Source organism: Candidatus Planktophila dulcis, from assembly GCF_002288225.1.
GTDB lineage: Bacteria > Actinomycetota > Actinomycetes > Nanopelagicales > Nanopelagicaceae > Planktophila > Planktophila dulcis.
On record NZ_CP016777.1, the window covers coordinates 801788 to 858189 of the forward strand.

At 48.8% G+C, this 56402-nt stretch carries 62 protein-coding genes (2 of these 62 running past the window's edge); 13 read left to right on the forward strand and 49 right to left on the reverse strand.

What is annotated here, in order from left to right; all coding sequences use genetic code 11:
* Both A1sIIA65_RS04070 and A1sIIA65_RS04075 read right to left on the reverse strand, forming a co-directional pair.
* A protein-coding gene (locus A1sIIA65_RS04070) for a glycosyltransferase family 4 protein (RefSeq protein WP_095676304.1) crosses the window boundary here: on the reverse strand, positions 1-69 show its 5' portion. Its footprint begins 1071 nt before the window's first position; 69 of the gene's 1140 nt are visible here — the first part of the coding sequence; its start codon is at positions 67-69; its stop codon lies off the left edge, out of view.
* Positions 69-1079, reverse strand: a complete 1011-nt coding sequence (locus A1sIIA65_RS04075; protein ID WP_095676305.1) for a C40 family peptidase — start codon at positions 1077-1079, stop codon at positions 69-71. The genes A1sIIA65_RS04070 and A1sIIA65_RS04075 overlap by 1 nt, the downstream gene beginning before the upstream one ends.
* A 92-nt stretch (positions 1080-1171) precedes the next feature.
* Between A1sIIA65_RS04075 and A1sIIA65_RS04080 the strand changes: the two genes are divergently transcribed.
* Positions 1172-1663, forward strand: a complete 492-nt coding sequence (locus tag A1sIIA65_RS04080; RefSeq protein WP_095676306.1) for a dihydrofolate reductase family protein — start codon at positions 1172-1174, stop codon at positions 1661-1663.
* Here the strand turns inward: A1sIIA65_RS04080 and A1sIIA65_RS04085 are convergent, their stop codons facing one another.
* Positions 1664-2506 carry a DMT family transporter gene (locus A1sIIA65_RS04085; protein WP_095676307.1) on the reverse strand — a complete coding sequence of 281 codons (843 nt, stop codon included), beginning with the start codon at positions 2504-2506 and terminating at the stop codon, positions 1664-1666.
* A gap of 70 nt (positions 2507-2576) precedes the next feature.
* On the opposite strand from A1sIIA65_RS04085, the gene A1sIIA65_RS04090 reads away from it, so the two are divergent.
* The 5 genes from A1sIIA65_RS04090 to A1sIIA65_RS04110 are packed head-to-tail and all read left to right on the forward strand — an operon-like array spanning position 2577 to position 8691.
* On the forward strand, positions 2577-3161 hold the full coding sequence (locus A1sIIA65_RS04090) for a DUF3000 domain-containing protein (protein WP_223298011.1): 585 nt from the start codon (positions 2577-2579) through the stop codon (positions 3159-3161).
* Complete coding sequence (locus A1sIIA65_RS04095; RefSeq protein WP_223298500.1) at positions 3154-4452, forward strand: HRDC domain-containing protein; 1299 nt, start codon at positions 3154-3156, stop codon at positions 4450-4452. The genes A1sIIA65_RS04090 and A1sIIA65_RS04095 overlap by 8 nt, the downstream gene beginning before the upstream one ends.
* A 55-nt stretch (positions 4453-4507) precedes the next feature.
* Complete coding sequence (gene efeU, locus A1sIIA65_RS04100; protein WP_095676309.1) at positions 4508-5326, forward strand: iron uptake transporter permease EfeU; 819 nt, start codon at positions 4508-4510, stop codon at positions 5324-5326.
* Positions 5327-5383: 57 nt separating this feature from the next.
* Positions 5384-6580 carry a thiolase family protein gene (locus tag A1sIIA65_RS04105; protein ID WP_095676310.1) on the forward strand — a complete coding sequence of 399 codons (1197 nt, stop codon included), beginning with the start codon at positions 5384-5386 and terminating at the stop codon, positions 6578-6580.
* On the forward strand, positions 6580-8691 hold the full coding sequence (locus A1sIIA65_RS04110; protein WP_095676311.1) for a 3-hydroxyacyl-CoA dehydrogenase NAD-binding domain-containing protein: 2112 nt from the start codon (positions 6580-6582) through the stop codon (positions 8689-8691). The genes A1sIIA65_RS04105 and A1sIIA65_RS04110 overlap by 1 nt, the downstream gene beginning before the upstream one ends.
* Here A1sIIA65_RS04110 and dxs read toward each other — a convergent pair.
* Genes dxs through A1sIIA65_RS04125 form a run of 3 tightly spaced genes read right to left on the reverse strand, consistent with a single transcriptional unit; the run spans position 8630 to position 14466 of the window.
* Positions 8630-10546: a 1-deoxy-D-xylulose-5-phosphate synthase gene (gene dxs, locus A1sIIA65_RS04115; protein WP_095676312.1), complete on the reverse strand. Its 1917-nt coding sequence runs from the start codon at positions 10544-10546 to the stop codon at positions 8630-8632. The two genes, A1sIIA65_RS04110 and dxs, sit on opposite strands and share 62 nt — an antisense overlap.
* A 14-nt stretch (positions 10547-10560) precedes the next feature.
* Positions 10561-13218 (reverse strand): aconitate hydratase AcnA, encoded by a 2658-nt coding sequence (acnA, locus tag A1sIIA65_RS04120; protein WP_095676313.1) that lies wholly within the window; start codon positions 13216-13218, stop codon positions 10561-10563.
* Between the two features lie 33 nt (positions 13219-13251).
* On the reverse strand, positions 13252-14466 hold the full coding sequence (locus A1sIIA65_RS04125; RefSeq protein WP_095676314.1) for a class I SAM-dependent RNA methyltransferase: 1215 nt from the start codon (positions 14464-14466) through the stop codon (positions 13252-13254).
* A gap of 66 nt (positions 14467-14532) precedes the next feature.
* Here A1sIIA65_RS04125 and A1sIIA65_RS04130 point away from each other — a divergent pair, with 66 nt between their 5' ends.
* Both A1sIIA65_RS04130 and A1sIIA65_RS04135 read left to right on the forward strand, forming a co-directional pair.
* A complete protein-coding gene (locus tag A1sIIA65_RS04130; protein WP_095676315.1) occupies positions 14533-15192 on the forward strand; it encodes a potassium channel family protein in 660 nt (219 codons plus the stop codon).
* Between the two features lie 3 nt (positions 15193-15195).
* A complete protein-coding gene (locus A1sIIA65_RS04135; RefSeq protein ID WP_095676316.1) occupies positions 15196-15855 on the forward strand; it encodes a potassium channel family protein in 660 nt (219 codons plus the stop codon).
* Here A1sIIA65_RS04135 and A1sIIA65_RS04140 read toward each other — a convergent pair.
* From A1sIIA65_RS04140 to A1sIIA65_RS04150, 3 genes are read right to left on the reverse strand one after another with little or no spacing between them, the layout of a single operon-like run.
* Positions 15842-16456 (reverse strand): DUF3159 domain-containing protein, encoded by a 615-nt coding sequence (locus A1sIIA65_RS04140; RefSeq protein ID WP_095676317.1) that lies wholly within the window; start codon positions 16454-16456, stop codon positions 15842-15844. The two genes, A1sIIA65_RS04135 and A1sIIA65_RS04140, sit on opposite strands and share 14 nt — an antisense overlap.
* Positions 16453-16896, reverse strand: a complete 444-nt coding sequence (dut, locus tag A1sIIA65_RS04145; RefSeq protein ID WP_095676318.1) for a dUTP diphosphatase — start codon at positions 16894-16896, stop codon at positions 16453-16455. Before dut ends, A1sIIA65_RS04140 begins: the two co-directional genes overlap by 4 nt.
* Entirely contained in the window at positions 16893-17477 is a 585-nt protein-coding gene (locus A1sIIA65_RS04150; RefSeq protein ID WP_095676319.1) for a PaaI family thioesterase, read from the reverse strand. Before A1sIIA65_RS04150 ends, dut begins: the two co-directional genes overlap by 4 nt.
* Before the next feature lie 42 nt (positions 17478-17519).
* On the opposite strand from A1sIIA65_RS04150, the gene A1sIIA65_RS04155 reads away from it, so the two are divergent.
* Positions 17520-17957, forward strand: coding sequence for a DUF3093 domain-containing protein (locus A1sIIA65_RS04155; RefSeq protein ID WP_095676848.1), 438 nt, complete (start codon positions 17520-17522; stop codon positions 17955-17957).
* Here A1sIIA65_RS04155 and A1sIIA65_RS04160 read toward each other — a convergent pair.
* The 22 genes from A1sIIA65_RS04160 to recG form a co-directional block, all read right to left on the reverse strand.
* Complete coding sequence (locus A1sIIA65_RS04160) at positions 17929-18225, reverse strand: DUF4193 domain-containing protein (RefSeq protein WP_095676320.1); 297 nt, start codon at positions 18223-18225, stop codon at positions 17929-17931. The two genes, A1sIIA65_RS04155 and A1sIIA65_RS04160, sit on opposite strands and share 29 nt — an antisense overlap.
* A gap of 112 nt (positions 18226-18337) precedes the next feature.
* Positions 18338-19810, reverse strand: a complete 1473-nt coding sequence (gene hflX / locus A1sIIA65_RS04165) for a GTPase HflX (RefSeq protein ID WP_095676321.1) — start codon at positions 19808-19810, stop codon at positions 18338-18340.
* Complete coding sequence (dapF, locus tag A1sIIA65_RS04170) at positions 19810-20616, reverse strand: diaminopimelate epimerase (RefSeq protein ID WP_095676322.1); 807 nt, start codon at positions 20614-20616, stop codon at positions 19810-19812. The genes hflX and dapF overlap by 1 nt, the downstream gene beginning before the upstream one ends.
* A gap of 4 nt (positions 20617-20620) precedes the next feature.
* The gene (gene miaA / locus A1sIIA65_RS04175) at positions 20621-21523 is read right to left on the reverse strand and encodes a tRNA (adenosine(37)-N6)-dimethylallyltransferase MiaA (protein ID WP_095676323.1); all 903 of its coding nucleotides are present in this window, start codon (positions 21521-21523) and stop codon (positions 20621-20623) included.
* Positions 21520-22932, reverse strand: coding sequence for a tRNA (N6-isopentenyl adenosine(37)-C2)-methylthiotransferase MiaB (gene miaB, locus A1sIIA65_RS04180; protein WP_095676324.1), 1413 nt, complete (start codon positions 22930-22932; stop codon positions 21520-21522). The genes miaA and miaB overlap by 4 nt, the downstream gene beginning before the upstream one ends.
* Positions 22933-22953: 21 nt before the next feature.
* On the reverse strand, positions 22954-23922 hold the full coding sequence (locus tag A1sIIA65_RS04185; protein WP_095676325.1) for an acyl-ACP desaturase: 969 nt from the start codon (positions 23920-23922) through the stop codon (positions 22954-22956).
* A 38-nt stretch (positions 23923-23960) separates the two neighbouring features.
* The gene (gene trmD, locus A1sIIA65_RS04190) at positions 23961-24644 is read right to left on the reverse strand and encodes a tRNA (guanosine(37)-N1)-methyltransferase TrmD (RefSeq protein WP_095676326.1); all 684 of its coding nucleotides are present in this window, start codon (positions 24642-24644) and stop codon (positions 23961-23963) included.
* Positions 24644-25144, reverse strand: coding sequence for a ribosome maturation factor RimM (rimM, locus tag A1sIIA65_RS04195; RefSeq protein WP_095676327.1), 501 nt, complete (start codon positions 25142-25144; stop codon positions 24644-24646). The genes trmD and rimM overlap by 1 nt, the downstream gene beginning before the upstream one ends.
* Positions 25145-25157: 13 nt before the next feature.
* The gene (locus A1sIIA65_RS04200) at positions 25158-25397 is read right to left on the reverse strand and encodes an RNA-binding protein (RefSeq protein WP_095676328.1); all 240 of its coding nucleotides are present in this window, start codon (positions 25395-25397) and stop codon (positions 25158-25160) included.
* A complete protein-coding gene (gene rpsP / locus A1sIIA65_RS04205) occupies positions 25397-25966 on the reverse strand; it encodes a 30S ribosomal protein S16 (RefSeq protein WP_095676329.1) in 570 nt (189 codons plus the stop codon). Before rpsP ends, A1sIIA65_RS04200 begins: the two co-directional genes overlap by 1 nt.
* Positions 25967-26114: 148 nt before the next feature.
* On the reverse strand, positions 26115-27557 hold the full coding sequence (ffh, locus tag A1sIIA65_RS04210; protein WP_095676330.1) for a signal recognition particle protein: 1443 nt from the start codon (positions 27555-27557) through the stop codon (positions 26115-26117).
* 47 nt (positions 27558-27604) lie between these two features.
* Positions 27605-27943 (reverse strand): P-II family nitrogen regulator, encoded by a 339-nt coding sequence (locus A1sIIA65_RS04215; RefSeq protein ID WP_095676331.1) that lies wholly within the window; start codon positions 27941-27943, stop codon positions 27605-27607.
* Entirely contained in the window at positions 27940-29244 is a 1305-nt protein-coding gene (locus A1sIIA65_RS04220; RefSeq protein WP_095676332.1) for an ammonium transporter, read from the reverse strand. Before A1sIIA65_RS04220 ends, A1sIIA65_RS04215 begins: the two co-directional genes overlap by 4 nt.
* A 131-nt stretch (positions 29245-29375) precedes the next feature.
* Positions 29376-30212, reverse strand: a complete 837-nt coding sequence (ftsY, locus tag A1sIIA65_RS04225; RefSeq protein ID WP_095676333.1) for a signal recognition particle-docking protein FtsY — start codon at positions 30210-30212, stop codon at positions 29376-29378.
* 19 nt (positions 30213-30231) lie between these two features.
* Complete coding sequence (gene smc / locus A1sIIA65_RS04230) at positions 30232-33768, reverse strand: chromosome segregation protein SMC (RefSeq protein WP_223298502.1); 3537 nt, start codon at positions 33766-33768, stop codon at positions 30232-30234.
* Positions 33769-33841: 73 nt separating this feature from the next.
* Positions 33842-34477, reverse strand: a complete 636-nt coding sequence (rnc, locus tag A1sIIA65_RS04235; protein WP_420021971.1) for a ribonuclease III — start codon at positions 34475-34477, stop codon at positions 33842-33844.
* A 49-nt stretch (positions 34478-34526) separates the two neighbouring features.
* Complete coding sequence (gene rpmF / locus A1sIIA65_RS04240) at positions 34527-34700, reverse strand: 50S ribosomal protein L32 (RefSeq protein ID WP_095676334.1); 174 nt, start codon at positions 34698-34700, stop codon at positions 34527-34529.
* 81 nt (positions 34701-34781) lie between these two features.
* Positions 34782-35375 (reverse strand): YceD family protein, encoded by a 594-nt coding sequence (locus A1sIIA65_RS04245; protein WP_223298504.1) that lies wholly within the window; start codon positions 35373-35375, stop codon positions 34782-34784.
* Positions 35344-35832, reverse strand: coding sequence for an ATP synthase subunit B family protein (locus tag A1sIIA65_RS04250; RefSeq protein WP_223298017.1), 489 nt, complete (start codon positions 35830-35832; stop codon positions 35344-35346). Before A1sIIA65_RS04250 ends, A1sIIA65_RS04245 begins: the two co-directional genes overlap by 32 nt.
* Positions 35829-36311 (reverse strand): pantetheine-phosphate adenylyltransferase, encoded by a 483-nt coding sequence (gene coaD / locus A1sIIA65_RS04255; RefSeq protein ID WP_095676335.1) that lies wholly within the window; start codon positions 36309-36311, stop codon positions 35829-35831. Before coaD ends, A1sIIA65_RS04250 begins: the two co-directional genes overlap by 4 nt.
* A gap of 29 nt (positions 36312-36340) precedes the next feature.
* A complete protein-coding gene (rsmD, locus tag A1sIIA65_RS04260) occupies positions 36341-36928 on the reverse strand; it encodes a 16S rRNA (guanine(966)-N(2))-methyltransferase RsmD (protein WP_095676336.1) in 588 nt (195 codons plus the stop codon).
* Positions 36929-36930: 2 nt separating this feature from the next.
* Complete coding sequence (gene recG, locus A1sIIA65_RS04265) at positions 36931-39096, reverse strand: ATP-dependent DNA helicase RecG (protein ID WP_095676337.1); 2166 nt, start codon at positions 39094-39096, stop codon at positions 36931-36933.
* A gap of 162 nt (positions 39097-39258) precedes the next feature.
* Between recG and rpmB the strand changes: the two genes are divergently transcribed.
* A complete protein-coding gene (gene rpmB / locus A1sIIA65_RS04270) occupies positions 39259-39444 on the forward strand; it encodes a 50S ribosomal protein L28 (protein ID WP_095531270.1) in 186 nt (61 codons plus the stop codon).
* A gap of 9 nt (positions 39445-39453) precedes the next feature.
* Here the strand turns inward: rpmB and thiL are convergent, their stop codons facing one another.
* A complete protein-coding gene (thiL, locus tag A1sIIA65_RS04275; protein WP_095676338.1) occupies positions 39454-40368 on the reverse strand; it encodes a thiamine-phosphate kinase in 915 nt (304 codons plus the stop codon).
* A 53-nt stretch (positions 40369-40421) separates the two neighbouring features.
* Here thiL and A1sIIA65_RS04280 point away from each other — a divergent pair, with 53 nt between their 5' ends.
* The gene (locus A1sIIA65_RS04280) at positions 40422-40655 is read left to right on the forward strand and encodes an Lrp/AsnC family transcriptional regulator (RefSeq protein WP_095676339.1); all 234 of its coding nucleotides are present in this window, start codon (positions 40422-40424) and stop codon (positions 40653-40655) included.
* On the opposite strand, the gene A1sIIA65_RS04285 is transcribed toward A1sIIA65_RS04280, so the two are convergent.
* From A1sIIA65_RS04285 to leuC, 6 genes are all read right to left on the reverse strand, one after another.
* On the reverse strand, positions 40652-41695 hold the full coding sequence (locus A1sIIA65_RS04285; RefSeq protein ID WP_095676340.1) for a D-alanine--D-alanine ligase family protein: 1044 nt from the start codon (positions 41693-41695) through the stop codon (positions 40652-40654). The two genes, A1sIIA65_RS04280 and A1sIIA65_RS04285, sit on opposite strands and share 4 nt — an antisense overlap.
* Complete coding sequence (locus A1sIIA65_RS04290) at positions 41692-42693, reverse strand: NAD(P)H-dependent glycerol-3-phosphate dehydrogenase (RefSeq protein ID WP_095676341.1); 1002 nt, start codon at positions 42691-42693, stop codon at positions 41692-41694. Before A1sIIA65_RS04290 ends, A1sIIA65_RS04285 begins: the two co-directional genes overlap by 4 nt.
* Positions 42690-43469 (reverse strand): lysophospholipid acyltransferase family protein, encoded by a 780-nt coding sequence (locus A1sIIA65_RS04295; RefSeq protein WP_095676342.1) that lies wholly within the window; start codon positions 43467-43469, stop codon positions 42690-42692. Before A1sIIA65_RS04295 ends, A1sIIA65_RS04290 begins: the two co-directional genes overlap by 4 nt.
* A gap of 68 nt (positions 43470-43537) precedes the next feature.
* A complete protein-coding gene (locus tag A1sIIA65_RS04300) occupies positions 43538-43996 on the reverse strand; it encodes an HU family DNA-binding protein (RefSeq protein ID WP_095676343.1) in 459 nt (152 codons plus the stop codon).
* A gap of 228 nt (positions 43997-44224) precedes the next feature.
* Positions 44225-44824 carry a 3-isopropylmalate dehydratase small subunit gene (gene leuD, locus A1sIIA65_RS04305; RefSeq protein ID WP_095676853.1) on the reverse strand — a complete coding sequence of 200 codons (600 nt, stop codon included), beginning with the start codon at positions 44822-44824 and terminating at the stop codon, positions 44225-44227.
* A 15-nt stretch (positions 44825-44839) separates the two neighbouring features.
* On the reverse strand, positions 44840-46231 hold the full coding sequence (gene leuC, locus A1sIIA65_RS04310) for a 3-isopropylmalate dehydratase large subunit (RefSeq protein ID WP_095676344.1): 1392 nt from the start codon (positions 46229-46231) through the stop codon (positions 44840-44842).
* 67 nt (positions 46232-46298) lie between these two features.
* Here leuC and A1sIIA65_RS04315 point away from each other — a divergent pair, with 67 nt between their 5' ends.
* Positions 46299-47018 carry an IclR family transcriptional regulator gene (locus A1sIIA65_RS04315; RefSeq protein ID WP_095676345.1) on the forward strand — a complete coding sequence of 240 codons (720 nt, stop codon included), beginning with the start codon at positions 46299-46301 and terminating at the stop codon, positions 47016-47018.
* A gap of 1 nt (position 47019) precedes the next feature.
* On the opposite strand, the gene A1sIIA65_RS04320 is transcribed toward A1sIIA65_RS04315, so the two are convergent.
* The gene (locus A1sIIA65_RS04320; protein WP_420021972.1) at positions 47020-47520 is read right to left on the reverse strand and encodes a regulatory protein RecX; all 501 of its coding nucleotides are present in this window, start codon (positions 47518-47520) and stop codon (positions 47020-47022) included.
* Between the two features lie 5 nt (positions 47521-47525).
* A complete protein-coding gene (recA, locus tag A1sIIA65_RS04325; RefSeq protein ID WP_095676347.1) occupies positions 47526-48617 on the reverse strand; it encodes a recombinase RecA in 1092 nt (363 codons plus the stop codon).
* Between the two features lie 191 nt (positions 48618-48808).
* Here recA and yaaA point away from each other — a divergent pair, with 191 nt between their 5' ends.
* On the forward strand, positions 48809-49363 hold the full coding sequence (yaaA, locus tag A1sIIA65_RS04330) for a peroxide stress protein YaaA (RefSeq protein ID WP_095676348.1): 555 nt from the start codon (positions 48809-48811) through the stop codon (positions 49361-49363).
* A 1-nt stretch (position 49364) separates the two neighbouring features.
* On the opposite strand, the gene A1sIIA65_RS04335 is transcribed toward yaaA, so the two are convergent.
* The 9 genes from A1sIIA65_RS04335 to A1sIIA65_RS04375 form a co-directional block, all read right to left on the reverse strand.
* The gene (locus tag A1sIIA65_RS04335; protein ID WP_095676349.1) at positions 49365-50162 is read right to left on the reverse strand and encodes an alpha/beta fold hydrolase; all 798 of its coding nucleotides are present in this window, start codon (positions 50160-50162) and stop codon (positions 49365-49367) included.
* Positions 50162-50362 carry a DUF3046 domain-containing protein gene (locus A1sIIA65_RS04340; protein ID WP_095676350.1) on the reverse strand — a complete coding sequence of 67 codons (201 nt, stop codon included), beginning with the start codon at positions 50360-50362 and terminating at the stop codon, positions 50162-50164. Before A1sIIA65_RS04340 ends, A1sIIA65_RS04335 begins: the two co-directional genes overlap by 1 nt.
* 3 nt (positions 50363-50365) lie before the next feature.
* On the reverse strand, positions 50366-50869 hold the full coding sequence (locus A1sIIA65_RS04345) for a TetR/AcrR family transcriptional regulator (protein ID WP_095676351.1): 504 nt from the start codon (positions 50867-50869) through the stop codon (positions 50366-50368).
* 7 nt (positions 50870-50876) lie between these two features.
* Positions 50877-51143, reverse strand: a complete 267-nt coding sequence (locus A1sIIA65_RS04350) for a helix-turn-helix domain-containing protein (RefSeq protein WP_095676352.1) — start codon at positions 51141-51143, stop codon at positions 50877-50879.
* 26 nt (positions 51144-51169) lie between these two features.
* Complete coding sequence (locus A1sIIA65_RS04355) at positions 51170-51646, reverse strand: CinA family protein (protein ID WP_095676353.1); 477 nt, start codon at positions 51644-51646, stop codon at positions 51170-51172.
* Between the two features lie 4 nt (positions 51647-51650).
* Positions 51651-52193, reverse strand: a complete 543-nt coding sequence (pgsA, locus tag A1sIIA65_RS04360) for a CDP-diacylglycerol--glycerol-3-phosphate 3-phosphatidyltransferase (protein WP_095676354.1) — start codon at positions 52191-52193, stop codon at positions 51651-51653.
* Positions 52190-53572 (reverse strand): 30S ribosomal protein S12 methylthiotransferase RimO, encoded by a 1383-nt coding sequence (gene rimO / locus A1sIIA65_RS04365; RefSeq protein ID WP_095676355.1) that lies wholly within the window; start codon positions 53570-53572, stop codon positions 52190-52192. The genes pgsA and rimO overlap by 4 nt, the downstream gene beginning before the upstream one ends.
* A gap of 10 nt (positions 53573-53582) precedes the next feature.
* Positions 53583-54326: a helix-turn-helix domain-containing protein gene (locus A1sIIA65_RS04370; protein ID WP_095676356.1), complete on the reverse strand. Its 744-nt coding sequence runs from the start codon at positions 54324-54326 to the stop codon at positions 53583-53585.
* Between the two features lie 126 nt (positions 54327-54452).
* Positions 54453-56402: the 3' portion of an FtsK/SpoIIIE family DNA translocase gene (locus A1sIIA65_RS04375; protein WP_190277098.1), read on the reverse strand. Its footprint extends 372 nt past the window's final position; 1950 of the gene's 2322 nt are visible here — the last part of the coding sequence; its start codon lies beyond the right edge, outside the window — the gene reads right to left on this strand; it ends in the stop codon at positions 54453-54455.

Sequence of the window (56402 nt, forward strand, 5' to 3'; positions counted from 1 at the left end):
GAAGGTTTCAATACCGCCGGCTCGTGGGCCAAAATCATTTGTAATACAGAGAATCGGAGATGCGCTCATTAGAACCGGCGCACGGCGACCAATGGCTTGCGACCGAGTGATGCTTCAGCGACCTTCACGCGCGATCCTGAACGGGGTGCATGGACCATTCGTCCGCCACCCAGATAAATACCCACGTGTGAAACCGGGCGACCAAAGAACATCAGATCGCCAGGCTTCTTCTGGTTAAAGGAAATCGATTTACCCATGCGCGATTGTGCACGGGATGAATGAGGAAGTGAGACACCAGCTGTTCGGAAGGCCCGCATCGTAAGACCTGAGCAATCCCAGGTAGTTAGACCTGCGGCACCGAAAACATATCTATCACCAATTTGCAAAAGAGCGTATTTCAGCGCGATGCCTGCACGACCTGAAACTCCTGCGGCACTCTTTGCTGCTTGCAGCGATGAAGCTTGATCGGCATTCTCTAAATCTTCAGCAAGTTTTGCTAATCGCTCGCGATCTTCCTTCTTTAACTTAGCTAGAAGAGATTCTGCCTGGGCCAGTTTTGAAGCCGCAAATGCACTGCGCTCAGCCAACTTCTTCTGCAACACCTTCACCTGGGCGAGTCGATCGCTCACAGTAAGAGATGTTGCATTGAGCTGTTGCTCTGCAGATTGGAATTTTCGTAGCTCCGTTGACTTACGTCGGGTAATTGCCTCAAGTGAGCCCGCAGATGAAAGATAGAGAGATGGATCAGAGGAGAAGAGAAGTTCAAGGCTCTGACTTAATGATCCTGATTTATATTGATTGACTGCAATGGTGCCAAGAGTCTTGGAAATTGCATCGACTGTCTTTCCCTGAATCGCAGCCTGTGCCTGGATCCCAGCTAGACTTCGCGTTAATGATGCCAACTTCACCTTCGCCTCTTGCGCACCTTCGGCAGCAGTCGTTGCCTCTTCTTCAAGTCGATTGATTTGTGCCTGAACTTGAGCCAATGTTTGGGCGGCAGTTGCTAGCGGTGGAGTAGTAAATGAGATGAGAAATACCGCAATGGCTGCCAAAGAGCCAGCACTCAACCGTTTTCTCATGTTTTAAGGCTAACGCCCATCTATGGAGATTTTCAATTTTGAACGAGGGATTTGCCTCATAAAAGGGTGAGAAATTCAATATTCTTACTCACATGAGAGTCACGGTCACGCTGGTTGTTGGGGCAGATGGCTCGACAACTAAGAACGGAAATTCTGCTGGGGTATCAAATACAGTCGATCGCACAGCATTTCTTGCCCGACGTAGAAACGCTGACTGCATCATTATCGGTGGCAATACTGCGCGCACAGAGCCCTATCACCGCACACCTGTTCCCATAATTGTTATTTCAAAGAGCTTGATCAATCCACTTGCTGATAATCGCTTGGCGCATTGCTGGAATCTTTCACCTGCCGATGCAATAGAGCGTGCAGCTAAAACTTTTGGACCCAATATTCACATTGAAGCAGGTGCTGCAATTATCCGTGAATTAATAGATGCCGATTATGTCGATGAGCTCGAGCTCAGTATTACAGATGTAATTGGCGGAGAAGATCTCATTGATGTGAAAGAACTTCTCTCCCACTTCTCTGAAGTAGATGAGAAGGTTGAAGCAGGGACCCGATTTATCTCCGCACGTAGGTAGTTATCTCGTTGAGATTAGGGCAACACCTATAACTGCAAATGCGATTCCTACATACTGCACTTTATGCAGACGCTCATGTAAGAATTTATAGGCAAGAAGTGCTGTGGCAATCGGATAGAGCGAGCCCAGCACCATCGCAAGTGAGACCAATCCCTTGGTAGTTGCAACTCCGAGCAATAGGTTGGCTGCGAAATCTGCCACACCGATAAAGATCAGAATAGGAAGTTCTGGCTTACCAAGTCCACCCATATGGCGAAACTTCAGAAAAATTCCAATTCCAATAATGAGCGTTGTAGTGCGCATCATTGTCATAGTCATCAAGGCGCTGCTCTCAGAGCCGATAGCCATGAAGACCAATGCGAACCCGAAGAAGACTGCAGCAGAGAGTGAAAGAAGAACGGGTTTTAATGGAAGCCCTTGAGATACTTCAGGGCCACTTGCTAAGAAACCACCAAGCAGTGCTGCCGCTACTCCAATACTTAATATCGTTGAGAGTTGATCGCCTTTGAAAATGATTGCGTAGGCAAGAGGAATCAGTGATCCGAGTGAACTAATCGGTGAAACAACGCCCATGCGTCCTGTTGAGAGGGCGGCGTAGAGACTCATTAATCCTGCATATCCACAGAGGCCAGCACATGCACCTGAAAAGAAATATCCATCGCTTCCAAAAGCCTGCGCACTCCACGCACCGGTAGCCAAGACCAAAATCAGACCTGTGATAAATCCGATCGCCTGAGAAGTGGCAAGTACTGCAATCGATGGAAATTTCTTACTCAACTTGCCTGCGTGATAATCGGCGCTTCCCCAGAGTCCGCTCGACAGAAGAGCTAGGAGGCTGGCCATGGCGAGGACTCTACAGCCCTACCCCCTCAGCCTCCCATCTAATAAGCACTTCGAACTTTAGAATTAACCAGTGAAATCGACATTTACTTTTGAAGAGATGATCGAGCTCCTTCGTACTTTCACTCCACGGCCTGAAATCATTTTGGAAGAAGTGCCGGCTCCGCAAAAACTTGCTACATATTCTTTTGCCTTTACCGCAGATATTTCCAATGGCCAGCCAGGAGATGCTGAGGAAGAAGTTGCATCTGGGCGCTTTGTTATTTTGCACGAGCCAGGTGGGCAAGATACGTGGGAAGGTGATTTCCGTTGCGTGAGCTTTATGCGCGCAGATGTCGATAGCGAGATGCAGGAAGATCCGCTGCTTCCAGAGGTCGGCTGGAATTGGTTACTTGATTCTCTCAATGCAACCGGGGCCCAATACAACGCACCTAGCGGAACAGTTACTCGAGTATCGAGCGCCTCATTTGGAAAACTTTCACCTCGTAATGATGATTCCGAAATTGAGATTCGTGCTTCATGGTCACCTCAGATTGATTCACCGGAAGAGATATTTGCTCACGTGCAGGCATGGTGCAATCTCATGACTGAGGTTGCCGGCTTGCCACCTATTCCTGATGGAGTTGCATCCATTGGTTCAGCTCGTCGCCGTGGCTGAGATAGAACAAACGCCGCAAGAACCGGCACCTACTCCACTTTTGCACCCAGCCGATGGCGTGCCACCAATCATCAACACAGAAGAGTTATTTGATGCCGCCCTTGCTCAGTTAGCTCTTGGTTCAGGTCCCTTTGCATTCGATGCAGAACGCGCATCAGGCTATAAATACAGTGCTCGTGCATATTTGATTCAAATAAAGCGCACCAACGGCGGATTACATCTCATCGATCCCATCGCATTTGGTCCTGGCCACCGCTGCTTTATCGCTCTCAATGAACTCATTCACGATGTTGAAGTTATCTTGCATGCCAGCACGCAAGATCTACCGTGTCTGCGCGAAGTGGGAATCCATCCGACCATCCTCTTTGATACTGAACTCGGTGGACGCATTGCGGGCCTTGCCCGCGTAGGTCTTGGGCCTCTCCTTGAATCTCTTATGGGGGTCTCACTTGCAAAGGAGCACTCTGCAGTGGATTGGTCCACAAGACCTCTGCCACACGATTGGCTCAACTATGCAGCTCTCGATGTCGAGCTCCTCGTTGAATTGCGCGAGAAGGTTTATCAACTCTTAGCTGATTCGAAAAAATGGAAGTGGGCTGAAGAAGATTTTGCAGCCATTCTTGCTGCGCCACCTGCTCCCCCACGTATTGATCCATGGCGTAGAACATCAGGAATGCATAAAATGAAAAAGCGTAATCACATGGCAGTTGTTCGCGAACTCTGGCAGGCGCGTAATGAGATGGCGCAAGATCTTGATATCTCACCAGGGCGACTTCTCTCCGATGCTGCGATTACAGAGATAGCGATGAATGCGGATAAGGGTCCGATTACCAATCGCAAACATCTAGAGAAAATTCTTCGCCCCCTTGGCTTGCGAGCGCGATGGTTAGAAAATGCTGCCACGTGGATTAGCTGCATCACCGATGCGATAGCGATGCCGGAGGATCAATGGCCAGAGACTCGATCAAAGAGCGATGTTCTTCCTCCCATTAAAATTTGGCGTGAGAGATTCCCTGAAAAATATGCACCCCTTACTCATGCCAGGTTTAATCTTCAGGTGAGGGCCGAGGAGCTATCGATTCCTCTGGAAAATATGATTAGCCCAGAACTTGTGCGCCGCATCTGCTGGCAGCCTCCCGAGGGATCTGTGGAGCAAGCCCTTCTAGCCCTGGGAGCGCGCCGCTGGCAGGCTGAAATAGCCTCTCCCATCCTGGAGCAGGCCCTGACTGAGCGTGAGCCCCTTGAAATCCCTGAGGTCGCCGCAGAGGCAGAGGCTGCCCCAGAAGAGTGATGAATTACGCAACATAAGAGTTGCGTAAATAGGCGGGCTCAATTACCCTCACACCATGCTTAGTACATTCATCATCGCCCTTCGCGAAGGCCTCGAGGCCGCGCTCATCGTTGGAATTCTTGTTGCCTACCTCGTGAAGAGTGATCAAAGAAGCCATTTACGGGCACTCTGGACCGGTGTCTCTCTGGCCCTTTTCGCCAGCTTGGCACTCGGAGCATTCCTCTCCTACACCTCAACCGAGCTTTCCGATAAGGGTGAAGAGCTCTTTGCTGGCACAACATCATTTGTTGCAGTTGCGATGGTGACATGGATGGTCTTCTGGATGAAGCGCACAGCACGTGGTCTGCGCGATCAACTCCATGGCAAGGCAGAGGTTGCAGTTTCATCAGGAGCTCTCTCTATTGCAACCCTTGCCTTCTTCGCAGTTGCCCGTGAAGGCCTTGAAACATCACTCTTTCTCTACTCCAATTTCAAAGCAGTGGGAGCTTTCTCAACAGCAACTCTTGGACTGATCCTTGGACTCGCATTGGCTGTAGTACTTGGTTATGGAATCTACAACCGCTCACTCAAACTTAATTTGGGTAAGTTCTTCACATACTCAGGTGTGGCGCTGATCGTTGTTGCAGCAGGAGTTCTCTCCTATGGAATCCATGAATTCCAAGAATTCGGCATCTTGCCAGGACCTGATGCCTTTGCATGGGATGTCACATCATGGATGCCGAAGGAATCATTTATCGCATCCTTGCTCGGTGGAACTATCGGCTTCGATACAACGACCTCATGGCTGCAGCTCTTTGCATGGGCTGCCTACCTCGGTCTAACAATTGCGGCCTACCTCTCACCTGCAAAGGTAAAAACTCCCCTCAACGCATAGCCTTTTGCCCTACTGGCGAGTAACCTTTGGAACATACTCACCAGCGAAGGAAGTTCTATGTCTGAAGTCCGCTCTGTTGTTCTCGTCGATGCCGTCCGCACCCCCTTTGGTAAGGCGGGAAGTATTTATGCAGGCACTCGCGCCGATGACCTCATGGTTCGCGCGATGCGAGGGCTCTTAGAACGTAATCCGAAGGTGGATCCTGCATCGATCGATGATGTTGCCATCGCTGCTGCAACGCAGACTGGTGATCAGGGAATGAACATTGGTCGAAGCGCCACACTTCTTGCCGGATTACCTAAGACTGTTCCTGGTTACTCCATTGATCGTTGGTGCGCTGGTGCGCTAACTGCAACCACCACTGTTGCGGGTGCGATTGCGATGGGTGCAATCGATATCGCTATCGCAGGCGGCGTTGAACATATGGGTAACCACCCTATGGGCGAACTTATGGATCCTAATCCTCGCTACTTAGCTGAGAAGTTGGTGGAACAAGATGCGCTCGCTATGGGTGCAACTGCAGAGCGCTTACATGATCGCTTCCCACATTTAACGAAGGAGCGCGCAGATGCATATGCGCTCGCCTCTCAGATGAAGACCGCTAAGGCATATGCCGATGGAAAGATTCAACGCGATCTCATTCCCACGGCATCTCGCAGCCCAGAACTCGGTTGGGGTATTGCAACGGTTGATGAAGCACCACGCCCCACAACAACGATGGAAGGACTTGCTGGCCTTAAGACTCCATTTCGTCCAGCAGGTCGCGTTACTGCGGGAAATTCTTCAGGGCTTAACGACGGTGCAACTGCAGCTCTTCTTGCTAGTGAAGATAAGGCGAAAGAACTTGGTCTAACAATCAAAGCTCGCATGGTCACATTCGCATTCGCTGGCGTTGAGCCAGAAGTGATGGGATATGGACCCGTTCCTTCAACGATAAAGGCTCTTAGTAAAGCAGGCTTAAAGATTGAAGATATCGGCGCCTTTGAAGTCAATGAAGCGTTTGCTGTGCAGGTACTTGCATTCCTCGATCACTTTGGAATCGCAGATGATGATCCTCGCGTGAATCCTTATGGTGGTGCAATTGCTGTGGGCCACCCACTTGCCTCATCCGGTGTTCGATTGATGCTCAACTTAGCGCGCACCTTTGAAGAGAAGACTGATGTGCGATACGGAATTACAACAATGTGTATTGGCCTTGGCATGGGCGGCACAATCATTTGGGAAAATCCACACTTTGTTGGAGGTAAGAAGTAATGACTACAGCTACTCAGCTCCCAGAAGGTGCACCAGAAGAAGTTGTTACCAACGCATTAGTTCGCGATGTTGACCTCTCCCCCTTTGGATTTATGGGCACCCTCGCTCTCATCACTCTCGATAACGGTCTCGATCACACCCGCCCAAATACTTTTGGTCCACAATCACTTGCAGCGCTAGATGCTGCAATAACAGATGCAGCCTCACGCAAGCCATCGGCTATCGCAATCACAGGTAAGCCATTTATCTTTGCAGCAGGTGCTGATCTATCAGCGCTCTCATTCTTGAGTAAGCGCGAGCAATCACTTGCCATTGGAAAGCTCGGCCACGATGTTTTTCGTCGTCTCGATGAGATTGGAATTCCTACCTTTGCATTTATCAATGGCTTAGCCCTTGGTGGCGGACTCGAAGTCGGACTTCACTGCAACTACCGCACATTATCTGCAACAGCGCTCACCGGATTACCTGAGGTCTTCCTGGGACTCGTTCCTGGCTGGGGTGGAGCAACGATTGTTCCTAAGTTAATTGGACCAGAACGCGCTGTTCAAATCATTATCGGCAACGCACTCAATAACAACACAATGATGAAATCTAAGGATGCACTCGGCCTTGGAATCGTTGATGCCGTCTATGCACCCGCTGATTTTCTTGAAAAATCTGTCGCATTTGCTGCATCTGTCTTAAGTGGTGCAACAAAGATAGAGCGCAAAGATTATTCGAATGATCCTGCATGGGATTCAGCACTTGCTGCAGGTCGCGCAGCAGCTCTTAAGAAGTATGGTGGTGCAGAAATTGCATCTCCCATGAGAGCGCTAGAACTTATTGCTGCAGCTAGAACCAATACCCGCGCTCAAGGCTTTGATGCAGAAGATGTCGCACTTGCTGATCTGACCATGTCAGATCCACTTCGTGCATCCCTCTATGCATTTAATGTGATTCAGAAGAAGCGCAAGAAGGTAGAGGGTGCTCCAAAGCCAGCACTTGCTCGCAAGATCTCACGCGTGGGTGTTGTTGGCGCTGGTCTGATGGCATCACAGCTTGCTCTCCTATTGCTTCGCAATCTCAAATGTCCTGTTGTGATGACAGATATCGACCAAGAGCGCGCCGATAAGGGCGTTGCATGGGTCAAGAATGAACTTGCAAAGCTCGTTGAAAAAAAGCGCATGAGTGCAGAGTCTGCTGGGCGTCTCTCACTTCTTATTAGTGGATCCTCTGATCAGCAAGTTTTCGCCGGCTGTGACTTCATCATTGAAGCAATCTTTGAAGAGCTCTCGCTGAAGCAAGAACTCTTTAAGAAGCTGGAGAAGATTGTGGGGCCTGAATGCGTTCTTGCTACCAATACCTCATCACTTTCTGTTGAGCGCATGAGTGAGAGACTTGAACATCCTGAGCGCGTTGTGGGATTCCACTTCTTTAACCCTGTTGCTGTGATGCCACTTCTTGAAGTAGCTCGAACATCAAAGACAGATGATGCAACTACTGCAACGGCTGTGAGCATCGGCAAAGAACTCAAGAAGACGATGATCATCTGTAAAGATGCTCCGGGCTTTGTGGTAAACCGGCTACTTACTCGCTTTATGGGCGAGATCACTGATGCGGTGGATGAAGGAACAGATCCAGCAACTGCTGATAATGCGATGCGCAGTATTGGCTTTCCTATGTCTCCCTTTGAACTCCTTGGCCTCGTAGGCCCTGGCGTTGCACTCCATGTTTCAGAGACACTGAATGCAAATCTTGGCCCTCGCTATCGCATCTCTCCAACGATGCAGGCTATGGTCAAAGAAGGTGTTAAAACTTTCTACATTAAAAACGAAGACGGTTCATTTGGACCAAACCCTGCAGCACTTGCCCTCGTCCACAAAGGATCAACTCCATCAACTGCTGAGCAGGTTCGTTCTCGAGCGCTGAAAGCTCTTGCGGAGGAAGCCCGCATGATGCTCGATGAAGGTGTTGTTTCAACTCCTGCAGAGATTGACCTGTGCATGTTGATGGGTGCTGGTTGGCCGATGCATCTCGGCGGAATCTTGCCCTACTTAGATCGTGAAGGAATTAGCGAGTCTGTTTGCGGTCAGCGTTTTCATGCGCCGGGAATTGCATCTCTTCCACAGTAGAACTCCACTCGACAATGTCGCGTGAAATCTTCTGAGCAGTAATTCCAAGATCTTCTAGGATTTCTGCACGCTTTGAATGCTCAATGAAGGCAAGTGGCACACCGATGCTGTGCAGCGCAACATTAAGGCCTGCCTCACGGAACATCTCAGAAATCGAACTTGCGATACCCGCATGGCGAATTCCATCTTCAAGCACAACAACACTCTTATAGCGCTGAGCCATGGTGATGAGTGACTGTGGAAGTGGCTTAACCCAACGAGGATCAATCACTGTGACTCCAACACCTTCACGGTATGCCTGTGAGGCAGCTTCGACTGCAATTGCAGCCATAGAACCAATACTGACAAGAAGAACGTCTGCACTCTCACCACGATAGAGAACATCTATGCCATCGCGTCGCTCAAATGCGGGAATATCACTTTGCACAGCGCCCTTTGGAAAACGAACCAGAGATGGCGCATCAGAAATTTCCACAGCTTCGCGCAACGTTTCACGAAGCCTGGCTGCATCGCGAGGAGCCGCCACATGCATAGTCGGCACGATTCCTGTCAGTGCCAGATCCCACACGCCATTATGTGAAGGACCGTCATCACCGGTAACACCTGAGCGGTCGAGTACGAATGTAACGCCCGCCTTGTGGAGTGCAACATCCATCAACATTTGATCAAATGCGCGGTTTAAGAATGTGGAATAAACAGCAACTACTGGGTGCATTCCGGCAAATGCCAAACCTGCAGCACTTGTCACAGCATGTTGCTCTGCAATACCAACATCAATGGTGCGATCTGGGAATGCTGCCTCAAACTTATCAAGGCCAGTAGGTCCAAGCATCGCAGCGGTAATTGCCACAATATCTTTGCGCTCATGGCCAAGGGCGACTAGTTCCTCAGAAAAAACGCTGGTCCAGGTGGTTACAGATTTACCAAGTGGGGTGCCAGTCTCAGGATCCACGATTCCAACAGCATGGAACTTCTCGGCTTCATCTTCAATTGCAGGCTTATGTCCCTTACCTTTTTCGGTGATGACGTGAAGAAGAACTGGTTCGCCAAATTCCTTGGCTTGAACAAGTGCGCGCTCCATAGCTGCAACATCATGTCCATCGATAGGTCCGACATACTTCAAACCAAGATCTTCAAACATTCCCTGTGGGGCAATGATGTCTTTGATGCCTTTTTTCACACCGTGGAGAGTTTCATAGATGGGATTTCCCACGACTGGGGTCTTTGTAAGAACCTCTTTGCCCCAATCCAAAAAGCGCTCATAACCGCGCGTGACACGAAGTGTTGAAAGATATGTGGCAACTCCACCAATAGTCGGTGAATAAGAACGTTCATTGTCGTTAACGACGATGATGAGATTTCTATCGGTGGCTGCCGCAATGTTGTTGAGAGCCTCCCATGACATTCCACCTGTGAGTGCGCCATCTCCTACGACTACGACAACGTGGCGATCAGATTGGCCAGTAAGTGAGAAGCCACGTGAAATTCCATCACCCCATGAGAGGGCAGTGGATGCATGTGAATTCTCGATAACGTCGTGAACACTCTCGCTACGGTTTGGATACCCGGCAATTCCTCCACGTTGACGTAACTTATCGAATTGATCTGCGCGCCCTGTCAGAATTTTGTGAACGTAAGATTGATGACCTGTATCGAAGAGAACAACATCTTTCGGTGAATCAAAGATGCGATGGATAGCGATTGTTAGCTCAACAACTCCAAGGTTGGGACCTAAGTGGCCACCAGTCTTAGAGACTTGAGTAATGAGGAATTGGCGAATCTCTTCAGAAAGCTGAGCTAGCTGCTCAAGGCTGAGCGCTTTGAGGTCGCTAGGACTTTTGATCGATTCGAGCATGGAGGCAGTCTAGATTAGCCACGGAGCTGACGCAGTACGTATTGCATGATTCCGCCGTGGCGATAGTAATCAGCCTCTCCTGGCGTATCGATACGTACCTTGGCAGTGAAGGTCTTATCCCCCGCAGTCACAGTGACTTCCTTAGGGATACCACCGTTATTGAGTGCCATCACTCCTGTGATTGCAAAGCTCTCATCACCCTTGAGTCCCAGTGATTGAGCATTTGCTCCATTGGTAAATTGCAAAGGAAGAACTCCCATACCAATCAGGTTAGAACGGTGAATACGTTCGAAGCTTTCTGCAATTACTGCGCGAACTCCAAGGAGTGCTGTGCCCTTTGCCGCCCAGTCACGGGAAGAACCAGATCCATATTCCTTACCTGCAAGGATGATCAGACCAACACCTGCTGCTTGATATGCAACGGATGCATCATAAATTGTTGTCTGCTCGCCATTATTAAGGAAATTCTTTGTGAAGCTTCCTTCAACACCATCGAGAAGTAAGTTCTTCAAACGAATATTGGCAAATGTTCCACGAATCATTACTTCATGGTTTCCGCGGCGTGAGCCATATGAGTTGAAGTCTTTGTGGTCAACTCCATTTGCCTCTAAGTACTTACCAGCAGGTGAATCAGCCTTGATGTTTCCAGCTGGTGAAATGTGATCTGTAGTTACTGAATCACCAAGAATCGCAAGAACGCGAGCTCCGGTGATATCTGTTACCGGCTTAGGTTCAGCAGGCATTCCATCAAAGTAAGGAGGTTTGCGCACATAGGTTGATTTAGGGTCCCACTCAAATGTTTTCCCTGTTGGGGTATCAAGTGACTTCCAGCGATGATCGCCATCAAAGACGGTTGCATAATCCTTCTTAAACATCTCAGATGAGATAGAGGAATCAATCACTGATTGAATCTCTTGGGCAGATGGCCAGATATCTTTCAGAAGTACTGGATTTCCATCTTTATCGTTGCCCAGTGAATCCTGTTCGAAGTCGTGATCCATCGTGCCAGCGAGTGCATAGGCAACAACGAGTGGAGGTGATGCTAAGTAGTTCATCTTCACATCAGGGCTAATGCGCCCTTCAAAGTTACGGTTTCCTGAAAGAACTGCAGTGACTGCAAGATCGTTCTCGTTGACTGCCTTACTGATTTCGATAGGAAGGGGACCTGAATTTCCAATACAGGTAACGCAGCCATAACCAACAAGGTTGAAGCCAAGTGCTTCCATATATTTGGTCAGATCTGCGCGGTCGTAGTAATCGGTAACGACCTTAGATCCTGGAGCAAGAGTTGTCTTTACCCAAGGCTTTGACGTTAGGCCCTTCTCTACTGCTTTCTTTGCAAGCAAGGCTGCACCAATCATGACTGAAGGATTTGATGTATTGGTGCACGATGTAATCGATGCAATAACAACATCGCCATTCTTAATCGTTGTCGCCTTTGCTCCTACCTTGACTGGATATGCCTCTTTGCCAGTCTTATCGGAGAAGTAGGTAGGAAGAATCTTTTCAAAAGATGACTTTGATGCGGTCAGTGAGATGCGATCTTGCGGACGCTTAGGACCTGCAATGGATGAGACCACAGTCGAGAGATCAAGTTCTATATGTTCTGAGAATCGAGGAGAAACAGCTGGGTCATGCCACATGCCTTGAGCCTTTGCATACTGCTCAACAAGTGCAACCTGATCATCGCTGCGACCTGTAAGACGCAGGTAGCGAAGCGTCTCTTCATCAATTGGGAAGATGGCACATGTTGAACCATATTCAGGCGACATATTTCCGATTGTTGTGCGGTTAGCCATCGGTACGGAGACAACACCAGGACCGTAGAACTCAACGAATTTACCAACCACTCCGTGCTTACGAAGCATCTCAGTAATGGTCAGAGCCATATCTGTCGCAGTTGTTCCAACAGGTAGTTCGCCAGAGAGCTTAAATCCGACAACGCGTGGAATAAGCATTGAGACTGGCTGGCCAAGGAGTGCTGCCTCTGCTTCGATGCCGCCAACACCCCAACCAAGAACACCGAGTCCGTTGACCATGGTTGTGTGTGAATCTGTTCCCACGACAGTGTCAGGGTATGCGCGCAACACACCGTTGACTGTTCGAGTCATTACAACGCGCGCTAAGTATTCAATATTTACTTGGTGAACAATTCCCGTTCCCGGTGGAACAACCTTGAATTCATCAAAGGCTCCTTGGCCCCAACGCAGGAAGCGATAACGCTCACGGTTGCGTTCATATTCAATATCAGTGTTCTTCTCGAAGGAATCCTTCGTGCCAAAGACATCAGCAATAACGGAGTGATCGATTACCAGTTCGGCTGGAGCGAGCGGATTGACCTTGGAAGGGTCTCCCCCAAGATCCACGATGGCTTCACGCATCGTTGCAAGATCGACGATGCAAGGAACTCCTGTGAAGTCCTGCATGACAACGCGAGCAGGAGTGAATTGAATTTCAGTATCTGGCTCAACTGATGGGTCCCACTGCGCAAGAGCTTTGATGTGATCGGCGGTGATGTTGGCGCCATCTTCTGTGCGCAGGAGATTTTCAAGAAGGACTTTGAGTGAGAAGGGAAGGTTTGTTGCACCATCGACTGTTGAGATATCAAAGATTTCATACTCTTTGCCGGCAACTGTGAGGTTCTTCTTCGTTCCAAGTGAGTTCTTGCTCATCGCGCTTCTTCTTTCAAGGGAGATATCTTGACGTCAAGATACCTTACTTGGCATGAATTTCGCAACAGATTCGATGTGGTGAGTCATTGGGAAGAGATCGAATGCACGCATAGATTCGAGTTGGTAACCAGCATCACGTAGGTATCCGGTATCTCTGGCAAGGGCTGCTGGGTCGCAGGCAACATAGACGATTGTTCGAGGTTTCAACTGAGCACAGTGCGCGATGACATCTTTACCTGCACCTTCGCGAGGTGGGTCCAAGACAATGACATCAGCTTGTGAAAAGCGTGTGATGAGCCGTGCAACATCACCGGTGTGAATATGAACATTGCTCTTGCCATCAAAGTTGCGTGAAGCATCCGCCGTTGCGTTCTTACTTCCTTCAACAATTTCAACTGATCCAGTTTCGCCAATAAGCGATAAGAAACTTGCTGCAAAGAGACCGACTCCCCCGTATAGGTCAAGAACGCGATCGCCTTCACGCGCCTTGGCATATTGCAGAACTGCATCAGTAAGTACTCGAGGTGCATCTTTGTGGCTCTGCCAAAATGATTTCTGGCTTACTTCAAATGAATTCTCACCCACTATGTAGTGAGCGATATCAGGCCCATCACTGACTCGCAGTGGAGATTCATCGCGAGAGTTTGCGGTAGCGATGGTTCTCTCACCTGTGTTGGAAATCGAAATTTCAATGCGCTGATCACCTTTGGCACCGCGCTGGGCAAGTTCTGAATATCGCATTTCCGGAACGAGAATCCGGCAATCATCAACCGGGATAATTGTGTGGGAACGGGCTTGATAGAACCCCAGTGCTCCAGCTTTTGTGGTGACTGCAGAGCATCGAGTTCGCCATCCCAGAGGACCAGCAACTTCTTCGACCTCAACTTCAATATCTATCTTCGCAATGCGTGCGAATTGCTCTGTAATCACATCGCTCTTGAGGTTTCGCTGTCGAGGAAGTGAAATATGTTGAAAATCGCACCCTCCACAGCCGCTTCGATGCGCGAATCGACATGGGGCGCTCACGCGATCACCGGATGCTGTGATGACTTCAATAACGTCGGCCCGGTTAAATGAAGAACCTGTGCTTGTTATCTCGATATCGCATTCTTCGCCTGGAATTGCATGTCTGACGAAGATGACTGCGCCTTCAAATCGAGCGATGAAATGGCCACCGTGGGCAACTTTCTCTATCGTCACCCTTATTTTCTGCCCTACTGCCAGGGTTGTTCTCTTCGTGGATGACATAAAGCTAAGCCTAGTCGAGTTTGCCGTAAGGGAGATTTTTCTCGCAAGCAGTAGTAAGTTACTCCTGTGCACGTAGTGATTATGGGTTGCGGTCGAGTCGGTTCATCTTTAGCCATCGAACTTGAAGCTGCTGGCCATTCCGTTGCAATCATCGATCAAGCAAAAGAAGCCTTCCGTCGCCTTGGACCAGATTTCAAGGGTCGCACAGTTGTTGGCGTAGGTTTTGATCGCGACACCTTGCTTGAAGCAGGTATTGAAGGAGCTCAAGCTTTTGCAGCCGTGAGTAATGGCGATAATTCAAATATTTTGGCAGCACGCGTTGCGCGCGAAAGTTATGGTGTTACCAATGTTGTTGCTCGTATCTATGACCCAGGCCGTGCGGAAATTTATCAGCGCCTTGGAATTCCAACAGTTGCAACAGTTATCTGGGCAACAGATCAAATTTTGCGTCGTATCGCACCAGGTGGTGCTCGCTCTGAATGGCGCGATGCAACAGGCACAGTCCAACTTCTTGAGGTTCATCCTCACCTGGATTGGTATGGACGTCCTATCTCAGAACTTGAATCCGCCTCCCATGCGCGCGTTGCATTCTTAACTCGTCTTGGTGAAGGCCTCATTCCTGAAGCTCACACAGTTCTTCAAGATGGCGACCTCGTTCACATGACAATTCGCGACGATGCGATGGCTGCAGCTGAAACTGCTCTCACACAAGGGCCAGGTGCTTAAAGAATGAGAATTGCAATTGCTGGAGCTGGAAATGTCGGTCGTGCTATTGCGCGCGAACTTCTTGATAATGGTCATCAAGTCCTTCTAATTGACCGCGACCCTAAGGCTCTCAAAATAGATTCTGTCCCCGATGCTGAGTGGCTCATGGCTGATGCGTGTGAGATTGCATCCCTAGATAACGCTCAGCTCAACACCTGCCAAGTTCTTGTTGCAGCAACCGGTGATGACAAAGTTAATCTTGTTGCATCACTACTTGGAAAGACCGAATACGGAGTACCCCGCGTTGTTGCCCGCATTAATCACCCAAAGAATGAATGGCTCTTTGATCAATCGTGGGGTGTAGATGTTGCTGTATCCACTCCTCGCATCATCTCAGCGCTCGTAGAAGAGGCAGTCAGCGTTGGCGATGTAGTTCGTCTCTTCTCATTCCGAAAAGGTCAAGCAAACCTTGTAGAACTCACACTTCCTGATTCATCAACATGCATTGGCAAAACTGTTGAAGAAGTAACTCTTCCAGATGATGCATCCCTTGCAGCAATCGTTCGTGATGGTCGCGTCATTGCACCAGTGCCAAGTGATGTGTTTATCGCAGGAGATGAACTTCTCTTTGTTGCATCAGCTACTGCTGAAGATCTTATTAAGGGCTGCTTTATTGCTCAGTAGGTAGTTTGGGTGCGTTTTTAAGCACCATCCATGAACCGTATGCGGTTGCGATAAAGAGTGGGTAACCCATAGCCAAGTTCACTGTTCCAAGTAAATTGACATTTCCACTGCGATAAATTGGATACTGCACAGCGATACGGGTAAAGAACATTGCAACCCATAACCAGCTTGCAAGTATGTATGCACGCTTTCGCTCAGGATGATTTCGCCATTTGAGGTTCTCTCCCAAGATTGGCCCCAGCATCAGACCTAGGATTGGCCACCCAGCGAGGTTTGCCACAAGATAGAGCGTGCCGTAACCAAGGTTGGTTAGCAGCTTTGGAATGTAGAGATCACTCGCATTTCCTGTGCGGTTCGCAAACCAAGCGCAGATGAGCACGCCAATAAACCCACTGATTGCATGTTGGATGGTGTCGCGGCGAGCTAATCGAAAGATTGTAAGAATCGCAGAGATTGCAATGGAGGCAAAGAGTGCGCTATTGAGTTGATCGGTTACATTGAAAACAACAAGAAAGATAACGGCTGGAATTCCAGAGTCGATGAGACCTTTCTTACCACCGAAGGCAGCTAGAACTTTGTCGCGATCTTCATGTTGTGTCATTTGCGCCCCGTTGATCCAAAGCCACCAGTGCCTCGACCAGAACCTGGCAACTCATCTACTTCGACAAATTGCGCACGCTCAACTTTTTGAAAGACTAATTGTGCGATGCGATCTCCACGTTTAAAGGTGACGCTCTCTTTAGGATCGTGATTGATCATGATGCATTGAAGTTCCCCGCGAAAGCCTGCATCCACCGTGCCTGGCGCATTGACCATGGTGACCCCATGCTTAATGGCAAGTCCCGAACGGGGATGAACCAGTGCCACATATCCATCAGGAAGTGCGATGGATATACCTGTTGGGACTAGTGCGCGCTCACCAGGCGCTAACGTGATGTCGATGCGAGAGACGATATCCGCCCCTGCATCTCCGCCCTTTGAATACTGAGGAATCGGCAAATCTGGATCTAGTCGCTTAATGAGAACTTGGAAATCGCTCATGGGTTGATATCAAACTCTGGATCGACAAAGGAGAGAAGTTCAGGGTTCTTACGCAGCGCTTCCATATATTCAGCTGGAGCATTTTCCAAGAAGTGTTTCATTGGAACAATCACAAAGAGAGATGCAGCACGGACTGCAACCTCACCATCAGGACCACCTAAGCGTCCTTCTGCCTCTGAATACACCTTGCGGTTAACCTGACCTGTAATGCGCGCTGTGATGTATAGCTTTGTCCCAATAGGAACAGGCTTAAGAAAATCAGTTTCAAGACGAGCAGTAACAGCAGGTGCGCGAAGCAACCACATCAACTTTCCAAGTGCTTCATCAAAAGCGAGAGAAAGCAATCCACCGTGTGCCAAGCCTGGCGCACCTTGATGATTTTCAGTAACAACAAACTCTGCAGTGATATCTGCGCCCTGTCCGACATGAGCAACAAGGTGCAAACCTGTTGGATGTAGTTCTCCGCAACCAAAACAATGTTTAAAGTGAGATGGAATCTGTGATCCGGTAGTTGGTGAGAGTGGATGGCGTTCTGGAATCTGCGCTCCGTCAGGAGGCGTAGTACTTGCAACGCGACTCATGTGGATAGGTTACTTGATGATTTGCACGATAACCTAGCGCTCGTGCCCTTTAAAGAAGTGATACGTCCCCCACTGTGGCTTCTCGCCTTCATCTATTTCCTTTTTCTTTCCCTCGTTATTGCAATATGGGCGGCTTTTGATAATCAGAGCGCCTTCATCGCTTGGCTCGCTGCAACCATAGGAATAGTTGGCATCGCTTTCTCCGCACGTTCAGAGATAACTGTTGATGAGAAGGAGTTGCGCATTGGACGCGCTCACATCGAGTTGAAATACCTCGACAAAGTTGAGCTGCTGACTAAGGATGAAATGAGACTTCTTCGGACCCGAGATGCAGATCCTGCTGCTTATCTAGCGATTAAGTTCTGGATGTCAACGGGTGTGAAAATCACGCTTAAGGATCAACGTGATTCCACTCCGTATTGGTTGGTAAGTTCTAGAAAATCTAAAGAACTTACGAGCACTCTTTACAAATTGCTTTAGCGCCTTCGCCCTTAGCAAGTTGTGTGATGTGATGAATCAAGAAACAACGTGAACAGGTGAATTCATCTAACTGAACTGGAACAACTCGAACTGCTAGTTGCTCACCCGAAAGGTCTGCTCCTGGAAGTTCAAGATTCTCTGCAGCTTCTGCCTCATCAACATCAATCTGTCCTGATTGTGCATCAACGCGCTTAGCTTTGAGTTCTTCTAACGATTCTTCGTGAAGCTCCTCGTCGGTCTTTCTGGGTGTGTCGTAATCTGTTGCCACTGCTATCACCTCGCTTCCATAGATCTCTTATGAGCGGGTGAAGTTACCCGACATGCGCGAATAGTTGCGCATTCTCTCCTGTATAGACCATACAACCGACGGCGTGTCGCCTTTATTCCTGCTTTGAGGTGGCAATTTCAATCGCTTTTGCCAGCCCACCATCAACATAGGCATGGATTGCCGTTCCTTCTGCCAGATGTTCTTCACTGAGGATTTCACCATGCTCATGGATAGCGCTCACAAGATCGCCGCGTTGATAAGGAATAACAGTTGTGATTTCCACACTCGGATGTGGCAGTGATTTCTCAATTGCATGGACTAATCCATCAACACCAAATCCGGAGCGGACGGAGAATGCATAACTGTTCGGTTCTCTGCGCAAAATCTCCATCACAACATCAGGGCTTGCAATATCCACCTTATTGATTGCGATGATTTCAGGGATGTCTCCCCCGCCAATTTCAGTAATAACTTGCCTGACCGCACGAATTTGTTCAAAGGGATCAGAGTGTGAGCCATCGACAACGTGCACAATCAGATCTGCCCCAGATACCTCTTCAAGAGTGGATTTAAAGGCATCGACCAATTGATGAGGAAGGTGGCGCACGAATCCAACTGTGTCAGAGAGCGTATAAACGCGTCCCTCTGCCGTTTCACACTTACGCACAGTTGGATCTAGTGTTGCAAAGAGTGCATTCTCAACAAGTACCCCCGCACCTGTCAGTGCATTGAGCAGTGATGATTTACCAGCATTGGTATAACCAGCGATTGCAACCGATGGGATATTAAATCGCTTACGCTCTTGGCGCTTGGTATCGCGAGAAACTTTCATCTCAGCGATTTCACGGCGCAACTTCGCCATCTTGTCGCGAATACGACGGCGATCAGTTTCAATCTTTGTCTCACCAGGGCCTCGGCCACCAATACCTGCTCCACCTGCTGCGCGACCACCCACCTGGCGCGAGAGTGAATCACCCCAGCCGCGAAGACGTGGAAGAAGGTAGGCAATCTGTGCAAGCTCAACCTGCGCCTTACCTTCCTTACTCTTTGCATGCTGAGCAAAAATATCGAGAATCAACGCAACTCGATCGACAACCTTGACCTTCAACTTATCTTCTAAGGTACGTAGTTGTGCTGGAGAAAGTTCACCATCGCAGACAACGGTGTCGGCGCCCGTTGCCACAACAATCTGACGAAGTTCAATGAGCTTTCCAGAACCAATGTATGTTGCAGGATCTGGTTTATCGCGTCTTTGAATGAGTGCATCCATAACTTCAGAACCGGCTGTTTCAGCAAGTGCTTTGAGCTCTGCCATGGAATTTTCTGCCATCTCAGCAGTTCCTTCAGTCCACACACCCACTAACACAACTCGCTCTAATTGAAGCTGGCGGTATTCAGCCTCAGAAATATCTTGAAGTTCAGTAGAGAAACCCTTGATACGACGGAGAGCATTACGGTCTGAAAGCTCTTGTTGATCATTTTCTTGAAAATCACTCTCATCGTAATCAAAATCAGCAGCAGCTCGCGCACTCTCACGTAGGAGTTCATCGAATAACTTGTCGTAGCCGTCCTCAGGAGTCGTCATTACGCTAAGAACTTTGTGAGGTCGTGATCTTCAAGAATGACAGCAGGCCCAGTCAATGTGGCATTGGAATGGCCATCAATATCAACAATCAAACGTCCACCTGGTGGGTAGATAGTCCATCGAGATGGAAGTTTTCCATTTGTCTTTAGGGTTGCAGCAAGTGCGACAGCGCATGTTCCAGTGCCACAGGAGCGAGTCTCTCCACTTCCACGTTCGTGTACTCGCATCTTTGCTTCAAAGTTAGGCAGGAGCTCAACAAATTCAACGTTAACACCTTCTGGGTATGAGGATGCAGGAGCTACAGCAGGTGCATCAGCAAGTGAACCAACATCTTCTAAGGAATCCACAAAGACAACCGCATGAGGGTTTCCCACATTGATGTTGTATCCACTCCAGGTATGGCCGTTATTGCTGGCTTCAATCTCTTCCATCTCATCAGTGACATGACCCATATTCACTGAGATATCTCCATCCATTGGCACACGCAAATGCTTCATTCCAGCCCTGGTATCAATGGCAAAGATTCCTTCAGGTTGAATCGAACGTGTGACAAGATATTTTGCCATCACACGAATTCCATTGCCGCACATCTCAGCGATCGAACCATCGGCATTGCGGTAATCCATAAACCATTTGCCGTCGTTCTTCACAATGCGGATAAGCCCATCCGCACCAATTCCAGTGGCGCGATTACAGATTGCAGCGATCTGTGATTCAGTAATAGAGACATCATTTTCTGGGTCAAAAATGAGGACAAAGTCATTCTCAGTTCCGTGGCCATATGTGCCAATTACTGGATGCGTCATGATGTTATGAGTTTATCTTCTGGAGGATAGTTTCAAGACGAGGTTGGTGCTGTGCAACCCACTGAATGCGAGCATCACGAGAGAACCAGGTCTCTTGGCGACGGGCATATTGCCTACTTGCTCGCTTTGTATCCTCTTTCGCTTCCTCTTCTGTCATTGTGCCACTTCGCATTGCAATGATCTGTGCATACCCTAGAGCGCGCTGAGCGGTGCTGCCATTTCCAATACCTTGGCTGATTAATCGATCTACTTCATCAACAAAGCCCGCATCCCACATGCGATCAACACGTTGGTCAATTCGCTCTCGCAAATGTTCGCGATCCATCACTAGGCCAAATTGCAAGGCATCGGGATATCTCGAACTATCTTCTCGAGGCAGGTTTGCAGTAAATGGCATACCCGTAATTTCAATAACTTCGAGTGCTCGAATAACGCGCCTTGTATTAGCGCGATCTATAGCAAGTGCTGCAGCAGGATCTAACTCTTCAAGACGAGCAAAGAGTGCAGCTGCTCCAAATTCCGCTAACTCAGCCTCTAACTTTGCTCGAACTTCTGGATCTGTATCGGGGAAGTTTAAATCATCCAATATTGCTTTGATGTAGAGACCGGTACCTCCAACAATCACCACATCTTTACCGCGACCATGGATCTCTGTAATCGCAGCGCGAGCTTGCTCTTGATACCAAGCGACTGTCGAATCTTCGCTCACATCTAGAACATCGAGAAGGTGATGTGGGATCCCTTCACGTTCTTCAACAGTTAGTTTTGCAGTTCCGATATCCATACCTCGATAGAGCTGCATGGAGTCGGCATTGATAATTTCAGCACCAAGCTCTTGCGCAATTTCAATTGCAATATCGCTCTTGCCTGTGGCTGTTGCACCACAAATAACGATCACCTTGCTCATGCACGAACTTTCGGCATACCAAGGGTTGTAGAAGCTGGAGCGGTGCGCGCAGCATGAGCATCTCCCCCACGAGTGCGATGAACTGCAACTGAATCACCGATCAAATAGTGGGCCGAGCTCTGTAAAATCTTCACATCCACAAAATCTCCAGGACGTGCATCTGTATCGCTGCTGAAGTGAACCAATCTAAAGTCTTCTGAGCGGCCCGTCATGCGTGATTGCGCTTCATCGCGGCGACCTTCAATTTCAGAGACCATCACGCGATGTGTTGTCCCGATAGCTTCTTCATTGACCGATTGTGAAATCTTCTGCTGATGTTCATGAAGGCGCGTATATCGCTCACCCACAACATCTTCAGGAACTTGATTCTCCATAGCACCAGCAGGAGTTCCCGGACGAATGGAATATTTGTATGTATAGGCAGCTGCAAAACGCGCCTGCGTTGCGATATCGAGAGTTCCTTGGAAATCTTCTTCTGTCTCACCAGGGAATCCAACGATGATGTCGGTTGTAATCATGGCCTGTGGCATCGCAGTTCGAACTCGCTCCAAAATCCCTAAGTACTTATCAGTTCTATAAGAGCGTCTCATGGTCTGCAAGATTGCATCGCTTCCTGATTGAAGTGGCATATGCAGATGCGGCATCACATTAGGAGTCTGCGCCATAGCTTCAATGACATCATCAGTGAAATCTCGTGGGTGCGGTGACATAAAGCGAACACGCTCAAGCCCCTCAATCTTGCCCGCCTCACGCAGTAGCTTTGCAAAAGCGCCACGATCGCCGAATTCAACACCGTATGCATTCACATTCTGTCCAAGCAGCGTTATCTCAATGACGCCTTGATCTACCAATGCTCGCATTTCTGTCAGAACATCAACTGCTGGGCGATCTTTTTCAACCCCACGCAAAGTGGGCACGATGCAGAAGGTGCAGGTGTTATTGCAGCCCACTGACACTGAAACCCACGATGTGAAGGCTGAGAATCTGCGCGCTGGAAGCGTTGATGGGAAATGCTCGAGAGCTTCAAGAATCTCAATCTGTGACTCTTCTTCAATGCGTGCACGCTCTAGAAGCACAGGAAGGGAGCCAACATTATGTGTACCAAAGACCACATCCACGTAGGGAGCTTTCTTGAGAATGATTGATTGATCTTTCTGAGCAAGACATCCACCCACGGCAATCTGCATTGCTGGATTCTTCTTCTTAATGGGAGCTAAGAAACTCAAATTTCCATAGAGTTTATTGTCTGCGTTCTCACGCACAGCACATGTATTAAAGACGACGATATCTGCTTGTTGTCCTTCAGGAACTGGCAAATATCCTGCTTCATCGAGCAATCCGGCAATACGTTCAGAATCGTGCACGTTCATCTGACACCCGTAGGTCTCAACCAGATAAGTGCGCGCCATGGCACCTATCTTATTTGAGGTCTAGTTAGTGATGCGAATTGGTTGAATACCACGAGCTATTTGACGCTCGAAGTGGACTTCACGCTTATCGTTAAATGTCGCAGCAGTCTTATAAGTCGCATCCATAAATGCGCTGAGCTCTTCACGTGCCTTGAGGCCATCGCCTGAGAGATCAGTGCGCTCGAATACATTCCACGCACGAAGAACGGGCGCAACAACATCATCGAGGTGCTGCTGGAGATCATAAATTCCAGCAAGTGCGATCTGCACAGCCTTGCGACCAAAGCCTGGCATATTCGCACCTGGCATATCAAAGTTAGTGACGACATCCGCAATTGCTCGCATTGCAGCATTTGGTTCCATATCGAGCGCTGCTGAAAGAGTATTGCGATAGAAGAGCATGTGAAGGTTCTCATCGAGTGCAACGCGCTGCATCATACCTTCTGCAATCGGATCATCTGAAAGCTTTCCAGTGTTACGGTGTGAAATACGGGTAGCAAGTTCTTGGAAAGAAACATAGGCAATGGTGTGCAACATATCGTTCTCATATGGTGTCTGATAGCCAAGAGACATATGTGCCATGCGAAGATCTTCGAGTACATATGGATCAACGCCACGAGTTGCCATCAGGTAATCACGAATCACAATGGCGTGGCGTGCTTCTTCAGCAGTCCAGCGTTCAATCCAATTACCCCACGCGCCATCGCGACCCATAGAGATAGCAATCTCGGTGTGATAGCTCGGCAGATTATCTTCAGTCAGAAGATTGAGAATCAGTGAATCCTGAGCAACGGGAGTTAGACGTGAATCTTTTGCTTCCCACGCATCGCCATTGAGAGGACCTGCATAATCGCGGCCTTCAGACCATGGGACATATTCGTGGGGATACCAGTTCTTTTGAACTGAGAGGTGGCGTTCGAGCTCAACTGCAACAACAGGTTCAAGATCACGAATAAGACGTGCTTGGATTGCTGCCGACTCTTCACTCATGGGCGCAACAGTACGGCAGTCACTCGGTTACTAACGAGTTAGAAATTATCTTCTGCCCTTTTTTGCGCCTGTTGTGTGCGCCATTTCGCAATTTCGGCATGGTTACCACTCAAAAGAATCTCGGGAACCGAGATTCCGCGCCACTCTTGAGGCTTAGTGAAATTCGGATATTCAAGATATCCCTCACTGTTATGTGACTCCTCTGCCAGTGATTCTGGATTGCCAAGAACTCCAGGGATCAAACGGGTGATTGCTTCAATCATGACCATAGAAGCAACCTCACCCCCACCGAGGACATAATCGCCGATAGAGACTTCATGCACACGAATATTGCGTGTTTGGAATTCTGGCTGCGAGTAATACTGGCGCACGCGATCGTCAATGCCTTCATAACGACCACAGGCAAAGATCAGTTGAGTAGATGTTGAAAAACTCTCAGCCATCTTCTGGTTGAACTTCTTGCCTGCAGGGGTGAGGATGATCAAATCAGCACCATCGGCAATCACAGAATCGATTGTTTTTGCCCACACCTCAGGCAGCATCACCATTCCAGCTCCACCACCATAAGGAGTGTCATCGACTGTGTTGTGATTGTCATTGGTCTGTGCGCGAAGATCGTGAACAGCAATATCAACAAGACCTGCGCTCTGCGCTTTACCGAGCAGAGATAGCTTCAGCGGTGAGAGGTATTCAGGAAATATCGAGATGACATCAATTTTCATCAGATACTCCCTGCAATCTCTGGTGGAATCACTGTCATCATCTTCTTCTTGATATCAACAACTGGAACCAATTGGCGAACAAAGGGAATAAGTACTTCACCCGTTGCAGTCTTAATGGATAAGACATCTTGGCCTGGAAGGTTGAGGACATCGCTCACAACGCCGAACTCATCACCGTCGACGAGAAAGGCTTTACAGCCAACAAGCTGTAGGACGTGATAATCATCTTCATCCACACCTGGAGCATCGATATCAACATCGCTATAGAGAAGTTCATTGCGAAAAGCTTCGATGGCGTTGCGATCTTCGATTCCTTCAAAGCCGAGCAACAAAATTCCGTTGTGTACACGTGCAGAAACCACGGTTAATTCACCGTGGTTTTCTGTCTGTAAGACTGCGCCGATGGCGAAGCGATCTTCTGCCTCATCTGTTCGGACTTCGATAGTTGCTTCACCAAGAATTCCGTGAGCTTTACCGATGCGGCCCACGTTTAATTTCATGGGTGCTAAAGAGTTAACGAACCTCGTCGGTATCGATGAGATCGACACGTACTGAGCGACCAGCAAGTGCGCTTACGACTGTGCGAAGCGCCTTTGCTGTACGTCCATTACGACCGATTACCTTGCCGATATCGTCAGGATTAACACGCACTTCGAGCGTTGTGCCACGACGGTGTGTTTTTTCCTTGACATTGACATCGTCAGGGTTATCAACGATTCCCTTTACGAGATGTTCGAGAGCTTCATCAATCATTATTCAGCAGGAGTTTCCGCTACAGGTGCTTCTTCAGCAACAGCTTCTACTGCAGGAGTCTCTTCAACTACTACTTCAGCAACAGGTGCTTCAACTACTGCTTCTTCAGCAACAGCTTCAGCAACAGGTGCTTCAACTACTGCTTCTTCAACAACTGGTGCTGACTTTGCAGCAAGCTTCTCTTGCGCCTTCTTCTTCAAAGTTGTTGCACCTTCTGCAGGTTCTGCAGCAGCAGCCTTAACAGCTGCTTCATATGCAACGCTCTTTGCAGGCTTTGGAGCTGCAAATCGAAGAGTGCCTTCAGTTCCTGGAAGACCCTTGAACTTCTGCCAATCGCCTGTCACCTTCAGAAGCGCCTCTACAGCCTCTGATGGTTGTGCGCCAACGCCGAGCCAGTACAGAGCGCGCTCTGAGTTAACTTCGATGATTGATGGCTCTTGTCCTGGGACGTAGCGACCGATCTCTTCAATAGAGAGTCCGTTACGTGCCTTGCGTGAATCTGTAATAACAATGCGGAAATAAGGTGTGCGAATTTTTCCCATGCGCATTAAACGAATTTTTGTTGACAAAGAAGTAGTGCTCCTAAAAAGTGTGTCGTACCAATTTGCTACAGCGGGGTGCGTAGCCAAGAGGTCCAACTTTGGATTGGATTGTTACCGGGGTAGAGGGCCCTGTAACAGGTGGCTAATCTTGCCAGTTACGCTCACAATGTGGAAATCAGCCGTTTTCCAACGCTCGTTTAGCGGGATTTCCTGACTTCGACTTCTTCTTCTGAATCGGGGCAGCCTTCTTGGGCCCTTGCGGCATCGGTGGCATTCCTGGGGGCAGCGCCATCCCAGCAGGCATTCCCCCGCCATTGCGCATCTGCTTCATCATCTTCTGAGCTGCTGAGAATTTATCCACGAGGGCATTCACGTCAGAGACTTTGCGACCAGAACCAAGAGCGATGCGCGCACGACGTGAACCGTTGAGCACTTTGAGATCTCGACGTTCAAGCGGCGTCATTGACTGCACAATCGCCTTAGTGCGAGTGATCTCTGATTCATCAAAGTTATCTATCTGCTTCTTCATCTGACCTGCACCAGGCAACATTCCTAGCAACTTACCCATCGAACCCATCCTGGACATCGCCTCAATTTGTTCAAGGAAATCATCGAGTGTGAAGTCTTCTCCTGCCATGAATTTCTCTTCGAGCTTCTTTGCCGAATCTCCATCAAATGCCTTCTTTGCTTGTTCGGCAAGAGTTGCGACATCGCCCATACCAAGGATGCGAGATGCCATACGTTCTGGATAGAAGATATCGAAATCACTGAGTTTTTCACCAGTTGATGCAAACATAATTGGACGACCGGTAAGTGCTGCAATCGAAAGTGCCGCACCACCTCGTGCATCACCATCGAGCTTGGTAAGAACTACACCATCAAAGCCAACGCCGTCTTGGAAAGCCTTTACTGTGCGAACAGCATCTTGACCGATCATCGCATCGACAACAAAGAGAATTTCATCAGGTTTAACAGCATCGCGAATAGCGATTGCTTCCTTCATAAGCTCTTCATCAATACCCAGGCGGCCTGCGGTATCAACAATGACAATGTTGTGAAGTTTGGACTTTGCAAATGCAATTCCATCTTGCGCAACCTTGACGGGATTGCCCACACCATTTCCTGGTTCAGGAGCAAATACGGGAACTCCTGCAGATTGACCAACTACTTGAAGTTGATTGACTGCATTTGGTCGCTGAAGGTCGGAAGCAATAAGGATTGGTGTATCGCCCTGATCTTTATAGAACTTGGCAAGCTTTGCCGCAAGTGTTGTCTTACCAGCACCTTGCAGACCGGCAAGCATGATGACCGTTGGTGGGCTTTTAGCAAAGCGCACACGACGAGCTCCACCACCGAGAATTTCGGTGAGCTCTTGGTTTACGACATCAAAGATTGCTTGCGCCTGATTGGTTCCTGATTGCAGAGTCGGAAGGACTTCCAAAGCTCTCTGACGCACTTTTTGAGCAAAGCTTTCAACCACTTCAAGTGCAACATCTGCCTCTAGAAGCGCCTGACGGATATCTGCCGTAGTTGCATCGACATCCTTCTCAGATATCTTTCCACGCGAACGCAGGGTGCTAAAGGCACCAGCGAATTTGCCTGAGAGTGTGTCGAACATAGTGGTGGAACTCTACTTGAGCACCGACCTGATCTTGGACACGCTACCTAGATAGCTTCGGCTCCTTCTTCACCTGTTCGCACACGTACAACTTGCTCAACGGGAGTAGTCCAAACTTTTCCATCTCCAATAGACCCTGTAGACGCTGCTTTAACGATTACATCTACTAGTGAAGCTGCATTCTTATCATCGACAAGAACTTCGAGTCGAACTTTGGGCACGAGGTCGACGGTGTATTCAGCACCACGATAAACCTCTGTATGTCCAAGTTGACGGCCAAAGCCACTGGCTTCAGAGACCGTCATACCTGTAACGCCCGCAGCTACCAAAGCATCTTTTACATCATCTAACTTAAATGGTTTAAGAATTGCAGTTATTAACTTCATAGTGATGAACCTCCACGAGATGAGCTAGCTAATTCATAAGCAGATTCAGCATGTTCCTTGAGGTCTATGCCTTCGATTTCAACCTCGCGTGTAACACGGAAGCCGATTGTCTTTTCGATTGCAAAACCGATGATCAGAGTTGCAATGAAAGAGTACGCCGCCACTAGGCCAACGCCAAGTGCTTGCTTCGCCAGGAGATCGGAGCCTCCACCATAGAAGATTCCATCGACACCAACGCTATTGACGACGCTAGTTCCAAAGAAGCCTACTGAAAGAGAGCCCCAGATTCCGCCCACTAAGTGAACGCCAACAACATCGAGGGAATCATCCAGACCGAACTTGAACTTAAGTCCAACTGCCAAGGAGCAGAGGATGCCAGCGATGAGGCCAATAACAACGGCAGCCCAGGGGGCAACGAATGCGCAAGCCGGTGTGATCGCCACAAGACCCGCAACAACACCAGATGCTGCTCCGAGCGATGTGGCATGTCCGTTGCGAATCTTCTCAACGAGCAACCAGCCAAGTACTGCGCCAGCTGCTGCAACTTGTGTATTCATAAATGCAAGACCAGCAATGCCATTTGCAGCAAGGGAAGATCCAGCATTAAATCCAAACCATCCAAACCACAAGAGACCTGCGCCAAGCATCACGAGTGGAAGTGAATGTGGACGCATTGATTCCTTACGCCATCCGATGCGCTTTCCAAGAACGATGGCAAGTGCAAGTCCTGCTGCACCGGCATTGATGTGAACAGCAGTTCCACCAGCGAAGTCTTCAAGACCCTTGCCTGCAAGATAGCCAGTTCCTGTAACGGTATCTCCAACTTTGTTTCCAAAAGCAAATACCCAGTGAGCCACTGGGAAATAGACAACGGTTGACCAGATAGCAACGAATACTGCCCATGACGTGAACTTCGCGCGATCAGCAATTGCTCCGGAAATCAGCGCAGGAGTAATAATTGCAAACATCAATTGGAATGCTGCAAAGACAAGAACAGGAATTGGATACACGCCACCATTATTGGTTAAGTCATTTACCATTCCACCAAAACCACTAAACCCAATTCCTCCATACCAAGGTGAATCTCCAGAATAGCCAAAGGCTAATTCGAATCCATAAATGACCCACAGAATGCTGACGATTCCCATTGTCACCATCGACATCATCATCATATTAAGAACACTCTTGGTGCGAACCATTCCTCCATAGAAGAATGCCAATCCTGGAGTCATAAGAAGTACAAGTGCTGTACTCGCTAACATCCACGCAGTATCACCGCCGTTAAGAACTACGTCTTCCATATCTAATTCCATTTCCAAAGATGAGGGACACTCGTCGTTGAGATGGCGTAAAGATGCATCAGCTGGGTTACAGAGAAAGGATTCTCAGGTTAAGGCGGGGTCACAAAAGGCCACCTTTTGTTACAAGTGGGTTACGCGAGCAGGCCTTCTATGTAGGAATCGGGCTCAAAGGCGGCAAAATCCCCAGCAGACTCCCCTGTACCAATAAATTTGATCGGGATATCCAGGGAGCTTTCAATCGCGAGAGCAACCCCGCCCCTGGCACTTCCATCGAGTTTGGTAACAATCAACCCTGTTACTTCAACAGCCTCACTAAATATCTTTGCTTGAGCTAAACCGTTCTGACCCGTGGTGCCATCAATAACTAAGAGAACTTCGGCAAGCGGTGCACCTTTTTCAATCACACGCTTTACTTTTCCAAGTTCATCCATGAGATCACTCTTATTGTGAAGACGTCCTGCTGTATCCACAATTAAATACTTGCTACCGATTTCAACCGCTCGCTTAACGCTGTCGAATGCAACAGATGCCGGCTCTGCGCCTTCCTTGCCAGCGATGACTTCAACGCCAATGCGCTCACCCCATGTGGTGAGCTGATCTACCGCTGCAGCTCGAAAAGTATCTGCCGCAGCCAAAGTGACAGAGTCACCATTGCTATGCAGAAGAGTTGCCAGTTTTGCAACCGATGTCGTCTTACCTGTTCCATTCACACCAACAACCATGATCACATTTGTTGGCAGCCCACTGCTAATCGCACGATCTTTTGAGGACAGTTTTGAAACGAGGATCTCTTTGATCGCTGCTTCTGCATCATCACCGCGCATCTTCTTGGCAGCTGCAAGTAGCTCTGTGACAAGTGCTGGACCTAGATCAGAGGCAAGAAGTTCAACCTCAATCTCATTCCAATCGAGTGCTGAGGCGCTCGATGTTCCACGAACTTTGGCAATTATCCGATTAAAGAGACCCATCGCTTACACCCTGATAAAACTAGGCAGTTTCAGATTCGCGAAGGCGCTGCGAAATTACTTCAGTGACACCATCTCCGCGCATCGTCACGCCATAGAGCGCATCAGCAATCTCCATAGTGCGCTTCTGGTGAGTAATGATGATCAACTGTGAACTCTCGCGAAGCTCTTCAAAGATTGTGAGCAGTCTTCCGAGGTTGACATCATCGAGCGCTGCTTCAACTTCATCGAGCACATAGAACGGGCTAGGGCGCGCTTTAAAGATCGCAACGAGCATTGCAACCGCGGTGAGTGACTTCTCTCCACCTGATAGAAGTGAAAGACGCTTGACGCGCTTTCCTGGTGGACGCGCTTCCACATCAACACCAGTATTAAGAAGATCATCAGGATTGGTAAGGAATAGACGACCATCTCCACCTGGGAATAAGCGAGAGAAAATATCCTTAAAGTGTTCAGCTACTTCTTCATACGCTTCCATAAAGATCTGCTGCACGCGATCATCGACTTCCTTGATGATGTCCAGGAGATCCTTCTTGGTGCGTTTTAAATCCTCAAGCTGTTCTGCCAAGAACTTCAAGCGCTCTTCCAGTGCGTTGTATTCCTCGAGTGCAAGAGGGTTAATCTTTCCAAGCAGAGTTAGAGAGCGCTCAGTTGCAGCAAGGCGCTTCTCTTGTTGATCACGGCGATAAGGAATGAGCTCAGTTGCAACAATTTCACCCAACTCAGTCTCAATAAATGTAGGAACATCCTTATCTGGACCGTATTCAGAGATCAGAGTTGGGATATCAATACCAAGTTCTTCCACAGCCTTGGTCTGAAGTGCTTCAACACGCATACGTTGTTCAGCGCGAGCAATCTCATCGCGGTGAACGCTAGAGGTCAGTTGATCAAGTTCTTGAGTGAGTTCGCGGTTACGAGAACGCACGGTGAGCGTCTCACCTTCACGATCGGTGCGAGCAGTCTCAAGTCGTGAACGCTCTACCTGAGCTTTTGCAATCGAACGCTCGATGTTAATCAACGCTTCATATGCCGCCTCTGCAATTGCTTGAGAGATGACTGCACCGCGCGCACGAGCTCCGCGTCGAGATACTGCGCGCTCAGATGCTTCACGCTCTGCACGAGCAGATTCTTCTAGCGCAAGTGCTCGTGCTGAAATTGATGCAACGCGCTCTTCTGATGTGCGCACAGCAAGGCGGGCTTCAACTTCTGTCGTACGCGCATTCGACACTTCATTACGGAGAGATTCTGCGTGAGCATGATCAGGTTCAGCAATCTCACCATGATTTTGCATCTGGTTGGAAGCAATAGAGAGTTCATTCTCATCGCGCGACTTTGCAGCCGTTGCTTCATTAATTGCTGTAGTAAGGCGATCTACTTCAGCAGTTGCAGATTTGATGTTCTGCCCAGAGACAGCAAGTTGTTCAGTTAAAGCTGCAATGCGAGCATCGGATTCATTGAGTTTACCCAGTGCTGCATCAAATGCTGACTGCTTTGCATCAACATCAGTTGCTGCTGTAGAGATTTCAAATTTAAGACGATCACACTTGTGATTGAGATCTTCAAGCTTCTTCGCTAGATCTTCAATAAGGGCTCTGATTTCGATCAGAGATGTAGAAGATGCTGATCCACCACGTGCACGGTGAGATGTGATGACATCACCATCGCGAGTAACAACTGTGACTTGTGGATGCTGGGAAAGAATGGATTCTGCTGCGCGCGCATTATCTACAACAACAGTTGTAGCAAGAAGGGATGTGAGAAGTTCAGATATCTGTGATGAGCGAACATGGCTCAGCAGTGAGGTCTGACCTGCAGGTGTCTGACCCCCAGCGCGCTGTCCTGGTTCATAGACCAAGACATCTGCTTGTCCTAAGTTTTCACTGCGAAGAGTTGTAAGCGCACTCACGGCAGATGAAAGATCCTTCACAACGACAGCGTCAGCAAGTGAGCCCAGTGCCGCAGCAGTTGCTGCCTCCCAACCAGAATCAATCTGAATGAGGGATGCAATGCTTCCAAGAATCTGAACTCCACGAGAATCTTTAATGAGGGCTGCGGCGCCATCTCGAGAATCTGAAGTTAAGCGCATCGCCTCAAGCTTGGATTCAGTTGCATTACGTTCACGATCTGCAGCACGCTCTGCATCAACTAATTCAGTGTGTGCTTTCTTCGCTGATTCAAGTGAGTTCTTAGCTCCCTGGAATTGTGAATCTAGGCCTTGCTCACCAGCATCGGCGTTACCAATCTCCATCTCAAACTTTGCATAGTCACCCTTTGCAGAATCAACACGAGATTGTGCTTCTGCGCGAGCTGCTGCAAGGCGTGAGATTTCTTCTGTGATTGCTTCAAGTCGAGCTGCAAGAGATTTGATGTGACCTTCTTGGCGCGCAGTGCCTTCGCGTTGATCTGCAATGGCGCGCATTGCGGCCGCAATCGTGTCTTCTTCAGCTTTCAGAGCCGCTTCAGCGCTTGCAAGTGCAGCAGTAGATCGTGCAAGTGCATTCTGCGCCTCAAGTACTGCTGCGCGAAGTTGAGCTTCCTCTTGGCGAAGGGCAGCAGCTTCTTGATCCAAAATTTCTGGGTCGCGACCTGCACTACGTGCTTCCTCTGCTTCTTCTGCAAGAAAGCGTGAACGCTCTTGCGCCAGTGATTGAGTACCGCGGAATTTTTCACGAAGAGCGCTCAGTGAGTAGTAATTCTCTTGAGCCTTGATAAGAAGTGGACTTTCAAATGCAGATTGGGCATCGAGTTCTTCTTCCCGCCTGCGCACCTTGTCGAGTTCACCTTCGACTTGAGAGCGACGCTCACGCAACGCATTCTCATCGGCTACTTCAGCATCAACCGTCTTTGAAAGAGAGATGTAATCATCTGCCAATAGGCGAAGCTTTGCATCACGCAGATCTGCTTGAATCGTTGCTGCCTTCTTCGCAACTTCGGCTTGCTTACCCAATGGGCGAAGCTGGCGACGAAGTTCAACAGTGAGGTCGTTAATACGTGCAAGGTTTGCCTGCATCGAATCCAGCTTACGAATCGCCTTCTCTTTACGTTTGCGATGCTTAAGAACTCCCGCTGCCTCTTCGATAAATCCGCGACGCTCTTCAGGTGTTGCCATCAAGATTGCATCGAGCTGGCCTTGGCCAACGATTACGTGCATCTCGCGACCGATTCCGGAATCGCTTAGGAGTTCTTGAATATCCAGAAGTCGTGATGCTTCACCATTTATTTGGTACTCACTCTGTCCATTACGAAAGAGAATGCGAGAGATAGTTACTTCGGTGTAATCAATCGGTAGTGCGCCATCGGTGTTATCAATGGTGACGGCAACTTCTGCGCGACCAAGAGGAGCACGGCCGGAAGTTCCAGCGAAGATGACATCTTCCATCTTTCCACCGCGCAGAGACTTCGCGCCTTGCTCGCCCATTACCCAGGTCAGAGCATCAACAACGTTAGATTTTCCAGAACCATTGGGACCGACCACGCAGGTGATGCCGGGTTCGAGGCGAAGAGTGGTCGCCGAAGCAAAGGATTTAAATCCCTTGAGGGTCAGACTCTTCAAATACACGCGGTAAACCTACCGTTGCACGCCTCATTGGTATAAAACCAACTCGGTTCAAGTTCTACTTGAGGGTTGTTCGTTAAATGGGCTGTTGTTGAGAAAGTATTTCAAAAGCAGTGCGTGCAGCTGATTGTTCAGCCTCTCGCTTGCTCTTTCCAAGGCCTTGCGCGATTGCTTCTCCTGTAACCATTGCAACTGCCGTAAAACTTTTATCATGATCTGGACCTGTCTCAGTCACCAGATATTCAGGTGAGCCCTTACCAAGGGAGGCAAGTAATTCTTGAAGAGCTGTCTTTCCATCAAGGCCAGCGCCCTTTGCCATGGCACTTTCGAGAGTATCTGCAATTAATCGCTTCACTACTTCGGTGCATTGCGTAAAGCCACAGCCGAGATAGATAGCGCCAATGAGCGCCTCTAAAGCATCTGCAAGGAGTGAATTCTTATCGCGACCGTTGGTGACTTCTTCACCTTTTCCAAGGCGAATGTATGTGCCCAAATCAAGGGTGCGAGCGATATCTGCGAGCGCACGCATATTGACAATGCCTGAACGCAGTGGAGAGAGACGACTTTCATCGAGATCGGGATACTTTAAGTAAAGCTCTTCGGTAACAATCAGACCTAATACAGAGTCACCGAGAAATTCAAGACGTTCATTGGTAGTTGTAATACCGGTTTCATAGGCGAAAGAGCGGTGGGTAAAAGCTAACTCGAGCAGTTCAGGAGAAAGTTCAACACCTAATTGCTCAAGAAGTTTTGAGAACAGATCAGACCTCGAGAACCTGACGGCGGTTATATGTTCCGCATGTAGGGCATGCAACGTGGTTGAGCTTTGGCTGCTGGCACTGCTGGCAGGTTGAGATCGCCGCTGCAGTTGTCTTCCACATGCTTCGACGTGAACGTGTCTTCGAACGAGACATCTTTCGCTTTGGTACTGGCACGGTAATCGTCCTTAATCTTGGAGCTACAAATCTAAATTTGCTGCTGGTGTTGCGATGGGGGTAAGTATCGCTTATTTCTGGTTAATTGCCAAAATCGAGCTTTTCAAGGCCAGACCAACGGGCATCGACGACCTCATGGGCATGGCCCTCGGGAAGCTTCTCCCACTTCTCCCCGCAGTCAGGGCATAGTCCAAGGCACTCCTCTGAGCAGAGCGGATTGACCGGCAAGGCCAAGATGATGGCATCGATAATCGGAATCTCAAGGTTCATCACATCGCCCTCCATCTGAAGTTCATCCTCCATATCGAGATCAACATCATCTTCTTCACGTCGCTTCTTGCGTCCCTTTTCATTGGTCGGCTCATAGCGATAGAGCTCTTGAATCTTACGTTCGACTACCTGCTCAACTGGATCTAAACAACGGATGCATTCACCGATAGCAACTGCATAGATATCTGCGCTCAATAAGACGCCTTCTGTCACAGATTCAAGGCGCACATCTACTTCAATGACATCGCCTTCAGGAACAGCAATGAGCGGAACGCCAATACGGGCGTTGGATTCAATATCAAGCTGATACTCCTTCATCTCCCCTGTGCGACGCGGGAGTTCGTGAGTATTCAGTAGGAAAGGGTTGGCAGATTTAGTCATCAGCATTGAGCTGCGAAAGTACATCTTTATCGTCAGCGCCTTCAAGTCGTTCGCGGCCACGTGCCACAGCTTCCATCGTCTTATTAAGAATTACTTCTAGTGTGGCAAGGCGACCATCGATATAGGCCTCAACCTCGCGGCGCTCATCTTCGGCAACATCGCGAGCTTCATCCAAGATGCGCTGAGCTTCATCGCGAGCTGCCTGAACGATTGATGTCTGCTCCACCATTCGTGAAACATCTTCACGCGCTGTGGCAATCATCGACTCAGCGCTGGTGCGCCCCTCTTCAATGATCTGATCACGCTTGGCAATGATGTCCTCTGCGCCAGATAAATCTGCTGGAAGGAATTCACGGGCACCTTCAAGAATTTCAAGCATCTCACCGCGGTGCACAACGCAGGATGCAGAAAGTGGAACACCGCGAGCTTCTTCAACGATGGCGATTGCTGTGTTCAGTTTCTCAATTGAATCCATTGTCATTTCTTTACTCCTGCTCGTGCTTTCAGTGCTGCATTGACATTTGCTGGAACCATCGAAGAGACATCGCCACCGTAGTGGGCAAGTTCCTTCACAATGGATGAAGATAAGAATGAATGTGTGGGCGATGTAGCCATAAACATGGTCTCAACACCAGATGCTTGGATATGCACCTGAGCCATCTGAAGTTCGTAATCAAAGTCAGTGACTGCGCGAAGCCCCTTCACGATTGCCTGCACGCCGTTCTTCTTGCAATACTCAACAAGAAGTCCGCTTCCTGTATCGACTGAGACATTAGGAAACTTCTTCACATTTTCAGCAATCAAAGCCATGCGCTCCTCTACTGAGAAGAGCCCTGACTTATTGCGATTGACGAATACTGCAACGATTACCTCATCAAATTGGTTGCTGGCGCGCTCAATAATGTCCAAGTGGCCAAATGTGATGGGATCAAAGGATCCTGGGCACACAGCGCGTTTCATGGTGCAAACGCTAGCAATGATTCCAGCGGTTATCCATTCTCACCCTCTATTGCGCGTGGAACACCATAAAAGATTGTCGCTTGGCCGTAATTCTTTTCGCGCAATGGCTCAAGGCCATCGGGCCATGAAATCTCTTTCACTCGTGAATTTCGTTCGATTGCAATGAGTGCTTGTGGGTGGATGAAATTGCCATCTCGCAATTGAATGAGCGTTTCAATCACATCAAGGTCATCAACTTCATACGGTGGATCGATATAGATGAAGTGATAGGGCTGCGCAGCCTTATCTTGCAAGAATCGGTGAACACTCATTGCATATAAGTGAAAAGTTCCAGGGCATTGCGCACTCTTTAAGTTTTCGAAATTACTGGTAATCGCCTTTGCAGCCGCATCATCTTTCTCAACTGCGTGCACGAGGGCAGCACCACGTGAGAGGGCTTCGAGTGCAATAGCTCCCGTACCGGCATAGAGATCGAGAATATGAAGTCCGTCGAATTCACCAAATTCTGATGCAAGAGTAGAGAAGAGAGCCTCACGAGCGCGATCTGAGGTAGGGCGAGTTGATGAGGCAACAGCATCGATGGTGCGACCTTTTGCAAGCCCGGCAATGATTCGCATTCTTATGCCTTATCTATATATTCGGATGCAGCATCAGCTTGAATCTGTGCAAGCTCTGCAGCAAGAAGTGGATACCCGGAAATTCCAGATTCGATAATTGTAGATGCATCATCACGTGCTTGTTCAATCATCGATTCATCTCTCAATACTCGAAGAAGACGCAGATGAGAGCGAGATCCTGATTGGCTCGCTCCCAAAACATCGCCTTCTCGACGTTGTTCAAGATCAATACGAGAGAGTTCAAAACCATCAACAGTTCCAGCAACTGCATCTAGTCGCATCCGTGCAGGACTTTCTGGCTCTGCATTAGTCACAAGCAGACACAATCCAGGTGAAGTTCCTCGCCCCACACGTCCGCGCAACTGATGAAGCTGAGAAACACCGAATCGATCAGCATCCATAATCACCATCACTGTGGCATTAGGAACGTCCACACCAACTTCAATGACAGTGGTTGATACCAAAACATCTATTTCTTTATTGGTAAAGGCCTGCATTGTTGAATCTTTCAGCTCTGCACTCTGGCGTCCATGCAGTGGCGCCACTTTCACTGCCTTCAGCGCTCCCCCGGATAGCAGGGGCCCAAGCTCTTCTACCGATGCAATCTCTGTTGAACTCTCGCCCATCAAGAAATCCATATCGCTATCTTCTGAAGTTCCTGCAGCAATTCGAGGAGCGACGATGTATGCCTGATGCCCTTGCGAAACTTCTTCGGTTATCCGCTCCCATGCACGTTCAAGAAATCCTGGCTTTTCTAAGACAGGAATGACATGAGTTGTGATGGGCTGGCGACCCAAAGGCAGTTCGCGCAACGTTGAAACATCAAGATCGCCAAAGACAGTCATCGCAACTGTTCGTGGAATAGGTGTTGCAGTCATCACCAGAAGATGTGGTGGAATTGTCGCTTTACTCTTGAGTGCATCACGTTGTTCAACTCCAAAGCGATGTTGTTCATCGACAACAATCAAACCTAAATCCTTAAAGGCCACACTCTCGCCAAGGAGCGCATGCGTTCCAATCACAATACCTGCAGCTCCTGATGCTGCAAGTGCTAGGGCATCTTTGCGCGCAGCAGCGTTCTGGGATCCCGTAATGAGAGTTACCTGTGTTGCTAATTCAGATCCACCCAGCATTCCACCTTGAGCAAGTGGACCAAGTAACTTCTGCATGGTGCGCAGATGCTGCGCTGCAAGAACTTCAGTCGGTGCAAGAAGGGCTGCCTGTCCCCCGTTATCAATGACAGTCAACATCGCACGCAGTGCAACCACTGTCTTACCAGAGCCAACTTCGCCTTGTAGCAAGCGATGCATCGGATGTGGTTGGGCCAGATCATGTGCGATCTCTTGCGCCACAGTGTTCTGACCTGCCGTGAGCTGGAATGGAAGTTGTGCATCAAATGCATCTAGTAACCCACCAAGGTGGGCAGGCCGTGCAACAGCATCGAGATTTTTCAACTCTTTTCTGCGAGAGAGCAGAAGTAGTTGGAGCATAAATGCTTCATCGAAGGTCAGGCGCTGACGTGCTTTCTCGGCGCTATCGAGATCTGCAGGGTTATGTAGCTGCACGAGAGCTTGGTGCAGAGTGGGATAGCCATACTTCTCTCGCACAGATTCAGGAAGATAGTCAGGAACTTCATCGAGTGCACCGATTGCAAGTTCAATGCACTGTGCAATCTTCCACGAAGGCAACTTCGCGCTTGCCGGATACATCGGTAAGTACTTGCCAGCAAAGCCCTCCACCGCAGCATCAACATCATTGCCATCGGGAATGAGTTCGTAATCAGGATGTGCCAATTGCCGTTTGCCGTTAAAGACTCCCACTTTTCCCGCAAAGAGGGCTTGCTTTCCCACCTTTAAATCTTTCTCGCGCCATGCCTGGTTAAAGAAGGTGAGTGAAAGTTTTGCAGAGCCATCGGTCACAATGACTTCAAGAATATTTCCTTTACGCGCATGCAAGCGTCTACTGGTTGCGCTGAAAACCTCAGCAAGAATGGTGACTTCATCGCCCTCATTGAGTTCTGCGATATCAGAGAGCTCACCGCGCACGAGATAGCGGCGGGGGTAGTGATGAAGTAAATCCCCTACGGTCACATATCCAAATAAGTCGCGAAGGACTTTAGTAGTGCGATCGCCCACGACACTGACAAGTTTGGAGTCGAGGGTGGCCATGGCGTTATTCTCTCGTTACTAGCGCCTACTCGCCCTTCTTTATGCACGGATTTTGGCGGATTCGCCCTACCCCGCCCCCTCTTGCTACCCTTACGCCCTGTTCCTCACAGGAACGAGAATTCTTTAGATCTAAGGAATTTGTAATCTAGAAGGAGTACCAACATGGCATCTTCATGCGACATCTGTGGCAAAGGCCCAAGCTTTGGCAATAACGTTTCACACTCACAGGTGAAGACACGTCGTCGTTGGAATCCAAATATCCAGCGCGTTAAGACAATCGTTGCAGGCGCATCAAAGCGTCAGAACGTATGTACTTCATGCCTTAAGGCTGGCAAAGTAACTCGATAACTCTTTTTCTTACTGAAAGTGGCTCCAGGAGACTGGGGCCTTTTTCCTTTCTACACCAGAAACTCCTACGCCTGCGAGCACCGAACCAATACGGATTCCAGGCAGATTAACGCCCGTTGCAAGCAGAACATGATCTTCTCCCCCAGCAAGAATCCACTGAAACACATCAACCTTCAGTTCATCAGCAAGGCTAGATAGCTCTGCAAATTCACTTGCTTGGGAAATCAGGGATTGATCCAGCGCGAGTTGCACGCCAGATGCTTCTGCAATCTGCTCAGCTTGAATAAGCACTGAATCACTGACATCAGCCATCGCAGTTGCCTTGCTGAAATCACATGTGTAATCCAGGGTAGGTGCAGAAAATTCTGAGAGTGCTCTTTCAGCAATGGAGCTATTGATTGAAACTTCGCGTGTGAGTAATTCAAGTCCAGCAGCTGACCATCCTGTTAATGAGGAGAGATAGAGGCCATCTCCCACCTGTGCACCACTTCGCAGAATTGGCGATTGCGCACTTCCCACAGCAGTCATCGAAATAACAATCTTCGGACCACGTGCAATATCTCCACCCACAATGAGCGCACCCGCTGAATCTGCCTCATGTTTCATTCCACGCGCAAGGTTTTCAATCCATTGCATCGTCTCATTGCCAGTCAGTGCAACCGATGCGGTGAGGAAGTCACACTTTCCACCCATCGAGAGGATGTCAGCAACGTTGGCTGCCGTAATTTTGCGCCCGATATCAAATGCTGAAGACCATTCCAGCTTGAAGTGCACATCCTCAACGGCCATATCTGAGGTGAGAATCGATTGAGATTGCGTTGCAACTACCGCTGCATCATCACCAATACCAACTTTCAGGCGAGGATCAGCGGTTGCGAATATCTTCTGCAGCGCAGTGACAACTTCGCGCTCAATTAAACCCATAGCCACAAGACTAGGTCATGAGATAGCGTTAGGTCGAAGCGAAAGGAACCCACATGTCAGTACACGCTTACATCTTGATTCAAACAGAAGTCGGCAAGGCATCATCGGTTGCGACTGCAATTAGATCGATCCCTGGAGTCTCACTGGCTGAAGGAGTTACTGGTCCTTACGATGTCATCATGCGCGCTGAGGCACCATCAATGGAAGAGTTCGGTCACACAATCCTGACAAAGGTGCAAGCAGTGCCAGGAATTACTCGCACCTTGACCTGCCCCGTAACTAATTAACGCGCTAACGCACTCTGCAATAGGTGCGTTATTACTTCTGTATAGCCAATACCGCTTGCAGCCCACATCTTTGGATAAGCCGAAGTTCTCGTAAAACCTGGCATGGTGTTGATCTCATTGATAATGATTTCTCCACCCGGCGTTACAAAGAAGTCCACACGCGCTAAGCCCTTTGCTCCTATCGATTTAAATGCAATGAGTGCAAGCTTCTGAATCTTTTCAATAATCTCTGCACTAAATGGTGCAGGGATATCTATCCGGGTTGCACCATCGAGATATTTAGCTTGATAGTCGTAGAACTCATATACAGGATCAATCCACACTTTTCCAGGAGTAGATGCCTGCGCACTGCCATCAATTTCTAGAACGGCACATTCAACCTCTGCCCCATCAATGGCGCTTTCAATCAATACTTTAGAATCAAAAGAGAGCGCCTCTTCCATTGCAGATGCAAAGGCAGCTAACTCTTTAACTTTGACAGTTCCCCGACTGGAACCACCACGGGATGCCTTTACAAATACTGGCATGCCAAGTGGCTTAATTGATTGCATGATTGCCTCAGGATTGCGCTTCCACTCAACTTCGGTGACGGTAACACTTGGAGCAATAGCAATACCTGCTGATGAAAAGAATTTCTTAGCATCTGACTTATCCATCGCCTGCTCAGATGCGACAGCTCCGCTTCCAACATAGGCAATACCGAGCTGATCAAGATCGCTTTGCAGCTGCCCATCTTCTCCATAAGTGCCGTGCAGAACAGGAAAAATCACATCAACTGCAAGCAAGGCGCCGCCAACGCTCATCCCATTTTTTCCTCGAATTACTTCAGGGAAATTCCCGCTCACGGATGGAAGTGTTCCGTTCTCAAGTGATAACGGATAATCAAGCGGCAGAGACATCCACTTTCCTTGAGGTGTGATGCCAATCAGAAATGGTTCATATTCATTGCGATCTATAGCTGAGAGAACGCCAGCTGCGGAGAGACAAGAAATCTCGTGCTCGCTACCAGGGCCACCGCATAAAATTGCTACGCGTCTCATCGAATGAAGTTCTCGCCCTTCGTTGTTATCTCCATCAACTTCTGGAGAGCATCTGCTGGTGACAATTGTTCACTGACAATCTCTGCAACAGCTTCAATGACGGGCACTTCAACGCCCACGCGGTGAGCAATTTCAACAACTGCCTGAGCAGAGGCAACGCCTTCAACAGTCTTTGCCACTTGCTCGCGGGCTTTAGCCATTGATCCGCTGCGTCCTAGAACTTCGCCAAAGGTTCGATTACGTGACAGAGGGGAACCACAACTTGCAACGAGATCTCCCATTCCAGCAAGGCCAGCAGCAGAGAGCGGGTCAGAGCCATGCGCTGCGCACAGTCGCGCCACTTCATTAAGTCCTCGAGTAATCAGCATCGCCTGTGTATTTTCACCAAAGCCCATACCAATGGAGATTCCCACTGCAAGCGCAATCACGCTCTTGATAGCACCTGCGAGTTCGCAACCCATCACATCGATAGATGTGTAAACGCGGTAATACGGAGTGCGGAAAAGATCACGAATGAACTCTGCAAGCTCTGTCGTCGATGCTGCAGCAACTGCACCAGCAGGCTGACGAAGAACAAGCTCATCAGCCAAGTTGGGCCCTGTAATGATGGCAATCTTGTGAGGGCCGAGAACATCCACAATGACCTCTGTCATGCGCATCTGAGAGCTGATTTCAATGCCTTTGAGAGTACTAACTATCGTGCAATCGCTACTGAAATTACCCTTCCACTCCTGCAAAGTGCTGCGTAATTGTTGAGCAGGAATTGCCAGAACATAAATATCAGTGAATTCAAAAGCAGATGCGAGATCTGTTGTTGCGGCAATGGCAGATGGCAGGACATGAGAGCCGAGATACTTGGTATTTGTGTGAGATGAGTTGATTTCATCAATAACTTGTTGGCTTCGACCCCACAGCAGAACATCATTACCGGCATCGCTTAAGACCTGCGCCATGGTGGAACCCCATGCGCCTGCTCCGAATACCGTTACTTTGCTCATGCTCTCTTCTTTTTGAAGTTTCCCGTGCGCGGCAGTTCTGATGTGTGAGGGTCAAAGATTACTTGAGGTCGCTTCTGCCCACGAATTTCTTCCAATAAATCTGTAATTGCCCGCATGATTGCAGCCGTTGCTTCAATCAGCGCCTGTGGGTCATCGCTCTTGCCATACCACTTCGACAAATCCACAGGCTTTCCTGCCCGAATGATGATCGTCTTTCGAGGAAAGAGGCTGAGCTTTTTTGTGTAATTAGGAACAACGAGTTGTGATCCCCATTGAGCAATAGGAATAACAGGGGTATTGGTCAAGAGCGCAAGACGAGCACATCCAGTCTTTGCCACCATCGGCCACATATCAGGATCACGCGTCAGCGTTCCTTCAGGGTAGACACCGAGCATGTGACCTTGCTCGAGAATAATCCTTGCGTGATCAACAGCCTTCTTAGCATCCGAGCTTTCGCGCTCTACTGGAACTTGTCCCGCTGCAAGAATGATCTTTCCAATAATTGGAACTTTAAAGACGCCAGATTTTCCTAAGTAGCGAGGGGCTCGCCCATTGCGATAGAGAAAGTGGGTAAAGACAAGAACATCAAGGTATGACATGTGATTGCTTGCCACAATAACTCGGCCCTGCGCTGGAATATTCTCGGCGCCCTTCCAATCCCTACTCATAAAGAGATTGAAGATTGGGATGATCAGATTTGCGCAGATTTTAAAGGTCAGATTTGTGCCGAGCGGATACCCTCGAGGCGGTTCGTATCGAACTTTGAACTGCGACATGTATGAAATCCTAGCCATAAAAAAACTGGGGCCACACGATGTGCGACCCCAGTTTTAATAAAGAAGATTTAACGCTTCTTTGCTGCCTTCTTAGCTGGCTTACGCTTTGCAGGAGCCTTCTTAGCTGCCTTCTTCTTAGCAGGAGCCTTCTTAGCTGCCTTCTTCTTAGCAGGAGCCTTCTTAGCTGCCTTCTTTGCAACTGGCTTTGGAGCAGCCTTTACCTCTGGCTTTGGTGCTGGACCGAGCTTACGATCGCCAGCAACAATCTCCTTGAGCGCCTTTGCAGGAAGGAAGCGAGCCTTCTTTGAAGCTTTGATCTTGATGGTCTCGCCAGTAAATGGGTTACGTCCCATACGTGCCTTGCGATCGACCTTCTTGAACTTACCGAAATCGTTAATCATGACATCGTTTCCAGCTGACATGTTGCGTGTAATTGTGTCAAAAACGATATCTACAGCGTGTGTAGCTTCTCTCTTGCTGCCGTTGAAGTGTGGGGCCAACGCAGCGATAAACTGGGCCTTATTCATTCAATTCCCCTTAAGTTTACGCGTAAATAATTAAGCTTTTGCCTAACTGCGTAAAACTTAAACCTATTTATAGGGTGAGAGCGTTATTGACGCGTGCGTGTCGCAAGTAAATATTTTGCGAAAACTCCACTATTTATGCGTAAATAACTCTCATTCTTTCATTGAGACTTTTACACATTTCACTCACCCCACAAGAAAAATTAGCGATTTACGCTCACTTTTCTTACCTTAAATGCGGATAGGAAGTGTTGTTGGCTTATACGCAGCGCGCTTGGCCTCAAATACATCGATGGAATCAGTGTGTTTCAAGGTTAATCCGATGTCATCAAGACCTTCCATCAGACGCCAGCGGGTGTAATCATCGAGTTCAAATGGCACGCTGACATCGTTATAGGAAACGGTGCGAGTATCAAGATCCACAGTGATTGCAGTGCTTGGCGCAGCCTCTACAGCCTGCCAGATAGCTTCTACAGCCTCCTGAGGCAAGATGACGGTGAGTAGGCCGCCCTTGAGTGAATTCCCACGGAAGATATCTGCAAAGCGGCTTGAAATCACTGCCTTAAATCCATAGTTCTGCAGCGCCCACACAGCGTGCTCGCGCGATGAACCAGTACCGAACTCAGGACCTGCAACCAGAACTGTGCCGCCCTTGTATTCACCCTTATTCAGAACGAACTCAGGATCGTTGCGCCAAGCTGAGAAGAGACCATCTTCAAAGCCATTACGTGTCACACGCTTTAAGTAGACAGCCGGAATGATCTGGTCGGTATCGACATTGCTGCGACGAAGAGGAACTCCAGTGCCGGTGTGCTTAATGAATTTTTCCATTGTCATATCCCCCTCTTACAAATCTGCCGGTGATGAGAGTGTGCCGCGGATTGCTGTTGCTGCTGCAACCAGTGGGCTAACCAGGTGAGTACGCCCACCCTTACCTTGACGACCTTCGAAGTTTCGATTTGATGTTGATGCAGAACGCTCGCCAACAGCTAACTGATCAGGGTTCATACCAAGACACATAGAGCATCCCGCATTACGCCATTCAGCACCGAAATCTAAGAAGACCTTATCTAGGCCTTCCTTCATCGCTTGCTGGCGAACGCGCTCAGAACCAGGAACTACCAACATGCGTAGCTTGGGAGCAATCTTCTTTCCTTCAATCACAGATGCTGCTGCGCGCAAATCTTCAATACGGCCGTTGGTGCAGGAGCCTAAGAAAACAGTGTCAATAGCTATCTTTTTTAGTGGTGTGCCAGCTGTAAGACCCATATATTCAAGTGCGCGCTCTGCAGCACCACGCTCTTCTGCATCTTTAATATCTGCAGGATTGGGAACGGATGCATTGAGCGGCAAGCCCTGTCCTGGGTTAGTTCCCCATGTAACAAATGGCTCTAGTGTGTTGGCATCAAGTGTGATTTCAACATCAAACTTGGCATCGCTATCGGTAAAGAGAGTCTCCCAATAGCTTTGCGCAGCTGCAAAATCTTCAGGCGCATGTGGCTTACCCAAGATGTAATCAAAGGTCTTTTGATCAGGTGCGATAAGGCCAGCACGAGCACCTGCTTCAATCGACATATTGCAGACAGTCATGCGGCCTTCCATGGAAAGCTCGCGAATTGCTGAACCGCGATATTCGATGATGTAGCCCTGTCCCCCACCTGTGCCGATTTGAGCAATGATGGCAAGGATGATGTCCTTTGCAGTAACGCCAGTCTTGAGAGTTCCTTCAACGTTAATCGCCATAGTCTTGGGACGACTTGATGGAAGGGTCTGTGTTGCAAGTACATGTTCAACTTCAGATGTACCAATACCAAATGCGATTGCGCCAAATGCGCCATGTGTTGATGTATGGGAATCTCCACAGACGATGGTCATGCCAGGTTGAGTAATTCCAAGTTGTGGTCCCACAACGTGCACAACGCCTTGATCAGCATCTCCCAAGGAGTGGATGCGGATACCGAACTCTTTTGCATTATTACGCAAAGTATCGATCTGAAGCTTGGAGACAGGATCTGCAATCGGCTTTAAAATATCAAGGGTGGGAGTATTGTGATCTTCAGTTGCAATCGTTAAATCAGGACGGCGCACCTTGCGACCTGCAAGACGCAATCCATCGAATGCCTGTGCGCTTGTTACTTCGTGCACAAGTTGGAGATCGATGTAGAGAAGATCTGGCTCTCCCTCGGCCTGTCGAACGATGTGGTCATCCCATATCTTCTCGGCTAGCGTCTTACCCATCAGCTGGTGTGCTCCTTTAAAACTTGAATATTTTGCATCTCATTAGATGGGATGCTAATATCACTCCGTGGATAAGAAGAATAGCGGAGTCGGCGTATTAGATAAAGCCGTGGGCATCCTTGCAACGCTGGAATCTGGGCCTCACTCCCTCGCAGAGCTTGTTGCTGCAACGGGAATAGCCCGCCCTACCGCCCATCGCCTTGCTGTTGCCCTTGAATTTCATCGCCTCGTAGCTCGCGATCTCAACGGTCGATTTATCTTAGGTCCTCGCTCTGCCGAACTTGCAGCAGCAGCTGGTGAAGATCGCCTTATTGCAGCTGCAGCCCCTGCACTGGCTGCCCTTCGCGATGCAACAGGTGAATCAGCCCAGCTCTATCGCCGTCAAGGTGATATCCGTATCTGTGTTGCAGTCGCTGAACGTCTCTCAGGTTTGCGTGACTCAGTTCCTGTTGGAGCATCGCTGACAATGCAGGCAGGATCTGCGGCTCAAATTCTTATGGCGTGGGAAGACTCAGAGAAGATTCATCGCGGTTTAAAGAATGCTCGTTACACAGCCGCTCACCTTGCTGCAGATCGTCGCCGTGGTTGGGCGCAATCTGTCGGAGAGCGCGAAGCAGGCGTTACATCTGTTTCAGCACCTGTGCGCGGACCGAATGGAAAAGTTATTGCAGCTGTCTCTATTAGCGGTCCAATTGAACGACTTGGACGTCAACCAGGTCGATTACATGCTGCAGCCGTTGTTGCCACTGCTGAGCGCCTTACAGAGCATTTAAAGCAGGGCAAGTAAGTTAGTTATTGACCAGATCGAGTTCGCGAAGGACTCTTGAAATAATCGTAAAGTTAAATCCTTTTCGCGCAAGTAGCGATTGAATTCGTCTGATCTGAACATCAGGTTCTAGGCGTGACATGGTGTTGTATTTCTTAAAGCCTAAATCAAATGCAACGCGGTATTCAGATTCATCATCAATGCCATCGAGGGCTTCATCGATCTGCTCTTGAGTAACGCCCTTTTGGCGAAGCTCGCCAGCAATGATTCGCTTGGATAATTTCTTATGTGAATGGCGCGATGTTGCCCAGGCAGCAGCGAACTCACGATCGTTAACAAGACCAGTCTCCTGCAGACGAAAGACGACAGCTTGCGCAATATCGTCTTCGACGCCACGGGTTTTCAAGTGAGCGAGGAGCTCGCCCTTACTTTTCGCTCTCGCCACAAGTGCGTTGAGCGCAATTGTGTGAGCTACTTCGTAAGGGTCGGAGCCTTCGCCTCTTTCAACCTTTGCAAATTGCAGTGAAATTAGAAGTCAACCTCTGCTGCAGCTTCATCGATCTCTGCAATCATCTCCGCATCGACCTCAATAGGTACGAAGCTGGCGCGGATCTTAGATTCGATCTCATTGGCAAGATCTGGATTATCGATAAGGAATGCACGTGAATTTTCCTTACCTTGGCCGAGTTGATCAGCTTCATAGGTATACCAAGCGCCAGACTTCTTCACGATTCCAAGCTCAACGCCCATATCGATAAGAGATCCTTCACGAGAGATTCCAACACCGTAGATGATGTCAAACTCTGCCTGCTTAAATGGTGGAGCCATCTTGTTCTTAACAACCTTCACGCGTGTGCGGTTACCAACTGCTTCAGTTCCCTCTTTAAGAGTTTCAATGCGGCGGATATCAAGACGAACTGATGCGTAGAACTTCAGCGCCTTTCCACCTGTTGTTGTCTCAGGTGAACCGAAGAAGACACCAATCTTCTCACGAAGCTGGTTGATAAAGATTGCAGTGGTCTTTGATTGATGCAGCGCGCCAGTGATCTTACGAAGGGCTTGTGACATCAAGCGTGCTTGAAGACCCATATGTGAGTCGCCCATCTCGCCTTCAATTTCAGCGCGAGGAACAAGGGCAGCAACTGAGTCAACAACGACGAGATCGAGAGCACCAGAGCGAATCAACATATCCATAATTTCAAGTGCTTGCTCGCCAGTATCTGGCTGTGAGACAAGAAGAGCATCGATATCAACGCCGAGCTTCTTTGCATACTCTGCATCGAATGCGTGTTCAGCATCGATAAATGCACAGATGCCACCAGCTTTCTGTGCATTAGCAATTGCATGCAGCGTCAGAGTTGTCTTACCTGAAGACTCAGGTCCATAAATTTCAACGATACGACCACGTGGAAGGCCGCCAATACCAAGTGCAATATCGAGTGCGATAGAGCCAGTTGGAATAACTTCGATTACTTGTGCTTGTCGTTCTGACATCTTCATTACTGAGCCCTTACCAAACTGTCGTTCGATTTGAGCTAGTGCGGTATCTAACGCCTTCTGGCGATCAGAGACATTCTTATCTTCAGGCTTTGCTTTTTCTGCAGCCACTGTCTTCTCCATTTCATCTCGAACGTCTGCGAGCGCAGCCGTTGGTATTCGGCCCAGAAGGTACGGAAATTCTCTGCGACGGCCCTGGCGTTATAGAGACGCTGTGGGCGGAAAGCTGAGCACCGCTCTGGTTGAACTTGCTTAGGGTATCCGAACATCTGTTCGAAAGGTAGCAGGAGCCACTGACAAGTAGGGTGTGTCGCATGCTGATCCTGCTTCCCCCTTCCGAGAAGAAGATCCAGACCGATAAACCCACCCCCGCCATGAGCGTCTATGCGGGCGTCCTCTACCAAGCCCTGGATTGGGCCTCGCTCTCCCCTGCTGCGAAAAAGCGCGGTGAGCTAGCCGTAGCCATCATCTCGGCCAAGTACGCAGTTGTTCGCCCATCCCAGCGGATTGAAAGTTATAAAGAGAAGATTGATAACAAGGCGATGCGAGAGCCAGTAGCTGCAGTCCTAGATCCCATTAAGACAGGGCTCATAGTCGATTGCAGGTCCTCTACCTATAAAACTGTCTGGCACGCACCCGTTGATATCACTGTTGAAGTACGCATCTCAACGGTGGTCGATGGCGTTCGCACCGTTGTGACACATATGTCCAAGAAAACTCGCGGTGAAATCACTCGGTGGTTACTGCAGTCCCGCTCAATTCCAAAGACTGCCGAAGATCTCTATGCCATCGTCTCTGAGAAATATCCCTGCGCACTTACTCCATCAGATGGAGTTGAACCGTGGATCTTGGAAGTAATCGCCGTTTAAATCAGGGGCGTGAGAAAGCTGTCTTCTTAATCAAATCAACGGTGAGTTTTGGGTAGTTCCACATAATCACATGGGCACAGTTATCAACAACTATCCATCGTGAATGCCGTGGCGCCACTTCTCGCTCTTGCGCTCTTGGATGTGGAAGCGTTAAATCGTAATCACCAAAGATGATTGAGACTGGAATGCTTTCTGGGATTGATGCATCAAATTTCTGAAAGCGCAGTGCACGCCAGATTGGCATATAGCCCACTGAACGGGCCATCGCAATGACAGAATCTTTGCAGGACTCAAAGGAGAGTTCTCTCCAGAGATGGGTAATCTTCTTATAGCCCATAGCTTTCAATGGTGGCAGATGATAAGCAAGGCGAAGAAAGTGTTGTGAAATCTTTGCAAGGATGCGCGCTAATAAACTCGGTGGCACCTTACCTGTGGGGCCTTCATGCCATAGCCCAGCTGGAGCAAGGGCAGTCACGCTCTTGATGCGATCTGGATAGTGCGCAGCAAGTTCTAGCGCAATCCATCCACCTAGCGAATTACCTGCCACATGGAATTCCTTCACTCCATGATCTTTCTCCAGCGCTGTAACAATTGCGTGAGCAAGTGAGCGTGGATCAAGGCTTTCATCATGAAGGGGCGCACTTCCATGGCCCGGAAGATCAACGGGATAGATCGTAAATGTTGACTCAAGCCCTGCATGCAGCGTCTTCCAGATATTTCCTGCAGAGCCAAGGCCGTGCACGAGCACAAGTGCTGGAAGTCCGGGCGCTCTTGCAATGACTTCAGATGTAACAGGCATTAGTAACGATATTTCTGGGTTTCAGTGGGGCACTGCTTACACACTGCTCGCCAAATTTCATCTGCTTCGCGCCCTGCAGTGAGCGCTTCATTAACTGTCATGGAGCCAAGTTCGCTGATGGCGATATCTTGTGAGAACGATGGCGCCCATGCTTCACCAAATGAGAGCACAAGTCTTTCCCGTAGATCTGAGATGCGCATACGCTAAAAGAGCGTGCGCTCTACAAGGAGTTCAGCTTGTTCGCGAGATTGCTTAGGTGAGATTGGTTGCATGACCTGCCCCAATAACCAACGCATAGCGAGTCCGGTTCCTGCCTCAGATTTCGTTGCCTCATAAATACATGTTGCAAGAACGAGATAGAGCGGATTTTCAGCGTGAGACATGATTGCAATAAGCATTTCAGCATCGTGGATGCGCATGGAAGCAAGTGCGCTATCTGATGAAATCGCCTTTGATAAAGTCTCGAGGGCATCCGCTGGAGTTCCTGAGCGCTGCGCAAGCTCGACTAACTTTTCTACCTCTAAAGTTACGAGAGCTTCAAGAACTGCGTTCTTATCGCGGTAATGGTTATAGAGAGTTGCGCGAGATACTTCAGATGCATCAGCAATATCGATCATTGAAATATGAGAGATACCGTGGAGAGCAATCAGTGATTTGGTGCCTTCGAGAATTGCGCTCTCGGTGCGACGATGAATTCCGCCTTGCAAGGCGTACTTAGGCTGCGTCGACAACGGAGAGCTTTGCGCTTTCACGAGATTTGAGTTCGTGTGTAACGCCAGTCATCACAGATGACAAGGTAAGACCGAGTGCTTCACAGATTGCATTAAGTAACTCTGATGATGCTTCCTTCTGTCCACGTTCTACTTCTGAGAGATAACCCAGTGAGACTCGTGCTTGACGCGCAACATCACGCAACGTGCGAGATTGTGAGGTGCGGGCATCGCGAAGTGTGTGACCAACTGCTTCACGTAATAGCGCCATTGCCTGCCTCCTTTACTTCTTCTGCGTTAGCTAAGGATACGGGCAAAGGTGCCTATCGCGCTGGATATAGCCCCTTCTCGCACGCCATCACGCCCGCCATCGAGGGTGAGTTGAAGGGTCTGGTTCACAGGTCCTGCGATGGCGATCCAGACTGTTCCTTCTCGGATTCCTAAGTAATCGCCAGGGCCAGCAATGCCAGTTGTTGAAATTGCCCAGGTACTTCCAATTTTCTTTCGTGCACCTTCTGCCATCGCTATCGCAACTTCTTCGCTGACAACGGTATACGCCTCAATTGTCGAACGTGGAACTCCAAGGAAATTTACTTTCACATCTGTTGTGTAGGCGATGATGCCACCAAGGAAAACTTCAGATGCGCCAGGAATCCGAGTGAGCTCATGCCCAAGTCCTCCGCCTGTCAGAGATTCTGCAACAGAGACGCTCTCGTTGCGAGAGCGAAGTTTTTCGATAATGGTCCGCGCATGGGCCTGTGTTGGCATAAGCATGAATCTATCGCTTCTTATACCAAGAGCGTAAGTAGTCATATCCTGAAGTAATCGTCAAGATAATTGCGATGCTGATAAATCCATACTTAAACCAGTCAAGCCATGATGGAAGAGGAAGGATAAAGAAACCGACTCCAAAATTCTGCATGAGCGTCTTGAGCTTGCCACCCTTACTTGCAGGAATCACTCCACCTTTAATGACAAATAAACGAAAGAGCGTAATTCCAATTTCACGAGTGAGAATGAGGATTGTTATCCACCATGGAAAGCGATCGAGAATCGACAGAGAAATCATCGCAGCACCGATTAGGGCTTTATCGGCCACCGGATCTAGGAAGGTGCCAAGTGCCGTAATGCGATTTGATTGTCTGGCCCACTTGCCATCGACAATATCGGTCATGCCTAAGGTGAAGAAGATTGCATAAGAAATCAACTGATAGGAAGTGTTATCTCCACCATCGTAGAAAAGTGTGTAAACACCAAAGGGAATAAGAAGGATGCGAGTAACGGTCAGAGTATTGGGAGTGATGAAGGATGGAACTCTCATTGCACTTGCGCAACCAAATCTGCACCCATTGAGTCGATAACCACAGCATCAATATATTGGCCTACTTCAAAATTAGTGCCAATAAAGGTAGTTGTTCCATCGACTTCAGGGCCTTGGTGGGCAGCTCGACCTTCTTGTAGTTCAGCATCCTCAATCAGCACTCGTACTGATTCACCAATGCGAGCCTGGGCGCGAAGTGAAACCATTTCATCTGCAAGGGATGAAAGTGCTTCAACTCTTTCACGAATGACTTCTTCCTCAACTTTATCGCTGAGATCGAGAGCCTCTGTGTTGTCCTCATCCGAGTAACCAAATATGCCAACAGCATCAAGCTTTGCTGCCGTGATGAAATCTGCAAGGTCGTCATAATCAGCTTGCGTCTCCCCCGGAAAACCAACAATAAAATTAGAACGAATTCCTGCCTCAGGAGAGAGTGCGCGAATTTGTGAGATCAGATGAAGGAATTTCTCAGAGTCACCAAAGCGTCGCATGCGACGTAAGACGGTGGGGCTTGTGTGCTGGAAGGAGAGATCAAAGTAGGGCGCGACCTTATCTGTCTCGATCATTGCTTGAAGCAGTGATGGGCGCATTTCAGCTGGCTGTAGATAGGAAAGTCTGACTCTCTCCACGCCTTCGATCTCTGCAAACTCATGAAGGATCTTCTCCATCAATTTGAGATCACCTAAGTCTTTGCCATAGGAAGTTGTGTTTTCACTGACTAAGAAGAGTTCGCTCACGCCATTTTGTGCAAGCCATGCCCCTTCCTGCAAGATTTCAGTCGGACGTCGTGAGATGAATGAGCCTCGGAAATATGGGATTGCACAGAATGAACATCTGCGATCGCAGCCTGATGCAATCTTCAGAGGTGCCCACGGTGCATTTCCTAAGCGCTTACGAAAGAGTGAGCCACCAGCACCCAGGGATGATGCATAACTCTCATCGCGAGCAGCAGCGCGCTCTACCGGTGCAATAGGAAGCAAGGCGCGACGATCACGTGGAACGTGAGGCGTGTGTGCATTACCGCTAACAATTGATTGAAGTCGCACTGAAATATCTTGATAGTCATCAAAGCCTAGGATTGCATCAGCCTCAGGTAGCGCTTCTGCTAACTCTTTTCCATAGCGCTCAGCCATGCATCCCACAGCAACTACTGCGCGAGTTACCCCATGGCCTTTAAGGGAATTAGCTTCAAGGAGGGCATCAACTGAATCTTTCTTTGCTGATTCAATAAATCCACAGGTATTAACCACAGCAACTTCTGCTGATTCAACATCTTCAACAAGTGTCCAGCCATCGGCTGCTAAACGGCCAGCAAGCTCTTCGGAATCTACTTCATTGCGCGCGCACCCCATAGTGACAATAGCGACGGTGCGAGACATGAGGGTGATGCTATCGGAAGGTGCGACGAACCTCTTCATTTTGGCCACCCAATGGAGGCAATTGCTTTCCATTGAGAGTCAGATCAAGTCCTGCTGGGTTACTCAGATAAATACTTACAACATTCTTGCCGGTAAATGATTTCGTTTCGCCTTGAAATAGCGAGCCTTTCTCAGCCGTTTTCCCATCGACAATAATGTGGATATAGGAATTTCCACGGGATGCAACAAGAGTGAGTGAGACTGGACCGCTCTTACTTGTGACTGCAGGAGTAGGCGCTGCACTCTCAGTTGTTGCGGCACTCTGACTTGGCGTCGGTGCTGGTGCTGCACTCTTGCTCGAAGAGACAGTTGGAGCAGGAGCTGGAGAAGAACTTTGATTTGAAGTAACAATCTGCGCAGATGCAATGACGAAGAGAACTGTTACAGAGATTAGAGCTGGAACTTTCCAAGAGATTGTCTTCTTCTCACGGGGTACCTGCATAATGTTATTTTCGACAAGAAGATCTTGCATCGCTCGCTTCTCAGTTGAATGCTGATCGTCGTAGAGATCAAGAAGAATTTGTGGATTCAATCCAATGCGGTTTGCAATATTTCGCAGATGACCACGGGCGTAAGTATCTCCACCGCAGTGCTTAAAATTATTATCTTCCATCTCTGTTAAGAGACCCATACGAATACTGGTTGAATCTGAGAGCGACTCAAGAGTTATGCGCGCGGCTTCGCGAGCATCGCGAATTGTGCTTCCTAGAGTCATGAGTTGCCGCCTTGCTATGGGGAATTACCTGTGGCTAATTCTAACTTTAGACTGATGGGTGATTAATAGGAAGTGTCCCCTATTCGGTTAAATCACCCCTAAATTGCACCCAACAGAAGATGAAATTTAGTAGTCGCGCAGGGTTGCAAGGACTGAATCGAGTTCATCGGGTTTTACCATCACGGTGCGAGCCTTGGAACCTTCTGATGGCCCGACGATTCCACGAGATTCCATCAAATCCATTAAACGTCCAGCCTTTGCAAAACCAACACGAAGTTTGCGTTGCAACATAGATGTTGATCCAAATTGAGTTCCAACAACAAGCTCTACGGCTTGGATCAGAATTTCAAGATCATCACCGATCTCTTTATCAATATTCTTACTGGCTTGAGCTACTTGAGTGACATCATCGCGATATCGCGGAGAAAGTTGCTTCTTCACATGGCTAGTAACAGCTTCAATTTCACGCTCTGACACGTAGGCGCCTTGAATACGGATAGCACGGCTTGCACCCATAGGAATAAAGAGGGCATCACCTTGTCCGATAAGTTTCTCAGCGCCCGGGCTATCGAGAATAACTCGTGAATCGGCCAAGGAAGAAGTTGCAAAAGATAGACGGGAGGGAACATTTGCCTTAATAAGACCGGTCACAACATCTACAGAAGGACGTTGAGTTGCAAGAACTAAGTGAATACCGGCAGAACGAGCAAGCTGAGTGATGCGCACAACTGACTCTTCTACTTCACGTGCTGCAATCATCATCAGATCTGCAAGTTCATCGATGATGACAAGAAGGTATGGATAAGGCTCAACAATACGATCAGAACCAGGAGGTGCAACAACTTTCCCAGCTCGCACAGCCTTATTGAAATCATCGATATGCCTAAACCCAAATGTTGCTAAATCTTCGTAGCGAAGATCCATCTCACGCACTACCCATGTCAGCGCATCTGCCGCCTTCTTTGGATTGGTAATAATTGGAGTAATCAAATGTGGAATACCTTCATAGGCGGTGAGTTCAACACGCTTTGGATCAATCAAAATAAGGCGAACATCATCAGGTGTAGCGCGCATCAAAATCGATGTAATCATCGCGTTAATCATCGAAGATTTACCAGCACCTGTTGCACCTGCAACAAGTAAGTGCGGCATCTTTGCAAGGTTTGCACAGACAAAATTGCCCTCAACGTCTTTGCCAAGTGCGACCAGCATGGGGTGGTGATCTTGGCCTGCAACGCTTGAGCGCATCACATCACCAAGGGCGACGATTTCTCGGTCAGCGTTTGGAATCTCAATTCCGACTGCTGATTTACCCGGAATGGGCGAGAGGATGCGAACTTCACTGCTTGCTACAGCATATGAAATATTCTTTGAAAGAGCGGTAATGCGCTCTACCTTCACAGCATTACCCAGCTCCACCTCATAGCGTGTAACTGTTGGCCCACGCATAAAGCCTGTGACCTGAGCATCAATATCAAATTGTTTAAAGACTTCTGTTAGCGAAGCAACAACGACCTCATTTGCTTTGCTCTTAGCCTTTGCAGCCGGTCCCAATTTAAGGAGATCATGGGAAGGAAGCTCATACTTCACATCACTTGTCAGCAGTAGTTGTTCTGGGCGGCGATCAGATTTAGGAGCTTCCTTAAGTTGTGCCTCCAGTGGAATTCTGGGCACTTCAACGGTGAACTCCTGATCAAATTCTTCTTCATCAATCTCATCATCTGCTTGATTCCACGCCACAACAGGTGATTCAAAGGGCGGTGTATCTGAGATTTCAAAGTCATCCTTGTTACGGGCAGGCTTTTTTGACCAGAGCCAGATAGCAATAACCTTCAGTCGTATACCAACTTTTGATATTGGCGTACCAGTAATGATCAGTAGGCCGAAGAAGAAAATAACAAAGAGAACTGGATATGCCAGCAGTGATGTCATAAGTGCTACGAGAGGTTTTGCTACCCAATATCCAAGTAGCCCTCCCCCATCACGGATCGCAGTTGCACCAGTTGGATTGATTGCACCCAGTGAGCCGTTGAGTAAATGCGTTAGCCCTGTTGCACTCACAAGAAGTGTCAGAGT

What these genes read in the sequence shown, in the direction of transcription:
- A1sIIA65_RS04075 (WP_095676305.1), bottom strand. Translation starts at nt 1,079, where the DNA reads ATGAGAAAACGGTTGAGTGCTGGCTCTTTGGCAGCCATTGCGGTATTT.
- A1sIIA65_RS04080 (WP_095676306.1), top strand. Translation starts at nt 1,172, where the DNA reads ATGAGAGTCACGGTCACGCTGGTTGTTGGGGCAGATGGCTCGACAACT.
- A1sIIA65_RS04085 (WP_095676307.1), bottom strand. Translation starts at nt 2,506, where the DNA reads ATGGCCAGCCTCCTAGCTCTTCTGTCGAGCGGACTCTGGGGAAGCGCC.
- efeU (WP_095676309.1), top strand. Translation starts at nt 4,508, where the DNA reads ATGCTTAGTACATTCATCATCGCCCTTCGCGAAGGCCTCGAGGCCGCG.
- A1sIIA65_RS04105 (WP_095676310.1), top strand. Translation starts at nt 5,384, where the DNA reads ATGTCTGAAGTCCGCTCTGTTGTTCTCGTCGATGCCGTCCGCACCCCC.
- A1sIIA65_RS04110 (WP_095676311.1), top strand. Translation starts at nt 6,580, where the DNA reads ATGACTACAGCTACTCAGCTCCCAGAAGGTGCACCAGAAGAAGTTGTT.
- dxs (WP_095676312.1), bottom strand. Translation starts at nt 10,546, where the DNA reads ATGCTCGAATCGATCAAAAGTCCTAGCGACCTCAAAGCGCTCAGCCTT.
- acnA (WP_095676313.1), bottom strand. Translation starts at nt 13,218, where the DNA reads ATGAGCAAGAACTCACTTGGAACGAAGAAGAACCTCACAGTTGCCGGC.
- A1sIIA65_RS04125 (WP_095676314.1), bottom strand. Translation starts at nt 14,466, where the DNA reads ATGTCATCCACGAAGAGAACAACCCTGGCAGTAGGGCAGAAAATAAGG.
- A1sIIA65_RS04135 (WP_095676316.1), top strand. Translation starts at nt 15,196, where the DNA reads ATGAGAATTGCAATTGCTGGAGCTGGAAATGTCGGTCGTGCTATTGCG.
- A1sIIA65_RS04140 (WP_095676317.1), bottom strand. Translation starts at nt 16,456, where the DNA reads ATGACACAACATGAAGATCGCGACAAAGTTCTAGCTGCCTTCGGTGGT.
- dut (WP_095676318.1), bottom strand. Translation starts at nt 16,896, where the DNA reads ATGAGCGATTTCCAAGTTCTCATTAAGCGACTAGATCCAGATTTGCCG.
- A1sIIA65_RS04150 (WP_095676319.1), bottom strand. Translation starts at nt 17,477, where the DNA reads ATGAGTCGCGTTGCAAGTACTACGCCTCCTGACGGAGCGCAGATTCCA.
- hflX (WP_095676321.1), bottom strand. Translation starts at nt 19,810, where the DNA reads ATGACGACTCCTGAGGACGGCTACGACAAGTTATTCGATGAACTCCTA.
- dapF (WP_095676322.1), bottom strand. Translation starts at nt 20,616, where the DNA reads ATGACGCATCCAGTAATTGGCACATATGGCCACGGAACTGAGAATGAC.
- miaA (WP_095676323.1), bottom strand. Translation starts at nt 21,523, where the DNA reads ATGAGCAAGGTGATCGTTATTTGTGGTGCAACAGCCACAGGCAAGAGC.
- miaB (WP_095676324.1), bottom strand. Translation starts at nt 22,932, where the DNA reads ATGGCGCGCACTTATCTGGTTGAGACCTACGGGTGTCAGATGAACGTG.
- A1sIIA65_RS04185 (WP_095676325.1), bottom strand. Translation starts at nt 23,922, where the DNA reads ATGAGTGAAGAGTCGGCAGCAATCCAAGCACGTCTTATTCGTGATCTT.
- trmD (WP_095676326.1), bottom strand. Translation starts at nt 24,644, where the DNA reads ATGAAAATTGATGTCATCTCGATATTTCCTGAATACCTCTCACCGCTG.
- rimM (WP_095676327.1), bottom strand. Translation starts at nt 25,144, where the DNA reads ATGAAATTAAACGTGGGCCGCATCGGTAAAGCTCACGGAATTCTTGGT.
- A1sIIA65_RS04200 (WP_095676328.1), bottom strand. Translation starts at nt 25,397, where the DNA reads ATGATTGATGAAGCTCTCGAACATCTCGTAAAGGGAATCGTTGATAAC.
- ffh (WP_095676330.1), bottom strand. Translation starts at nt 27,557, where the DNA reads ATGTTCGACACACTCTCAGGCAAATTCGCTGGTGCCTTTAGCACCCTG.
- A1sIIA65_RS04215 (WP_095676331.1), bottom strand. Translation starts at nt 27,943, where the DNA reads ATGAAGTTAATAACTGCAATTCTTAAACCATTTAAGTTAGATGATGTA.
- A1sIIA65_RS04220 (WP_095676332.1), bottom strand. Translation starts at nt 29,244, where the DNA reads ATGGAAGACGTAGTTCTTAACGGCGGTGATACTGCGTGGATGTTAGCG.
- ftsY (WP_095676333.1), bottom strand. Translation starts at nt 30,212, where the DNA reads ATGGGTCTCTTTAATCGGATAATTGCCAAAGTTCGTGGAACATCGAGC.
- A1sIIA65_RS04245 (WP_223298504.1), bottom strand. Translation starts at nt 35,375, where the DNA reads ATGTACTTTCGCAGCTCAATGCTGATGACTAAATCTGCCAACCCTTTC.
- A1sIIA65_RS04250 (WP_223298017.1), bottom strand. Translation starts at nt 35,832, where the DNA reads ATGACAATGGATTCAATTGAGAAACTGAACACAGCAATCGCCATCGTT.
- coaD (WP_095676335.1), bottom strand. Translation starts at nt 36,311, where the DNA reads ATGAAACGCGCTGTGTGCCCAGGATCCTTTGATCCCATCACATTTGGC.
- rsmD (WP_095676336.1), bottom strand. Translation starts at nt 36,928, where the DNA reads ATGCGAATCATTGCCGGGCTTGCAAAAGGTCGCACCATCGATGCTGTT.
- recG (WP_095676337.1), bottom strand. Translation starts at nt 39,096, where the DNA reads ATGGCCACCCTCGACTCCAAACTTGTCAGTGTCGTGGGCGATCGCACT.
- rpmB (WP_095531270.1), top strand. Translation starts at nt 39,259, where the DNA reads ATGGCATCTTCATGCGACATCTGTGGCAAAGGCCCAAGCTTTGGCAAT.
- thiL (WP_095676338.1), bottom strand. Translation starts at nt 40,368, where the DNA reads ATGGGTTTAATTGAGCGCGAAGTTGTCACTGCGCTGCAGAAGATATTC.
- A1sIIA65_RS04280 (WP_095676339.1), top strand. Translation starts at nt 40,422, where the DNA reads ATGTCAGTACACGCTTACATCTTGATTCAAACAGAAGTCGGCAAGGCA.
- A1sIIA65_RS04285 (WP_095676340.1), bottom strand. Translation starts at nt 41,695, where the DNA reads ATGAGACGCGTAGCAATTTTATGCGGTGGCCCTGGTAGCGAGCACGAG.
- A1sIIA65_RS04290 (WP_095676341.1), bottom strand. Translation starts at nt 42,693, where the DNA reads ATGAGCAAAGTAACGGTATTCGGAGCAGGCGCATGGGGTTCCACCATG.
- A1sIIA65_RS04295 (WP_095676342.1), bottom strand. Translation starts at nt 43,469, where the DNA reads ATGTCGCAGTTCAAAGTTCGATACGAACCGCCTCGAGGGTATCCGCTC.
- A1sIIA65_RS04300 (WP_095676343.1), bottom strand. Translation starts at nt 43,996, where the DNA reads ATGAATAAGGCCCAGTTTATCGCTGCGTTGGCCCCACACTTCAACGGC.
- leuD (WP_095676853.1), bottom strand. Translation starts at nt 44,824, where the DNA reads ATGGAAAAATTCATTAAGCACACCGGCACTGGAGTTCCTCTTCGTCGC.
- leuC (WP_095676344.1), bottom strand. Translation starts at nt 46,231, where the DNA reads ATGGGTAAGACGCTAGCCGAGAAGATATGGGATGACCACATCGTTCGA.
- recA (WP_095676347.1), bottom strand. Translation starts at nt 48,617, where the DNA reads ATGGAGAAGACAGTGGCTGCAGAAAAAGCAAAGCCTGAAGATAAGAAT.
- yaaA (WP_095676348.1), top strand. Translation starts at nt 48,809, where the DNA reads ATGCTGATCCTGCTTCCCCCTTCCGAGAAGAAGATCCAGACCGATAAA.
- A1sIIA65_RS04335 (WP_095676349.1), bottom strand. Translation starts at nt 50,162, where the DNA reads ATGCCTGTTACATCTGAAGTCATTGCAAGAGCGCCCGGACTTCCAGCA.
- A1sIIA65_RS04340 (WP_095676350.1), bottom strand. Translation starts at nt 50,362, where the DNA reads ATGCGCATCTCAGATCTACGGGAAAGACTTGTGCTCTCATTTGGTGAA.
- A1sIIA65_RS04350 (WP_095676352.1), bottom strand. Translation starts at nt 51,143, where the DNA reads ATGGCGCTATTACGTGAAGCAGTTGGTCACACACTTCGCGATGCCCGC.
- A1sIIA65_RS04355 (WP_095676353.1), bottom strand. Translation starts at nt 51,646, where the DNA reads ATGCTTATGCCAACACAGGCCCATGCGCGGACCATTATCGAAAAACTT.
- pgsA (WP_095676354.1), bottom strand. Translation starts at nt 52,193, where the DNA reads ATGAGAGTTCCATCCTTCATCACTCCCAATACTCTGACCGTTACTCGC.
- rimO (WP_095676355.1), bottom strand. Translation starts at nt 53,572, where the DNA reads ATGTCTCGCACCGTCGCTATTGTCACTATGGGGTGCGCGCGCAATGAA.
- A1sIIA65_RS04370 (WP_095676356.1), bottom strand. Translation starts at nt 54,326, where the DNA reads ATGACTCTAGGAAGCACAATTCGCGATGCTCGCGAAGCCGCGCGCATA.